This window comes from Polynucleobacter sp. AP-Melu-500A-A1, from assembly GCF_018882125.1.
Taxonomy (GTDB): domain Bacteria; phylum Pseudomonadota; class Gammaproteobacteria; order Burkholderiales; family Burkholderiaceae; genus Polynucleobacter.
The window spans coordinates 508,760-564,842 of sequence record NZ_JACVOZ010000001.1 but is presented as its reverse complement, the minus strand read 5'-3'; the positions used below and the strand labels follow the sequence as shown (position 1 = coordinate 564,842).

Annotated in this window: 61 protein-coding genes and 1 pseudogene (2 of these 62 cut by a window edge); 25 read left to right on the top strand and 37 right to left on the bottom strand. The window is 44.2% G+C overall.

Features of this window, described 5'->3' with window-relative positions:
- The 5 genes in view from ICN38_RS03020 to ICN38_RS03000 are tightly spaced (at most 38 nt apart) and all read right to left on the bottom strand, a layout consistent with a single transcriptional unit that may run on beyond the window.
- A protein-coding gene (locus tag ICN38_RS03020; protein WP_216254915.1) for a glycosyltransferase family 2 protein crosses the window boundary here: on the bottom strand, positions 1 to 395 show its 5' portion. Its footprint begins 367 nt before the window's first position; 395 of the gene's 762 nt are visible here — the first part of the coding sequence; its start codon is at positions 393 to 395; the stop codon falls past the left edge of the window.
- Positions 392 to 1,303, bottom strand: a complete 912-nt coding sequence (locus tag ICN38_RS03015) for a glycosyltransferase family 2 protein (protein WP_216254911.1) — start codon at positions 1,301 to 1,303, stop codon at positions 392 to 394. Before ICN38_RS03015 ends, ICN38_RS03020 begins: the two co-directional genes overlap by 4 nt.
- Before the next feature lie 38 nt (positions 1,304 to 1,341).
- Positions 1,342 to 2,058 carry a glycosyltransferase gene (locus ICN38_RS03010; protein WP_216254909.1) on the bottom strand — a complete coding sequence of 239 codons (717 nt, stop codon included), beginning with the start codon at positions 2,056 to 2,058 and terminating at the stop codon, positions 1,342 to 1,344.
- Positions 2,059 to 2,061: 3 nt separating this feature from the next.
- Complete coding sequence (locus tag ICN38_RS03005) at positions 2,062 to 3,297, bottom strand: hypothetical protein (RefSeq protein ID WP_216254907.1); 1,236 nt, start codon at positions 3,295 to 3,297, stop codon at positions 2,062 to 2,064.
- Positions 3,298 to 3,327: 30 nt separating this feature from the next.
- Positions 3,328 to 3,975 carry a hypothetical protein gene (locus tag ICN38_RS03000; RefSeq protein WP_216254904.1) on the bottom strand — a complete coding sequence of 216 codons (648 nt, stop codon included), beginning with the start codon at positions 3,973 to 3,975 and terminating at the stop codon, positions 3,328 to 3,330.
- Between the two features lie 253 nt (positions 3,976 to 4,228).
- Here ICN38_RS03000 and ICN38_RS02995 point away from each other — a divergent pair, with 253 nt between their 5' ends.
- Positions 4,229 to 5,323, top strand: a complete 1,095-nt coding sequence (locus ICN38_RS02995; RefSeq protein ID WP_216254902.1) for a glycosyltransferase — start codon at positions 4,229 to 4,231, stop codon at positions 5,321 to 5,323.
- A 50-nt stretch (positions 5,324 to 5,373) separates the two neighbouring features.
- On the opposite strand, the gene ICN38_RS02990 is transcribed toward ICN38_RS02995, so the two are convergent.
- The gene (locus tag ICN38_RS02990) at positions 5,374 to 7,512 is read right to left on the bottom strand and encodes an O-antigen ligase (protein WP_216254900.1); all 2,139 of its coding nucleotides are present in this window, start codon (positions 7,510 to 7,512) and stop codon (positions 5,374 to 5,376) included.
- Between the two features lie 156 nt (positions 7,513 to 7,668).
- Between ICN38_RS02990 and ICN38_RS02985 the strand changes: the two genes are divergently transcribed.
- The 3 genes from ICN38_RS02985 to ICN38_RS02975 are packed head-to-tail and all read left to right on the top strand — an operon-like array spanning position 7,669 to position 11,872.
- Positions 7,669 to 8,580 carry an NAD(P)-dependent oxidoreductase gene (locus tag ICN38_RS02985; protein WP_216254895.1) on the top strand — a complete coding sequence of 304 codons (912 nt, stop codon included), beginning with the start codon at positions 7,669 to 7,671 and terminating at the stop codon, positions 8,578 to 8,580.
- Positions 8,581 to 8,589: 9 nt separating this feature from the next.
- Positions 8,590 to 9,702: a glycosyltransferase family 1 protein gene (locus ICN38_RS02980; protein WP_216254892.1), complete on the top strand. Its 1,113-nt coding sequence runs from the start codon at positions 8,590 to 8,592 to the stop codon at positions 9,700 to 9,702.
- A 34-nt stretch (positions 9,703 to 9,736) separates the two neighbouring features.
- Positions 9,737 to 11,872 (top strand): DUF6311 domain-containing protein, encoded by a 2,136-nt coding sequence (locus tag ICN38_RS02975; RefSeq protein WP_216254890.1) that lies wholly within the window; start codon positions 9,737 to 9,739, stop codon positions 11,870 to 11,872.
- Between the two features lie 5 nt (positions 11,873 to 11,877).
- Here ICN38_RS02975 and ICN38_RS02970 read toward each other — a convergent pair whose 3' ends face one another.
- The 4 genes from ICN38_RS02970 to ICN38_RS02955 form a co-directional block, all read right to left on the bottom strand.
- The gene (locus ICN38_RS02970; protein WP_216254886.1) at positions 11,878 to 14,052 is read right to left on the bottom strand and encodes a DUF6311 domain-containing protein; all 2,175 of its coding nucleotides are present in this window, start codon (positions 14,050 to 14,052) and stop codon (positions 11,878 to 11,880) included.
- On the bottom strand, positions 14,045 to 16,180 hold the full coding sequence (locus ICN38_RS02965; protein ID WP_216254880.1) for a DUF6311 domain-containing protein: 2,136 nt from the start codon (positions 16,178 to 16,180) through the stop codon (positions 14,045 to 14,047). Before ICN38_RS02965 ends, ICN38_RS02970 begins: the two co-directional genes overlap by 8 nt.
- A gap of 36 nt (positions 16,181 to 16,216) precedes the next feature.
- Positions 16,217 to 17,284, bottom strand: a complete 1,068-nt coding sequence (locus ICN38_RS02960) for an acyltransferase (RefSeq protein ID WP_216254877.1) — start codon at positions 17,282 to 17,284, stop codon at positions 16,217 to 16,219.
- 78 nt (positions 17,285 to 17,362) lie between these two features.
- Positions 17,363 to 19,471: a DUF6311 domain-containing protein gene (locus ICN38_RS02955; protein ID WP_255562698.1), complete on the bottom strand. Its 2,109-nt coding sequence runs from the start codon at positions 19,469 to 19,471 to the stop codon at positions 17,363 to 17,365.
- A gap of 141 nt (positions 19,472 to 19,612) precedes the next feature.
- On the opposite strand from ICN38_RS02955, the gene ICN38_RS02950 reads away from it, so the two are divergent.
- The gene (locus tag ICN38_RS02950; protein ID WP_216254871.1) at positions 19,613 to 20,782 is read left to right on the top strand and encodes a hypothetical protein; all 1,170 of its coding nucleotides are present in this window, start codon (positions 19,613 to 19,615) and stop codon (positions 20,780 to 20,782) included.
- Between the two features lie 42 nt (positions 20,783 to 20,824).
- Positions 20,825 to 20,950, top strand: coding sequence for a hypothetical protein (locus ICN38_RS11525; protein WP_255562680.1), 126 nt, complete (start codon positions 20,825 to 20,827; stop codon positions 20,948 to 20,950).
- Between the two features lie 96 nt (positions 20,951 to 21,046).
- On the opposite strand, the gene ICN38_RS02945 is transcribed toward ICN38_RS11525, so the two are convergent.
- From ICN38_RS02945 to ICN38_RS02910, 8 genes are all read right to left on the bottom strand, one after another.
- Positions 21,047 to 21,355, bottom strand: a complete 309-nt coding sequence (locus ICN38_RS02945; protein ID WP_216254869.1) for a high-potential iron-sulfur protein — start codon at positions 21,353 to 21,355, stop codon at positions 21,047 to 21,049.
- Positions 21,356 to 21,511: 156 nt separating this feature from the next.
- Positions 21,512 to 21,730, bottom strand: coding sequence for a hypothetical protein (locus ICN38_RS02940; RefSeq protein ID WP_216254866.1), 219 nt, complete (start codon positions 21,728 to 21,730; stop codon positions 21,512 to 21,514).
- A gap of 4 nt (positions 21,731 to 21,734) precedes the next feature.
- Entirely contained in the window at positions 21,735 to 22,655 is a 921-nt protein-coding gene (locus ICN38_RS02935) for a hypothetical protein (RefSeq protein WP_216254864.1), read from the bottom strand.
- A 4-nt stretch (positions 22,656 to 22,659) separates the two neighbouring features.
- Complete coding sequence (folE, locus tag ICN38_RS02930) at positions 22,660 to 23,451, bottom strand: GTP cyclohydrolase I (protein WP_216254861.1); 792 nt, start codon at positions 23,449 to 23,451, stop codon at positions 22,660 to 22,662.
- A gap of 43 nt (positions 23,452 to 23,494) precedes the next feature.
- Positions 23,495 to 23,866, bottom strand: coding sequence for an MAPEG family protein (locus ICN38_RS02925; RefSeq protein ID WP_216254857.1), 372 nt, complete (start codon positions 23,864 to 23,866; stop codon positions 23,495 to 23,497).
- Complete coding sequence (plsY, locus tag ICN38_RS02920; protein WP_216254854.1) at positions 23,863 to 24,519, bottom strand: glycerol-3-phosphate 1-O-acyltransferase PlsY; 657 nt, start codon at positions 24,517 to 24,519, stop codon at positions 23,863 to 23,865. Before plsY ends, ICN38_RS02925 begins: the two co-directional genes overlap by 4 nt.
- A gap of 56 nt (positions 24,520 to 24,575) precedes the next feature.
- Positions 24,576 to 25,532, bottom strand: coding sequence for a site-specific tyrosine recombinase XerD (gene xerD, locus ICN38_RS02915; RefSeq protein WP_370624354.1), 957 nt, complete (start codon positions 25,530 to 25,532; stop codon positions 24,576 to 24,578).
- A complete protein-coding gene (locus ICN38_RS02910) occupies positions 25,525 to 26,010 on the bottom strand; it encodes a YajQ family cyclic di-GMP-binding protein (RefSeq protein WP_216254851.1) in 486 nt (161 codons plus the stop codon). Before ICN38_RS02910 ends, xerD begins: the two co-directional genes overlap by 8 nt.
- A gap of 114 nt (positions 26,011 to 26,124) precedes the next feature.
- On the opposite strand from ICN38_RS02910, the gene murB reads away from it, so the two are divergent.
- Positions 26,125 to 27,168: a UDP-N-acetylmuramate dehydrogenase gene (gene murB, locus ICN38_RS02905; RefSeq protein ID WP_216254847.1), complete on the top strand. Its 1,044-nt coding sequence runs from the start codon at positions 26,125 to 26,127 to the stop codon at positions 27,166 to 27,168.
- Positions 27,169 to 27,183: 15 nt separating this feature from the next.
- Here murB and xseA read toward each other — a convergent pair whose 3' ends face one another.
- A complete protein-coding gene (xseA, locus tag ICN38_RS02900) occupies positions 27,184 to 28,395 on the bottom strand; it encodes an exodeoxyribonuclease VII large subunit (RefSeq protein WP_216254845.1) in 1,212 nt (403 codons plus the stop codon).
- 314 nt (positions 28,396 to 28,709) lie between these two features.
- Between xseA and ICN38_RS02895 the strand changes: the two genes are divergently transcribed.
- The 6 genes from ICN38_RS02895 (at position 28,710) to adk (ending at position 32,675) form a co-directional block, all read left to right on the top strand.
- Positions 28,710 to 29,357, top strand: a complete 648-nt coding sequence (locus ICN38_RS02895) for a MotA/TolQ/ExbB proton channel family protein (protein ID WP_216254842.1) — start codon at positions 28,710 to 28,712, stop codon at positions 29,355 to 29,357.
- Positions 29,354 to 29,815 (top strand): biopolymer transporter ExbD, encoded by a 462-nt coding sequence (locus tag ICN38_RS02890; RefSeq protein ID WP_216254839.1) that lies wholly within the window; start codon positions 29,354 to 29,356, stop codon positions 29,813 to 29,815. Before ICN38_RS02895 ends, ICN38_RS02890 begins: the two co-directional genes overlap by 4 nt.
- 8 nt (positions 29,816 to 29,823) lie before the next feature.
- Positions 29,824 to 30,912, top strand: coding sequence for a tetraacyldisaccharide 4'-kinase (gene lpxK, locus ICN38_RS02885; RefSeq protein ID WP_216254836.1), 1,089 nt, complete (start codon positions 29,824 to 29,826; stop codon positions 30,910 to 30,912).
- A 39-nt stretch (positions 30,913 to 30,951) separates the two neighbouring features.
- Positions 30,952 to 31,128 carry a Trm112 family protein gene (locus ICN38_RS02880; RefSeq protein WP_216254833.1) on the top strand — a complete coding sequence of 59 codons (177 nt, stop codon included), beginning with the start codon at positions 30,952 to 30,954 and terminating at the stop codon, positions 31,126 to 31,128.
- 21 nt (positions 31,129 to 31,149) lie between these two features.
- Positions 31,150 to 31,914, top strand: a complete 765-nt coding sequence (gene kdsB, locus ICN38_RS02875) for a 3-deoxy-manno-octulosonate cytidylyltransferase (protein ID WP_216254829.1) — start codon at positions 31,150 to 31,152, stop codon at positions 31,912 to 31,914.
- A 95-nt stretch (positions 31,915 to 32,009) separates the two neighbouring features.
- Positions 32,010 to 32,675, top strand: a complete 666-nt coding sequence (gene adk, locus ICN38_RS02870) for an adenylate kinase (RefSeq protein ID WP_216254827.1) — start codon at positions 32,010 to 32,012, stop codon at positions 32,673 to 32,675.
- Between the two features lie 94 nt (positions 32,676 to 32,769).
- Here the strand turns inward: adk and nrdR are convergent, their stop codons facing one another.
- Both nrdR and glyA read right to left on the bottom strand, forming a co-directional pair.
- On the bottom strand, positions 32,770 to 33,216 hold the full coding sequence (gene nrdR, locus ICN38_RS02865; protein WP_216254823.1) for a transcriptional regulator NrdR: 447 nt from the start codon (positions 33,214 to 33,216) through the stop codon (positions 32,770 to 32,772).
- Between the two features lie 15 nt (positions 33,217 to 33,231).
- Positions 33,232 to 34,476 (bottom strand): serine hydroxymethyltransferase, encoded by a 1,245-nt coding sequence (glyA, locus tag ICN38_RS02860; RefSeq protein WP_216254821.1) that lies wholly within the window; start codon positions 34,474 to 34,476, stop codon positions 33,232 to 33,234.
- Positions 34,477 to 34,540: 64 nt separating this feature from the next.
- On the opposite strand from glyA, the gene tolQ reads away from it, so the two are divergent.
- The 7 genes from tolQ (at position 34,541) to queC (ending at position 39,888) form a co-directional block, all read left to right on the top strand.
- Positions 34,541 to 35,197 (top strand): protein TolQ, encoded by a 657-nt coding sequence (gene tolQ, locus ICN38_RS02855; RefSeq protein ID WP_216254819.1) that lies wholly within the window; start codon positions 34,541 to 34,543, stop codon positions 35,195 to 35,197.
- Positions 35,198 to 35,208: 11 nt separating this feature from the next.
- Positions 35,209 to 35,628, top strand: coding sequence for an ExbD/TolR family protein (locus ICN38_RS02850; protein WP_216254816.1), 420 nt, complete (start codon positions 35,209 to 35,211; stop codon positions 35,626 to 35,628).
- 24 nt (positions 35,629 to 35,652) lie between these two features.
- Positions 35,653 to 36,477 carry an energy transducer TonB gene (locus tag ICN38_RS02845; protein ID WP_216254812.1) on the top strand — a complete coding sequence of 275 codons (825 nt, stop codon included), beginning with the start codon at positions 35,653 to 35,655 and terminating at the stop codon, positions 36,475 to 36,477.
- Between the two features lie 10 nt (positions 36,478 to 36,487).
- On the top strand, positions 36,488 to 37,792 hold the full coding sequence (gene tolB, locus ICN38_RS02840) for a Tol-Pal system beta propeller repeat protein TolB (protein WP_216254809.1): 1,305 nt from the start codon (positions 36,488 to 36,490) through the stop codon (positions 37,790 to 37,792).
- A gap of 121 nt (positions 37,793 to 37,913) precedes the next feature.
- The gene (gene pal / locus ICN38_RS02835) at positions 37,914 to 38,402 is read left to right on the top strand and encodes a peptidoglycan-associated lipoprotein Pal (protein ID WP_216254806.1); all 489 of its coding nucleotides are present in this window, start codon (positions 37,914 to 37,916) and stop codon (positions 38,400 to 38,402) included.
- Entirely contained in the window at positions 38,402 to 39,133 is a 732-nt protein-coding gene (ybgF, locus tag ICN38_RS02830; protein WP_216254803.1) for a tol-pal system protein YbgF, read from the top strand. Before pal ends, ybgF begins: the two co-directional genes overlap by 1 nt.
- Before the next feature lie 14 nt (positions 39,134 to 39,147).
- The gene (queC, locus tag ICN38_RS02825) at positions 39,148 to 39,888 is read left to right on the top strand and encodes a 7-cyano-7-deazaguanine synthase QueC (RefSeq protein ID WP_216254800.1); all 741 of its coding nucleotides are present in this window, start codon (positions 39,148 to 39,150) and stop codon (positions 39,886 to 39,888) included.
- Between the two features lie 2 nt (positions 39,889 to 39,890).
- Here the strand turns inward: queC and ICN38_RS02820 are convergent, their stop codons facing one another.
- The 8 genes and pseudogenes from ICN38_RS02820 to ICN38_RS02785 form a co-directional block, all read right to left on the bottom strand.
- Entirely contained in the window at positions 39,891 to 40,274 is a 384-nt protein-coding gene (locus ICN38_RS02820; RefSeq protein ID WP_216254797.1) for a type II toxin-antitoxin system HigA family antitoxin, read from the bottom strand.
- A pseudogene (locus tag ICN38_RS02815) lies at positions 40,271 to 40,528 on the bottom strand (type II toxin-antitoxin system HigB family toxin); the annotation flags it as partial. The pseudogene ICN38_RS02815 and the gene ICN38_RS02820, both read right to left, overlap by 4 nt.
- Positions 40,510 to 41,121 carry a riboflavin synthase gene (locus tag ICN38_RS02810; RefSeq protein ID WP_216254796.1) on the bottom strand — a complete coding sequence of 204 codons (612 nt, stop codon included), beginning with the start codon at positions 41,119 to 41,121 and terminating at the stop codon, positions 40,510 to 40,512. The gene ICN38_RS02810 and the pseudogene ICN38_RS02815, both read right to left, overlap by 19 nt.
- Before the next feature lie 9 nt (positions 41,122 to 41,130).
- Positions 41,131 to 42,246 carry a bifunctional diaminohydroxyphosphoribosylaminopyrimidine deaminase/5-amino-6-(5-phosphoribosylamino)uracil reductase RibD gene (gene ribD, locus ICN38_RS02805; protein WP_216255214.1) on the bottom strand — a complete coding sequence of 372 codons (1,116 nt, stop codon included), beginning with the start codon at positions 42,244 to 42,246 and terminating at the stop codon, positions 41,131 to 41,133.
- A 67-nt stretch (positions 42,247 to 42,313) separates the two neighbouring features.
- On the bottom strand, positions 42,314 to 42,883 hold the full coding sequence (locus ICN38_RS02800; RefSeq protein WP_255562678.1) for a Tfp pilus assembly protein FimT/FimU: 570 nt from the start codon (positions 42,881 to 42,883) through the stop codon (positions 42,314 to 42,316).
- Positions 42,876 to 43,139, bottom strand: a complete 264-nt coding sequence (locus tag ICN38_RS02795; protein WP_255562677.1) for a hypothetical protein — start codon at positions 43,137 to 43,139, stop codon at positions 42,876 to 42,878. The genes ICN38_RS02800 and ICN38_RS02795 overlap by 8 nt, the downstream gene beginning before the upstream one ends.
- Positions 43,140 to 43,201: 62 nt before the next feature.
- The gene (locus ICN38_RS02790) at positions 43,202 to 43,843 is read right to left on the bottom strand and encodes a hypothetical protein (RefSeq protein ID WP_216254788.1); all 642 of its coding nucleotides are present in this window, start codon (positions 43,841 to 43,843) and stop codon (positions 43,202 to 43,204) included.
- A complete protein-coding gene (locus tag ICN38_RS02785) occupies positions 43,767 to 44,132 on the bottom strand; it encodes a type II secretion system protein (protein WP_216254785.1) in 366 nt (121 codons plus the stop codon). Before ICN38_RS02785 ends, ICN38_RS02790 begins: the two co-directional genes overlap by 77 nt.
- A gap of 122 nt (positions 44,133 to 44,254) precedes the next feature.
- Here ICN38_RS02785 and ribBA point away from each other — a divergent pair, with 122 nt between their 5' ends.
- The 4 genes from ribBA to ICN38_RS02765 all read left to right on the top strand — a co-directional run bounded on the left by ribBA (position 44,255) and on the right by ICN38_RS02765 (position 48,067).
- Positions 44,255 to 45,400 (top strand): bifunctional 3,4-dihydroxy-2-butanone-4-phosphate synthase/GTP cyclohydrolase II, encoded by a 1,146-nt coding sequence (ribBA, locus tag ICN38_RS02780; protein WP_216254782.1) that lies wholly within the window; start codon positions 44,255 to 44,257, stop codon positions 45,398 to 45,400.
- 9 nt (positions 45,401 to 45,409) lie between these two features.
- Entirely contained in the window at positions 45,410 to 45,919 is a 510-nt protein-coding gene (ribH, locus tag ICN38_RS02775; protein WP_216254779.1) for a 6,7-dimethyl-8-ribityllumazine synthase, read from the top strand.
- 2 nt (positions 45,920 to 45,921) lie between these two features.
- Positions 45,922 to 46,443, top strand: a complete 522-nt coding sequence (nusB, locus tag ICN38_RS02770) for a transcription antitermination factor NusB (RefSeq protein WP_216254777.1) — start codon at positions 45,922 to 45,924, stop codon at positions 46,441 to 46,443.
- Positions 46,444 to 46,588: 145 nt separating this feature from the next.
- On the top strand, positions 46,589 to 48,067 hold the full coding sequence (locus tag ICN38_RS02765) for an NAD-dependent succinate-semialdehyde dehydrogenase (protein ID WP_216254775.1): 1,479 nt from the start codon (positions 46,589 to 46,591) through the stop codon (positions 48,065 to 48,067).
- On the opposite strand, the gene trmB is transcribed toward ICN38_RS02765, so the two are convergent.
- Genes trmB through ICN38_RS02745 form a run of 4 tightly spaced genes read right to left on the bottom strand, consistent with a single transcriptional unit; the run spans position 48,057 to position 51,154 of the window.
- Entirely contained in the window at positions 48,057 to 48,842 is a 786-nt protein-coding gene (gene trmB / locus ICN38_RS02760; protein WP_255562676.1) for a tRNA (guanosine(46)-N7)-methyltransferase TrmB, read from the bottom strand. The genes ICN38_RS02765 and trmB overlap by 11 nt on opposite strands.
- A 1-nt stretch (position 48,843) precedes the next feature.
- Positions 48,844 to 49,779 carry a UDP-glucuronic acid decarboxylase family protein gene (locus ICN38_RS02755; protein ID WP_216254772.1) on the bottom strand — a complete coding sequence of 312 codons (936 nt, stop codon included), beginning with the start codon at positions 49,777 to 49,779 and terminating at the stop codon, positions 48,844 to 48,846.
- Positions 49,780 to 49,825: 46 nt separating this feature from the next.
- Entirely contained in the window at positions 49,826 to 50,281 is a 456-nt protein-coding gene (locus ICN38_RS02750; RefSeq protein WP_216254769.1) for a DUF2721 domain-containing protein, read from the bottom strand.
- A gap of 27 nt (positions 50,282 to 50,308) precedes the next feature.
- On the bottom strand, positions 50,309 to 51,154 hold the full coding sequence (locus ICN38_RS02745; RefSeq protein WP_216254765.1) for an undecaprenyl-diphosphate phosphatase: 846 nt from the start codon (positions 51,152 to 51,154) through the stop codon (positions 50,309 to 50,311).
- Between the two features lie 121 nt (positions 51,155 to 51,275).
- Between ICN38_RS02745 and ICN38_RS02740 the strand changes: the two genes are divergently transcribed.
- A complete protein-coding gene (locus ICN38_RS02740) occupies positions 51,276 to 52,898 on the top strand; it encodes a TolC family protein (RefSeq protein ID WP_216254762.1) in 1,623 nt (540 codons plus the stop codon).
- 17 nt (positions 52,899 to 52,915) lie between these two features.
- On the opposite strand, the gene waaC is transcribed toward ICN38_RS02740, so the two are convergent.
- The 4 genes in view from waaC to rfbD are tightly spaced (at most 35 nt apart) and all read right to left on the bottom strand, a layout consistent with a single transcriptional unit that may run on beyond the window.
- On the bottom strand, positions 52,916 to 53,956 hold the full coding sequence (waaC, locus tag ICN38_RS02735; protein WP_216254759.1) for a lipopolysaccharide heptosyltransferase I: 1,041 nt from the start codon (positions 53,954 to 53,956) through the stop codon (positions 52,916 to 52,918).
- Between the two features lie 35 nt (positions 53,957 to 53,991).
- Positions 53,992 to 54,561, bottom strand: a complete 570-nt coding sequence (gene rfbC, locus ICN38_RS02730; protein ID WP_216254756.1) for a dTDP-4-dehydrorhamnose 3,5-epimerase — start codon at positions 54,559 to 54,561, stop codon at positions 53,992 to 53,994.
- A gap of 12 nt (positions 54,562 to 54,573) precedes the next feature.
- On the bottom strand, positions 54,574 to 55,488 hold the full coding sequence (rfbA, locus tag ICN38_RS02725; RefSeq protein ID WP_216255212.1) for a glucose-1-phosphate thymidylyltransferase RfbA: 915 nt from the start codon (positions 55,486 to 55,488) through the stop codon (positions 54,574 to 54,576).
- Between the two features lie 19 nt (positions 55,489 to 55,507).
- On the bottom strand, positions 55,508 to 56,083 hold the 3' portion of the coding sequence (gene rfbD, locus ICN38_RS02720; RefSeq protein ID WP_216254753.1) for a dTDP-4-dehydrorhamnose reductase. It continues 378 nt past the right edge of the window; only the last 576 of its 954 coding nucleotides appear in the window; the start codon falls outside the window, past its right edge; the stop codon is at positions 55,508 to 55,510.

Genomic DNA, 56,083 nt, shown 5'->3' with positions numbered 1-56,083 from the left:
TCGTAATAACGCAAGACTTTACTGTGATCATGCTGATCTACCAAGACTAAGTCCGCGTAAACGGCATCAGCATGGGCTTTTTGCATAGCCGCCATTAACTCACTAATCACCTGCGGGTATAAATACACATCATCCGAATTGAGAATCCCGATCACATCACCAGTAGCTAAGGCAATACCTTTATTCATCGCATCGTACATGCCGCGATCTGGCTCTGAAATCCACTTAGCAATCAGCTCACTATTTTTTTCAATGATGGCTAGGCTATTGTCAGTAGAGCCCCCATCGACAATGATGTGCTCTATGTCAGGAAAATCCTGCGCTGCTACAGAGGCAATGGTTTGCTCTAGGGTTTTGCCACTGTTGTAGCACACCGTAATAATCGATACCCTCACAAAGCAATTCCCAATACGGACTCAATAGCTTCTTGTGGGCTCACGCGGTGCTTTTTCATATAGCGCTCAACTTCAGCAACCTTCGCATCAACCAAAGAGCGATACCACAGGGCTTGAAGAAAATGAAATTGAGTACCGCGAGCGCCATCTAAAAAACCCAACATGAAAATATAGCGCCACAAGAAATACACTGATGAGCGCAGCCCCCCTGGTAGGCGCGCGTAGATATTTTCTTTAATCCAGCGTTTAGTCCCGATCGCCGTATTGGAGTTGCCTTTGGTGCTTAGAGCAGCTACTGAATTTTGCGCCGCAAATTGATACTTTAAATTGAGTAAATCGACGGCTTCGCGATTTGAGTAATGATTGTGTTTATCGATCCACCATGAGAGGGGTTGTAAGTTATCGTCAATCATTACCGATTTGAGATGGACGACAGGGCCTTCGACTTTAATATGCTCATCCATCCAGCGCGCCTCAGATTGCCCGAAGCCATAGCGAAATAGACGCAATACTTGATTAGCACCAACGGCGCCATAGCGAATCAATTTTCCCTGAAAACACATTTGCCGAATACAGGTGACTCCATTGACCTTAGGGTCCAGGGTAGGCAACAAGGCATGAATATCAGAAACAAGTTGATCGCTCAATATTTCGTCAGCATCAATGCGCATCACCCACTGCGTACTAACAGGCAATTGGCTTAAAGCCCAGTTCACTTGATTAGAGTGGTTGTTATCCCAAGCGCGTTGAATGACTGTGGCGCCATATTGCCTAGCAATCTCAAGCGTGCGATCGGTAGAAAAACAATCAACTACCACCATATCTGAAGTTAATTTGGCAGCACTCTCTAAGCAGCGTGCTAAATGCAACTCTTCATTAAAGGTGAGGATGATGGCGGTAACGGTCATTGCGTATTAGTCTACAAGAAGTGCGCTGGGCAACATACTTAGCCTGACGTATTCTGCGTCTTAATCTTTAAGGCGCGCTTTAAATAATGGGTTTTGAGCCAAAAGACAAAATGCGCCCACCAAGATGGGCAGCCGTTTTTCATGAGGGCATGGCGATATTCAGCGAGTAATTTGGGTAAATGCTGATCGCTACCGTAAGGCTCATTGACAATCAAAGTGCGGGCAATGCGCTTCATCTTTAAGGGCTTACGGTTAATGCGTAAATAATGCTCAAAATCAGCTGCAAAGCGATAAGACTCATCAAAGGGCTCTACTAATAATAGAGCGCGAGAATAAATAATCGCCTGGTGCGAGGTGGGCATAGACCAAAAGCGCCACAGATTCATGCGAGGCAAGCGAATCTGGTCACGAATCTGAAAACCAAATAAATTCAGATCCATTGACGGATCACATCCTAGGCCGCTAATACTAGTAATCTGAGGCGCTAGCGTGTCACCGCTATTAAGAAAAAGAATTTGATCGCCACGAGCAGCTTGAACGCCTTTATTCATGGCATTGTAGATTCCGCTATCACGCTCACTAATGACCACATCCCCAGCGCCAGCAAACTCTTGGGCTAGCGCTACCGAACCATCAGTGGATACCGAATCAATACAAATCCACTCAAACTCATTGCGGGGCAATTGCTTGATTGATTCAATGGTTTGTCTCAAGCCCGCTAGATTGTCTTTATTAATCGTGATGATCGAGAGCATGACTTAATGCGCTCCAATGATCTGCGCTGAGCCTGATGGTCCTGAAGGACTCATAGAGCTCTGATGTTGCGCGGCATGCAATTGCGCATAAGCAAAAGTAGAGACGAGCACCCCTAAAAAAGCCAAGCCATTAGAAAATCCACCTACTGAAGTTGCTACGCAGGTAATGGGGGTGAGGACAATTAAGGCCAATTTCCAACCCATCTCTTTTTTCACAATCAAAAAGAAGATCAGTGGAATCAGTAAAGTGACATAAATACCGTACTGATACAAAGCGCGGGTATAAAAGGCTTGGAGCATCAAGGGATCACAGTTATGACTATTGCCTGTAAACCACTCCGCAAAATCGGGTAACTTGCTACAGACATATCCGGGCACCTTCTGATAGATACCGTATCCAAAGGGCTCTTTCAGCATCTCTAGAAAACTAAATTGATAGTGCTCCAAAATCGCTTGTAATGATTGCACGCGATCAATCGTATTTAATGGTGCACTAATATTGCGCCCGCGCCCAATATAAAACGCCGCTAAACCAGCAAGAGCTAGAGCACCTAATTTTTGGCGCCAGCTCACTGCCAAAAAATAATAGACACATACTGCAGCAAATGACAGTAAGCCCGAGCGACTACCCGCAATCGCGATCACAAAACCTAAAATCAGAAAATCACGCCATTTGCGCTCTTGGTAGATAAAGAAAACAATAATGAAGCAATTGAGATAAAACGTAATTTCAAAATTATTTTCAAAAATGAAATAAGGGCGAATAGTAAGCAACTGCCCTAAATTAGCGTTTTCTTTCCAATGCACTAAATATAAATTCCACAACAAAATACAGGGATATAGACCCAAGAACATCCGCACCCACTTATACAAAGGAACGAATGGATAGTTTTTGGAATACAGAGCCAAAATACAGATATATACAAAAGGTTTAAGAACAAGCCAGTAATTGTTAGCAAACTGAATGTCTAGGGCCTCTGGAGAGAATACAAAGTAAGCCCAAAACAATAAGATCCCAGTGAAAAACAGTAGCGAGACTTCTTGATCTAAATCCCGAAATTTATAGACCACGTAAGCAAGCAAAAATAGGTCGGGGATAAAAAAAACTGGTGGGTGATAAATAAATATCGCCGTATTAATCAAACAGCACACTATTAATACTTTAATGAACTCCCAAATGGAGATTCTCTGCGAAGCAGGATCTGTTAATGGAAGAGCTTTAGTGATTGCACTAGTCATGAATATATTGCTAAGAGCCTAATGGTGCTGCTAAGCACGATACTTCTTGCGTAAACTCACGCCAAAAATAGCCAGAAAGAATCCAGCCAATATCGCCGTGAGTAAAACCTTCTCCAACTTAGGGCGAATGTAACTATCACTAACCCGAATGGGTTGCACCATCATAGGTGGATCAAAAACAATCGCCGGATTAACGCCTGCTGCATTAATCTCTGACATCCGCCGATTAAATATGCCATTGAGATCAGAAGTTACCACCGCTAAGAGCATGTGGGCGCAATGTATCACTTGGTCTTTACCCTCTTGGCGCAGGGAAAACTGCACGGTGTCCCCGTTATTCAATAGTCCCATTTGGGTTGTATTAATAAATTCTTTGCGCTTCGCATTGCTATCGTCACCATAGCAACTTTTGATAAATTCAGGCGAATAGCCCACAGGGTTTTGCATTCCGCGCATGTAATCCAAGCCAGAAATTAATAACTGCCATTGGCTCTTAGTTGGATCAGCTGGTAATGGTTTTTGCACCTTAGGTACCCGCATGGCAAAGTCTGCCTCATAAATCTTCGGCGCAGTCGCAAAATACAATGCAGCCAGCAACAAACAGGTAATTTCAGTTAGAACAAGGACTTTCCAGTTTTGCGTAAGCCAATTGATCGAACTTCGGTAACTAATATTCATAGTGCATTCATTGATTTAGCCATTACTGGCAGGGCATCCCCAAAGCTTAAGAATGATTCATCGCAACGATTCACCCAGCTAGGAAATAGGGCAAATTTTACTTCTAAATAGGCCAATTTCTGCATTTCGCCAGCCTCTAGACGACTGGGAGTCTCAAAAACCACCATTCAAAGTGGTAAAGTCAGCAAATAGTGATGAAAGTCACCGTGAGCTCAGCCCAAAGCCTTGCCGTTTACAACAATAAAGCCCTGATATGTCTGCTGTTCTGATTGCCCTTTTTGTTTCCCTAGCAGGGTGTCTGATCCTGATCCGCTACGCGCATTTGCATGAGCACATTACTGGCGATACAGACCTTAAAGGCATTCAAAAATTTCACGCTAGTCCAGTACCGCGCATTGGTGGCCTTCCTATATACATTGGAATTGCCTGCGCTCTCATTCCCCGCTGGACAAACGATGCTACGGTCGCCCTATTTGCCACGCAACTCTTAGGTGCAGCAGTTCCCTGCTTTCTCGTGGGTTTACTAGAAGACCTCACAAAAAAAATTGGCGCTAAAGAGCGTCTTCTTGCAACAATGGTGTCAGCTGCTATCGCTGGTTGGCTTTTAGAAGCTTGGCTTACCAATGTGCAAATTTTTGGAGTTGATTGGATTTTATCGATCCCCTTAATTTCTATGGTCTTTACCTGCTTTTGCATCGCCGGCGTTGCACACTCTTTTAATTTGATTGATGGCTACCATGGCTTGTCTGGTGCAGTAGCGGTCATTATTTTGACAGCGCTAGGTTACGTTGCCTTTCAGATTAAAGACTATCCCATCATGGTGTGCGCCCTTGCGGGTATCGGCGCAATCGTCGGCTTTCTATTTTGGAATTACCCTAAAGGGCTGATTTTTCTGGGAGATGGCGGCGCCTACTTAGTTGGCTTTTGGATTGCAGAACTTTCCCTGTTATTGGTACTGCGCAACCCCAGCGTATCTAAATGGTTCCCGCTCTTGCTGTGCTTTTATCCCATCTTTGAGACGCTGTTTACGATTTACCGACGTATTGCGTTAAAGCGTGTTAGCCCGGGCTTACCGGACGCCGCCCATTTACATCAGATTATTTATCGCCGCGCAGTACGCTGGGCTATTGGGAGCTCTGAGGGAGCGCTACTAACCCAACGAAATGCGATCACTGCACCCTATCTTTGGTTGCTATCAAGTGCGGCAGTGATTCCTGCAGTGATTTTTTGGAATAACCACATTGCACTGAAAATCTGTAGCGCGCTCTTTGCGTTGACCTACATCTGGCTCTATTGGTCCATCGTGCGTTTTAAGACACCCAAGTGGCTCATTATTCAAAAAGACTAATCAGCAGGGAAGTGATGGCTAATGAGCTGTCACTGCTTGTAGACTAGTTTTTACCAAGACGACACCTTTTCAAGCCTCACACCCAAACGTCTTGCATCCGTATTGATTCCCAAATCGCGCGGTGTAAAACAACTTGATACCTCTAGTCGTGCAGTAATGAGGTTTGGTGAGTTGACGTATTCCTTAGGGAGTTCCAGTGTCAAAGTAGCCGGGGCATTACTAGTCCAGCGTTGAGTCGTTCTTGCAATCGGTACCTTACCTTTACCCGCCTCCCAAGAGAGCAGTTCAAATTGAGCTACCAATGGCCGACGATCTAGCCCAGGCCGATCAGGATTGACCTGCAATTCAATCTTTTGCTTGCCAGTCAGTAATTTTTCTTCCCAAGCACCTGAAGTCCAGCCATCGATACCCAGGGATTTTTCTTTGATAAAGCAATCTGCCCCATAAATAAAAGGTAGGCGCCCATAAGCAGTGAATAACTCTAATCCTACGAAACACAATAGCAGTGCAGCGCCAAGCCATTTCGAACGCGTTGAACGTGTTTGACCACCAACAACCTGACCCGCATTAACAGAGTTTCCAGCATAAGCCAGGGAATACATGAGAGCCAATAAAGAGGCTGCTAATAGTAAATTCTCGCGCACCAAAAACGCATGAGCAAATAGATTGCCTAAAAAGAGACTAAGTAAACCAATGATTGCCGGATACAGCAAAGAAGGTGTGCGTGCTACTTTGAAGGGGAATACAAAAGCCAGCAAGAAAACGCTGATGCCAATCAAGCCCAGTTCAGCAAGTGTTTGTAAAAAATAATTGTGCGCATTTTCTCCACCATTGAGACGCAAAAATTCAGACTTACTAAAACTGATATTAGAAGATAAGTGATAGAACTCACCTTGACCCACACCCATCAGCGGATAGCTAGAGATCATATTGATAGCAGCGCTCCAAATCTCAAAGCGAGAACCCATCATGCCGCCTAAATCACTTAGACTAGTCAGATTACGTGAGCGCACTTGCGCTAGCAATTCATTTATCCACTGCAAGCCCGGCAACTGCGCTCCCGAAACATATATTCCCCAAACGCCAATGACTCCTAGTCCAACTAGCATCAGCAGGGTAAACAACACTGGATAAAAACGTTTTTTGTGAGAGCGATATAAATAGACTAGCCCCAGCACTATCAAGGCGATGATGGCAATAATTAATGAAGCGCGCGATTTACTAGCAATTAATCCAATGAAAGACAGTACAAACACTAAAGACAATAAGCATTTCTCAGTGCGTGATTTACAGACCCAAAAATATCCCCATAAGCCTACGACCCCAAGCAGCATATGGGAAGCAAACGCATGTAAATCAGGTTGCAAGCCCATCGCAGCAAAGCCTAAGGCATCTTTGCGAAAACTCAGTTGGGATTCAGCAAGACCAAACCCAGTGATACTTTGGAAGATTCCCACTGCTGCTGAAACAGCTAGGCCAGCTACGAGTGGCTTAAAGATCTGGGCATTTCGTTTTTCTACTGGAAGTGATTGCAAATAATCAAACAGCATGGCAATGAATGCGACTGCCAATGTATAGGAAACCCAATCTCCAATGGGCATAAAATCCGCACGCCAATCCATCGGGCGAAAATGTATCAAATTAAATAGCACGCCCTTAAAAGAAGTTTGGGTTGCTGATAAATACAAATTGCGAGAAATCGCAATGGCAGTTGAAAAACTAATGATTAGTAAAGCTAGGCTCACTGGCCATAGCAAAGATAAATTTCTTAGAAAGCCTAGGGGCTCTCCACTAGCTAGGGCTGAGCTACTTTTCTTAAACAGTAATCTTTGAATACCTAAGCCCAAAAAAGCACCCGCAACTAAATCTATACCAGCATTTGGAAGCGCCAAAAATGGGACCTGAGTTATGAGCTCTAAAAAATGATGCAGATTAGCCGATAGAGGCAATAGGAAAATCACCGCTATTAGTGCTCGTGACCCCATTGACAATGCCAGTACAAATGAAAGTAAAAACAACAGACTGGTTGCAAGGACCTTACCTTGGCCTAGGTAATAGAGGTTATTGGCCAATACCGCCAAGCTCGCTAGCGCGAACAAAACATAAAATAAGATCGAGAGCGGGTAAACGCGTCCACTCTCAGAATTAGGGTAAGTAGTTAATTTCAATATTTTGGTCGTGAAAGACATATCTTTGCGTTCATGAGTACTAAATCAAGCGATTCGGGTACTTTTAGGCTTAGGCGAGTCTATTTTAGGGGTAGATATCAAAAATTACGGCAAAATAAGGAAATTAACCCTTTATCTAAGCTTCTTGGCTTTAGACCAAATTAAGACCCTCTCATTTTGACGTTTTCGGCTTCCACTACCCCATCTTCCTCACCAACGCTCTTGGTAACAGGTGCTCGTGGTTTTACGGGAATTCATATTACCGAGATGGCACAGAAGCAAGGAATCAAGGTTATTGCGCTTGAATCCAACCTAAATGATGAAAAGGCGTTAAACCAAGAAATTGCACAAATCTCCCCTGACTATGTAGCGCATCTTGCTGGAATTAGTTTTGTTGCCTCTAAGGATCATGAGGCCTTTTATCGAGTGCATGCTCTAGGCACTAGCAATCTATTACAAGCCCTCACAAAATTACAAACCGCACCAAAGAAAATTTTATTAGCTAGTAGCGCCACGGTTTATGGCAATAGCCCCAATCATTTGTCTGTTGAAGATCAGCCCTTAACGCCAATTGATCACTACGCAATTAGCAAAGTCGCCATGGAAGATATGGCTAAAACTTTTTTCAATCGCTTACCGATTGTGATTGCCAGGCCATTTAATTACACAGGTCCTGGTCAAAAAGGAAACTTCCTGATTCCCAAATTGGTTGATCATTTTGCCAAGCGCAAATCTTTTATTGAACTTGGAAATCTGAATATCGAACGCGAATTCAACGACGTAAATATGATTTGCGATGCTTATCTAAAATTACTTGAACTTGGTAAAGCAAATGAAATCTACAACGTCTGCTCTGGACAAGCTCGCTCATTGCAGTTTGTCGTAGATACCCTTAAAAAGATAACGGGTCACGCCATTGAAATTCGCGTCAATCCGGACTTTGTACGCGCTAGTGAAGTGCATCGCATGGTTGGTAGCCCAGAAAAGCTAAAGCAGTTGCTTGCTGGCAATGGATTATCACTGCAAATACCTGCATTAGAAAATACATTTAAACAAATGCTTGATGCTTCTTCGAGCTCTTCCGCCTAAGGCTTCTGTGTGAAAGTTGCATTTGGAGCCACCCTCCTTGATCGAGGTTTAAATAACCCAAAGCAAGATGGAATTGATGGTATAGGCCAATACTGCCAAGCGCTTTTGAAGCAATACCAACAAACCCCTTCTGCCCCAACGATTGCTCCTTATTCTTTTGGGCAAGAACAAAGTAACTGTGGTGCTACTCTGTTGCCGAGCTACTCAAGTCATGCCCTAGGTGAGCTAAGCCATATACGTCCAGAAGCATTTTTCAAGGGCGCGGATCTAATACATTCAACTGACCAATTTATACCGATTACAAATAAGCCTTTACTTGCAACGGTTATGGATGTCATTCCCTTAAGTCATCCACAATTTCTGAAATCCCAATCGCGTTACTTCAAGTCATTTCTTTGGAAAAAACTCACCCAGCGTGCCGATCGCATTATTACGATTTCTGAATTTTCTAAAACAGAAATTACCAAGCATCTTGGATTTTCCGAAAATCAAATTGAAGTAATTCCACTGGGGATAGATAAGCGCTACTTTCAAAAAGTTTCCGATGCAGACAAACAAGCAACATTAAATGCTCTTGGCATTACAAGACCATTCTTTTTGTTTCTGGGCTCCATTCAGCCCCGCAAGAACTTAGTTCGCCTATTAGAGGCACATGCCAAACTTCCCGGCTCGCTAGCCCGTGACTACCCTTTGGTTATCGCTGGAAAACTTGCTTGGGATGATGGCAAGATCTTAGATGCAATTAATCAGGCCGTAGCTGAAGGTCGAGCTAAATGGCTTAATTACATTTCAGAAGATCAAAAGTATTGCTTATTACAAAGTGCTATGGCCCTCACCTTTGTGAGTCTGTATGAGGGTTTTGGCCTGCCCATTACTGAGGCCTTTGCCTCCGAATTACCAGTGATTACCTCCAATTGCACTTCTATGCCAGAGGTTGCTGGAAACGCAGCCATTGTCGTTGATCCACAAAACTCCCAAGAGATTACTGCGGCGCTTGAAGCTCTCATTCAGGACTCTGATTTGGCTGAACAATTGAAAGCTGCAGGACTAGAACGCTCTCAACTCTTTTCTTGGGAAGCGAACGCTCAAAAAACAGTCTCTACCTATCAAGCGATGGTTTGATACCCCAAATTGATTTATTGATTAAATTACTGTTATGAATTTACAAAAAAGAGATTGCTCATTTTTGTACGCCTTATTACTTGGGGCTGCTGCTTTTTTTATGGTGGTTGGATTTGCCCCGCTAAATCCCAATAATGCTGACTGGATATTGGGTCGTCTGGATCCTACCCAGCATTATCTAGGTTGGCTTTTTTTTCGTAATGGGCCATGGACTTTCCCAGTAGGCTTAAGTCCGCTCTTTGGCCAAGACTTGAGTAGCTCAATTGTCTACTCCGATTCAATCCCGCTGCTAGCTATCCCCCTTAAAGCTATCGGCCCTTTATTGCCAGATCGCTTTCACTACTTTGGTATCTGGATCTTTGCTAGCTTTCTATTACAAGCTTGGCTTGCATGGAAGATATTGGGGCTTTACTCCAATAGCAAGATGCTCAAACTTCTAGGATGCGGTTTATTTGTTTTCTTTCCACCAATGCTTTGGCGCATCAATACACCTGCTGGTGGTCATTCTGCTCTTGTGGGTCAATTTCTTGTTCTTTGGGCACTCTATTTAATTCTCAGACCCACTCAAAATAAACGCACTCTTCTTTGGGTGTTATTGCTGTCTACAGCGGTCATGACCCATTTTTATCTCTTTGCCATCGTCAGTTTGCTATGGCTAGCTGATTTGGCTAATCACCACTTTATTCAGCGTGATATCAGCGCTAAAAATGCCTTAAAGGAAATTCTTCTAGCATTAATCATTACCTTACTACTTGCATGGCAAGCGGGATATTTTGCAATCTCCGCCTCTCTCAACAGTGAGCGAGGTTATGGTTTTTATGGAATGAATGTCCTGGGGCTAATTGATTCTCAAGGTTGGTCATACATACTTGAAAGCAGAACAAATCCGTCCTCATGGGGAGAGGGATTTGCATACCTTGGGCTAGGAGCGATTATTGCCGGGCTATTTGCTCTCATTGCATTATTCAAAACCTCAGCCGGAAATATGCCTGCACTTAAAGCATTTTTCAGAAATCATCGCTTTCTTGGCGTGCTCATCATTTTCTTGACGTTTTTTGCCATCAGCAATCGAGTTGGGTTAGGTGACTTTAGTTTTACTTACCCCTTACCTGCCTGGCTATTGAAGGTGGCAGATACCCTTCGATCTTCTGCAAGAATATTTTGGCCCATTCATTACCTTTTAATCATTACGTTCTTTGTGGCAATAGTGAGAACGTTTTCTCACAAAGTGGCCCTGGGAATTATTACCGTTTGTTTTATTTTACAGGCCAGTGATACCAGTAAAGGTTGGTTGGAAAATCGTAAGCAATTGGCTACTCGCCATTCTGCTGAAGAGCACACTCATAATCTTAGCAATTCGTTTTGGAATTCTGCAGGAAAGTATTACAGCGACCTGACGATAGTTCCTTCAGTAAATAGGCCCCCTAATTGGGAAAATTTCTCCATCTATGCAGTGACCCATCATATGAGAACGAATGCCGCTCATATGGCGCGGGTTGATCTCGCCAAGCAAGAAGCGAGCAACGCCAAATTAAATCAGCAGATTGATACTGGCGCCTTTGATCAAGGCACGCTATATGTAGTAGAAAACCGCTTTGTCATTGCTGCCTTAGCAACAGCCTCTGACAATACAGCGATAGCCAAAATAGATACTTTTAATGTAATCGCTCCCAAATGGAATGACTGTAGCAATTGCCCTCCAATAGACCCAAAACTAATACTGAGTCGGGACCGCTATGCTTCAAAACTCGGCGAAGTGATTTCTTTTGCTAACTCATCACCCAATAGAAGTTATTACTTTCGGAGTGGCTGGTCTTGGTCTGAAGATTGGGGTACTTGGTCAGATAGCAAAAATGCAACTCTTAACTTTACTTGGCCACAACTTTCACCCAAATCACTCAATCTGCAATTTGATACCTTTGTTGTAAAAGGTAAGCACTTGGTTCAGGAAATTGATGTCAAGGTAAATGGGGTCTTTTACAAAAAACTATTCTTAACTCATGTTTACGACAATGAGCTAGACATTATTTTTACCCCAGAGATGAAAAAATCTAGATATCTATCCATTGAATTTGAAATGCATAATCTAGCAAGACCAGTTGACCTCATTGAAGATCGACCCGATCATCGAAAACTCGGTATTGGCATTAGAACTGCCATATTTAGATAAAGATCTTATTGGAACTGTGCAGCAATCAGACCCATTCCAAGCTTACGATCATCGCCAGGAACTCCGCCTACATCTTTAGGGCTAGCAGGATTCTTAAAGCGAAACTGTAACTCTAGATATTTCCGCTTATCGATATTGGGCGGTAGATTAATCAACCAAGTATTGGTATCTGAATTAGTTAAGGAAATAGATTGGGGTGGCATCTGATCTATAAAGACCTCAATATCCTGCTTAGGATGTAATGGACTCACAAAGGCCCTTACAGTTAATTTAAGCTGCTTTGGTAGGGCGCCTTGCGGAACCGGCAGAATCATCTTTGTCTGATCGCCATTACTCCATACGCCCCAGTCTTCCGGCCAGGCCCAGCTGCCGCCAACACCAATTAAAAAACGATTACCCAATTGCCCTTTGCCAAAACCAAAAGGCTTATTTACTACGATTTGCTTTGTGAGTTGATTAAGTTCATCACGCAGATTTTCTTGGATGACAGGACATTCTTTGCAGTTCTTCCAATTGGGAGCCAAGATGGCAAAGCCATCAAAACCAACCAATAAATCAGATTCGGGATTTGAATGAAAATAGGTGGGTAGCACTACATCGGGTTGCAATACATATAAGCTCTTCGGATTCCAGTTAGACCCATATAGGCTATTCATAAAGTTTTCTTGTGCTTTAGATAGCTTGCCAATATCAGCCCTTGCAAAGAACACCGCATTAGTCGACAAATGATGTTTAGCAGCATATAAGGCAATTTGATCCCATCCCGCAGCCTTATCCTGTGGAGGCACTAACTGAACCTGTTCATATTGCTGAGCAGCTTGAGTCCAGAATGGATTCTTTAGATTGAGCTCATGTGGAATATTTTTTGCAGGATCGGAAATTTTTTGATGCATCATTCGCCAGCCAGCACTAGTATCCATAACCTGCAAGAAGCATGCCATGCCCAGCAAGATGAAAGCAGCGCGCTTGGAATACGCTTTCAGGATAATCAAGATGCAAGCTAAATTTAATGCGTAGAACATGGGCCAGAAGAAACGTCCTGAAGCCCTAAAAATACTAGCGATGGTATATACGGAATCTGATATTCCAAATCCAAACTCTTTACGGCCAATCGCAATGTGATTACTAATAGCGAATAGCGCCAAAAATACCAAAGTAATTATTAAAAAACTATGTTGAAAAATTGTCTTCTGAAATAGCTTTCGTATATCTCTGTTTCTGATGAACTGATAAATGGCAAATGGCCAGAGTAGCAAAAGACCCAAGCCGAAATACATGTAGCCTTCACCGTAATCACTGGGTAATGGAAGATTACGCATGATGTAGGACCATCCCTTGGGATCAAAGGGCGATAGTAGGTTCATACGGAAAAAGCCATAGCCTCCTAATGAACCTGAGGCTGAGCTCACAGCAAAGTAACCTGCCTGCCACATGAAAAAGATAATCAAGGGCCCAATGAAAAAGATCTGTAGAGTGCCATCTTTTAAGCTTCTTAGTCGGCTGGCTTTTGAAAATACAATTTGGTCTACTAAATTTGCTACCCAAAGCGCGGCAACCATGACAAATAAAGAAAAATGGGTCAATACGGCAGCGCTAAGTAAAAGCCCCCAAAGGACGCCTTTATTCCATATCTTTGACATCCGCTCTGGCGAAAAGATTAAATAGAATGTAGCCAAGATCATGAAGTGTGCTACTAATGCAGTGTGCTGATTCACGCGCCAAAGCATTGGTGGTGCAAATACTAAAATTGCACATGCAAAAAATTGCAGCCATTTGTTTTGCGTCATTAAACCGATGACTAGCCATACAAAGTAGGCCTGTAATACAAAACAAATGAGCGTCCAAACTCCTAAATACTGGAATGTTTCAGGTAAGGCAAAACGGATAGCCTTAAATACAAAGGCCATCAACGGAATAGAATCAGAAAATACAATCGAACTACTGAAATCTAGGCCATATGTGGGATTTAATCCAATTGGGAAAGTCCAAGGGCTATTACGAAAGAACATCCAGCCTACATAATCTTTAAAGGGGTCTACGCCCTGTGCTAAATCTAAGACTGATGGGTTTAATGCCTTAAAGCCAACCACCATCAAGCACGCACAGAAACCCAAGCAAATTGGGATCAAAATACTCCAAGGTGAACGATGGGATTGATTCATATCACCCATATTATTCATAAGTTACAGCCTCTAGGCCAATTGCTAAAGGACGTTCATCGATACCAATGCCTAAGGCCTTAGGCGAAATAGCCGTCGGAAATACAAAGTCTACTTTTAATTTCTCGGGATTGAGTACTGAAGCAGGCAACGGCACCTCAATCTCATTCCCAAATCGCTTAACTAGAGTCGCCTTAGCTTGAGGAGCTCCATTAATCCAAATCTCGACATCTTGAGCGTTTTGCGATCCACCAATAAATGCCTGAGCATCAATAATGAGCTTTTTAGGTATCTGTGCAGGCAAAGGCAAAGTGATGGATGCATTTTTGTCTAGTGACCATACACCCCAATTCTCTGGCACAGACCAGCCACCGCCTAAATAGACCTTAGCGTATTTACCAAAACGAGATAAATCAATACGCTCACCAAGACGGGTCAGGCGCTCATTTTGGATTGATGGGTTGATTTGCGCTGCTTCATTAATTTTTAGACAACCCTGGCAAGTCTTCCATCCAGGGGCAAAGACATTAATCTCATTAAAGCGGGCTAATAAATCCGCTTGGGGATTCATAGCCTTTATAAATTGAGGCACATAATTATCTTCGACAATATAGAGTGTATCTAGCTCAAACTTTCCTTGCGCCAACATTTCTTTTAATTTTTGATTTGAGCGCTCAATCTTTTGTTGATCAACCCTACCCATAAATACTGAATTAGTACCTAACTGGTTTTGAGCTGCGTAATTAGCAAACTTTTCCCATATGGCCTGCTCATTCCAGACGGGCACTCGTACTACTTTCTTGTAATACTTAGCAGCATCAGTCCAGAAGGGATCGGAAAGGGATGAAGCTGGCTGGGCACCAGGATGGCTAATCTTATTTTTAATCTCTAACCAGGCACCACTGGTATCGATGATTTGAATTGCCAAGGCAATGCCTAAAACTGCTGTAGCAATTTTCTTAGAATAGCCCTTAATTAAGAAATAAATTCCTGCAAATGCGACAACATAAAAGACTGGCCAAAATATTCGAGCAGAAGCTCGCAGAATGCTGGCAATTGACAATAGTTTAGGTGTCAGCGGAACAGTAAAAGTCCAAGGGCCAATACCAATATTGTTTGAAAGTGAAAATAGCATCAAACAAATCAAGCACAAGAAAATAAATACATGCCCACGTAATAACTGAGCAAACTTTTCACGGTGCTTTGCCATCATTGGTAATGAAATTAATAGCACTGCAATGAGGCCCAGCCCTAAATAGACAAAGCCCTCGTAGTTGTTATTAGCCCTTACCCATGGCAAGTTATATAGGAATGACCAGTTAGCTGCATCAAATCCACTTGGATCAAAGAGTGCCAACAGGTTCATGCGATATGTACCAAAGCCCGTTTCTCCTGGGCTCACATTCATGAAGTAGCCAGCCTGCCAGGCGATAAAGATGGTTGTTGAAAATGCGCAGACCATCTCTAATAGCACTTGCAAAATACTGAGCTTTTTCTGGATGATTAATTTATCCAGTAGATCCGCTAACCATAGCGCCGCCAACATGGCAAAGGTATAGGGGTGAATCATCAAAGTGCATGGCAACAAGATTGACCACCACAGCACTCTTTTATTTTGAGTAGGCCTCAATATCAAATAGATCGCAGCCAATATTGGAAAATGCCCAATCGTTGAATTATGAAATCCAATCTGCGAAAACATTGGTGGTGAAAATAGTAGCAATCCCGTTGCAAGTATCTTTATCCAAAGTTCTTTGGTGATAAGTCCCATGAGCAACCAAGCCATCCACGCCTGCAATACAAAACAAAGCAGAATCCAAATACCCCAAAACTGAAATGGCTCGCCCAACAATGCAGAGAATGGCTTAAAGACCATTGCAAACAATGGCATAGAGTTGGAATAAATAATGGAGGAGCTAATATCCAATCCAAAATTGGGGTTGAGGCCAATTGGAAAGGTCCAAGGACCATAGCGGTAAAAAGCCCACCCCAAATATTCTAGGGTCATATCAAAATCAGCCAAGAGCCAGCTGACATTACGAGGATTGAGAATGCTTAGACCGACTACTGCAAAAAAGGCAGCAATACCCATAGCAATGGGTATTAGATTAGTCAGGCTTGCCTTAGAGGGTTGAGATAACTCGCTCATAAAAGCATTATCCTCGACGCGCTAGCAAGTACCCCATTAAGCAACTTGCTTATTTTTAGCCCTAAAGCGCGACCTAATCTTTTCAAATGGTCTTTCGACATACAGATGAATCAAGATAGACATCAGAATGATGTAGCCGTAGGAAACCACACCAATGGCGCTTTCACTAGTCAAATTGAAGAATTTAACAATTGGGCCAACAATATCAATTCGCAAGGCCCAAACTAAATACATAGGATAAGAAAGTTCTCCAATAAAGCGATCCCACTTATTGGATTTGGAGTAATAAAAGATGAAGGGGGTTACAGTAGCCAATAAGAGATAAAAGAGTCCCTTTTTAAACTCATAGCCAGCAACGATATTGGGGAAGAAAAAGATAAACCCAATGAGTAGCGTCGTTAGCCACTTCCCAAGTAAGTTATATAACTCAGGATTGGAGTCAAACTTAATCTTCGAGTAGAAGCAATATGCTACAGCGCCCATCATAAATAAAGCTAGCTCACTTGGGAAAAAACGGTAGCCCCAGGGGTCATCATATTTACCATGCATAAGTAAATAAATGCGAATCAGCATAGAGGCGATAAATACGATAAATATGTATTTAAATTTCTTAATAAAGAGCAAAGGCGCCAAAATATAAAGGCTAATTTCAACGCCAAGAGTCCATGCTTGCGGAATTAGTAGATAACGCCAAATAGGCGGATTAGAGCTATTAAAGTTACTAACAAAATGCAAATGTCCATCCTGCAGACCCAAGAACATCGCCCAATCTTGCAAGATCATGGTGGCATTTGTAAAAATGAGGTAAGCACTAAGCAAGGGCGGGAAAGTAAAAATATTTTTTAATTCACCGGGCTCAATGAGGTTAATGACTAAGTTAGTAGCGGCAATCACAAAATAGGCTGGATAAAGCCTTAAGAATCGATTAATCCAAAAATCTTTTACTGAGTTGTACTGGGTATCCCAAATCATGGCGATATAAAAGCCCGATAAAACAAAGAAGGCCTCGACGGCCGTGTCCGTACCAACTAACTTATAAGTTGGAAAAAACGTAAAGTGCCCCACGACAACGGAGTAAGCCAATAGAAATCGAATAAGGCCCATTTGATATATTTTCTTAGATCGAAATAAATCTCATTCTAATGCTCGGGCTCATTTCTTAACCCCTTAATTAAGGCTAGACTAGCGAGAAAATTGAATAGCCACTATGCCGATGCCCAACTTCCTCTCATCTGGGCCAAATCCTACTGCCTGAGGGCTGATGGCATCAAGAGAGCGAAATTCAATCACCAATGGCTCTCCCGGTGTTTTAAGGCCTTTGGGTAGCTTTACTTCGATTAGATTGTCTTTGGCATTCTTGAGAACCATTTGATCGGCTAAACGAATACCGTTAATTGCAATATCGACTACTTGCTCTGGATGGTTTTTCGATAAAAAGGCATTCGCTTTAATAATTAATCTTGAAGGACCGCCCTCAGGCATCGGCAATATCACTTTTGCCTGTCCATCGATAGCCCAAGTACCCCAATCCTCAGCAAATCCCCAACCACCCAACATAAAATTCGCGCGACCATTCCCAGATTTAGTGAAATCAACCACCTGACCAAGCTTCAAGATAGGTGCAAGTTGATTCAGCTCAAGCTCTTGAGGAACTTGAATACAACTTGTACAAGCCTTCCATCCCGGAGCCAACAAATTAACCCTATCTATTCTGGCTAAAAGGTCTTTTTGAGGATCATATTTAATTTGATCAGGGGAGTTTTTCCAATCCTGAAAAACATATAGGGTTTCTCTATTTATAGGACCTTGATGCAGCTGTTGATTCACTGCGCTAAATGATTGAAGTGTCTTATTAAGATCAGCACGTGCTAGATAGGCAATATTGCTAGCCATCTGGTTTTCAGATGCATAAATCCCAAATTGTTCCCAGTTTTCTTGGCCACCGGTCGTAACGAGATTTTTGTAATGTTTTCCAGCGTTCTTCCAAAAAGGATCTTGAAGTGCGGTTTTAAATTGATCAGAAGTGCTCAGGGACACTTTTTCTCTGATTAGCAACCATCCCGCGCTGGTGTCTACAACTTGAATGGTTGCCGCAATTCCGAGCAATATAAGAACATTCTTTACGCTATAGGACCTTATAAGTACATATAAGATAGCTAAAAGAATGGTGTAATAGATTGGCCAGAATAAACGTGACGAAGATCGTACGATGCTTAATAAGCCTATGATGAATTCTGGTAAAGGCATCCTTAAATTCCAAGGGCCAAAACCGATATGGTTACTAAAGCTAATTAACGCTAGAACTATGAGAGTACTAATCAGAAATGGGTAACTCTTCCAAGCCCTACCTAGTGAATGACTAAGATTAAATCCGCCCTTGATTACGGCAAATATTGTGCTCAGTAAGAGTAATAGAGACCCAGCCCCTAGATATTGAAAGCCTTCACCATTAGCTGCCTCCACAACATCTTGCAGTGGAATGGGTCTTAACCAATACGACCAGCCCCTAGAATTAAACAACGCCAAGAGATTAGTACGAAAATCTCCAAATCCACGAGTAGCGCCAGATGCACCTTCAATCGCAAAGTATCCGGCTTGCCAAGCGATGAATCCAGCAACACTAATTAATAGCGCATTCTCAAGAAGTGCTTCTTTATATGAGCTGCTTTTTTTAACAAAAACTCTATTACACAAATCTGCAAACCATAAAGCTAATACCATTACAGCCAAATAAAAATGTGTAGATACTGCAATGGATAGCAAGATAATCCAAGCCAGTGAATGTAAATATTTTTTCTTAGCCTCTGTACTTTCAGTTATTGGCTTTAAATTCAAATATAGGGCTGCCAAAATGATGAAGTGCCCCATCAAGCTTTCATGAAGGCTTAAACGGAAAATTAAGGGAGGGGAAAATAAAAAGAAAATACTGCCCAGACATTGAATTGCAATACTAGTAGTGATGAGTCCAATCAATCGAAATGCAAAATAAGCTTGCAATACAAAACAGAGGAGGACCCATATTCCTAAATACTGAAATGGATATGGCAAGAACTGGGAGATTGCCTTAAAAGGAATCGCCAATAGCGGAATAGAGTCAGTGAAGACGATGGAATTACTAAATTCCATTCCATAGAGCGGATTTAGGCCAACTGGCCAAGTCCAAGGACTATTACGATAAAAAGCCCAGCCAAGGTAATGCTGTAAGGGATCGCCACCCACCAACCAAGCAACATTGGTGGGATCCAGAAATCTAGGTCCAGCAATCACAAGAAATGCCATTACCCCAATCAAAATTGGGTATAAATAGCTGTGTTGTTTGCTTGAATTCAATTCAATATCCGAATCTATGGGTAGCAATTACCGTCATTTTAAGTATTAAAGACATAATAACCATCTGAAACCATTTGATATAGCAGCACTCACCCTAACTCAATGAGTACAAATAAGCCCTCTCCAAAGTTGATGTCGCTGATCCTCGTAATCATTGGGGTGATATGGATCGTATATTCCCTGCAATTTCTGAATCAAGGCATCTTCTGGGACCTAGGCATTTATGAAAAAGCAGTTGGGGTATTTAGTACTGGCGGCAATCCATACGAACTTAATGGCTACCTATCTTTTGTTTATCACCCATTAGTACTGCGTTTCATGGCGCTCTTTGGCAATTATCTGGGTATAGCTTTGATGGGTGCCTATTTAGCTAGTTTGCTATTCTTTATCAGTAGCTTAGGTAGCAACCGCTCTTGGTGGCTCTATAGCTTTCTTGCTTTTGCCTATTGCGGCATTGGCACCATCTCCATCGGCAGCGGAAATGTCACCGTCTTTTTTCATTTAACGCTGCTCGGTATTTTGCTCAGAAGCATTCGCCATGAAGAGGCTTTAGAAGGCAACTCTAGTAAGCTTGCTGGTGTATTGATTTTGACAGTGGTCATATTTAGTTTAGTAAAGCCCTATATGTTGGCTTACCTACTCATTCCTGTAGTTTCTACCTGGAAGACTGCGCAGCAAAAATCGATCTGGTCGCTTACATTGCTAGCAGGTGCTTTATTAGCCCTCATCCTTCTTTTAAGCTCACTCTATTTCGGTGCTGAATTCCAATACTTCTTATCGGCAGTCCAAGGTCAAACGATTGGCAAACGGGATTTAGGCTATGGCCTTGTGATGTATTTCTATGAGTATTATCTAAGCGCTAGTTCTCTGATCTATCGTGCTTTTGTCCTGCATTTTGCAATCCTTAGCGCCATTATTTTGATTGTTCTTTTCCTGGCTAAACGCTCTGGACTTCACAACAGCGCAAGATTTACTTTGCTTCTCTATTTTTTACTGACTATTCTCAATCCCAGACTTAAAGTCTACGATCTCTTTCCTGCGCTGATTGCCTTATTTATTTTTGCATCGCCTCTAAGACAGGGATTTATGACTAAATGGCTATTTGTTATCGGATACGCCTTATCACTGAGCCAGTTGGTTGGTACACCGTTATTTGCCCATACAGGCATCCTATCTGACCCACTTAACGTCTACTATCTGACTATGGGCTTAGTCTTCATTGGGCTATTACCCACATTGATTTCAAAACTGGGCTATTCTTTGAAGCACTAAACTAATTTTTATAATATTTAATCAAGCAATTGGAGAAACAGCATGGCAAAAATTGATCTACGTAATTCAGTAACGGAATGTGCCCAGTCAATCAAAAAAGAGAATGCTGGCAAGTTCTACAACTATGGCATCCAAGACTGCATCAAATCCATTGCGGCACAAAAGTAATCATTATTTTGATTAGTTTTTCTCAGTTCTCTTTGGGCAAAAAAAAGCCACCCTAAGGTAGCTTTCTCTTCAATGCTGTATTTAGCTAAAGGGCTATTAAGCCTTCTTAGCGTAAGCAGAGCACCAACCTTTGCCAGCAACTTGCTTACCTGCAAACAAGGAGCAGCCACCAGCAGCTGAATCAGGCTTACCTTGATACAAGGCACAGTTACTGCACTGTTGACCAGCAGCGTATTTAGCATACTTTGCTTTATCTACTTTAGAGGCATCAGCCTTGTAACCCAAAGCAGCAGCTTGTGGGTCAGTTTCTGCAACCATGGCTTGAGCTTGAACTTTACTGTTCAAAGCTAATGTACAAGCACCAGCAGCAGACAAAATCATAAATTGGCGACGACTATTTTTCATGTGAACTCCAAAGATTAAAGAATGTGGGAGGATCAAAACTAAATGCTAGAACGAATCATAGTAGAGGAAAGAAATCTCTACCATGAGCTTCATAATCGATTGATTTATATAGCTATTTTGTTGAGAATTGTTCTCAAGCAGCTATTGAACTGAGTCTTACTTCCAACCCTTGAGATTCATGCAGTTTGCCCACTGCTTGTAGTGCACACCTGAACCAGACTCTGGGTAGTCCTGCTTGCACTCCGCAATATCTTTACGAAAAACATCTTTATTATTTTTATTGGGATCAATATTTTCAGATGGGAAGCCCGCGCAGGCAAAGAGCATTCCGAACGCAGAAAATAGAATGAGGTGTTTGAAAGTAGATAGCATCATTGGTTTACCGATTTGATCGAGAGACAGCTTTCATATAAGAGCCATGATCCCCGCAGGCACGATTAAAAGCTACTGCAGCTAAAGACTCTTTACCTTCAATGGTTCCGCGAATCATACTTCCCGCACTTCCCTTCCCTCGTACCTGAACACTATAGGTATTACCTTGGCAATTCGCAGTAAAAATGAAATCACCTTTTTTTGGAAAGTCTTTATCTAGAACGAAAGATGCGATTTTCATCTCCCGAATATCCTTCTTACTATCAACTATCAAGACTTCGTTATCAATGACTTCAAAAAATGTTGGGAAGTTAGGGGCTGCAGGAGTTAAGGCATCAGAGGCCTGAATAATCGGATCGGTACTTTGTACTTTTTCCGTCTTCACTTGGCCATCTTGATACAAGAAATAATTAATATTTTTTTCATCGATAAATTTACGGCCACATATTTTGCTGCGGATATAGGCCATCGCTGTTTTTGGACGAATCTTAATCCAGCCATATTCTTTGGTTAGATCATTGGCCTGACTCAATGCTAGTGATGGCGGGAGATTCTGGGCATAAAAGATTTCTGACCACTGATGATTACCTAAGCAATCTAATTTTTGGCGGTAAGGCCCAACAATAGTGGGATTAAATCTATCGAGACGATTCTTTTCCCGGGGGGCTATAAAAGCATCAAATGTAATGACGCCATCCTCATCTTCACTCAAGGTGTAAGGGTCATAAAACCAGTTCTTTGTAGAGGATTCAGCAAGCAAGATCCACGAGCGGTCTTGGTAATCCTTTAAGTTTTCAGGTGGAATCTGAAAAAAAGGATTTTCTACCTTAGGACTAGTGATCTTGTCGACATCTGGTGGCTGAGGCAAGAAAGTACACCCAGCAATCAGCAAAGACACTAGCGAAAGTAGAAAGAGGGATTTTCTCATCCGTCTATTTTCGCTCAATGAGCGCTAAGAACTCTCGACGAAGATTGGCATCCTTCAAGAATGCGCCACGCATCACACTATTGATCATTTTGGAGTCGCCATCTTTCACACCGCGCCATTGCATGCAAAAGTGATCAGCTTCCATGACTACTGCAACGCCAACAGGCTTAATCTTTCTCTCCAGCATATCGGCCAACTCCACCACTGCTTCTTCCTGAATCTGAGGGCGACACATGACCCACTCTGTCAGACGTGAGTACTTAGACAGACCAATTAATGCAGAGCTCTTGTTTGGTAGAACACCAATCCAGATACGGCCCATGATTGGACATAAATGATGGGAGCACGCGCTACGCACTGTAATTGGCCCAATAATCATTAACTCATTTAAGCGACTGACATTGGGGAACTTGGTTAAGGCTGGCTGCTCAACATAACGCCCATTAAACACTTCCTTAACATACATCTTGGCAACTCGACGACTGGTATCCCGCGTATTGTGATCACTCTGCGTATCAATCACCAAACTTTCTAAGACGGCCTGCATTTTTTCAGCCACCTCATTAACCAAGCCCTCTAATTCACCGGGTTTAATAAAAGCGGAAATATTGTCATTCGCATGAAAGCGCGCATTTTGAGCCTTTATGCGGCGACGAATAATAGTTGATAAAGGCAGACCTTCGTCCGCTTTTGTTGTTTTAGCAAGGTTTGCATAGGCACTTTTTTGAAGCACCACTTTCTTGGCTGGCGTTTTTACAGTGGTAATTCTTTTGACTGCAACTTTTTTAGTGGGCATAAATTGTGAAAGTCTCGATGAATATTTTTAGAAATACTGAATTTTAAATTTGTAAAAGCAAGCTCACAACACAGATAATGCCGATCAACCAAACAATCGATCTGGTCGTAGGCCAATTAGCTACGTAGCACGCTAAATAGGCAATACGTGCCAAAACAAAACCTACTGCCAACAGATCAATGCGTTCTTGGGGAACGTGTTCGATCGAAGCAATAATAACTGCGGCAAAAAAGAAAGGTAAGGATTCAAATAGATTGGCCTGAGCTGCATTAGCACGCGCCCTAAATCCAGTCTGTTTAGCTAACCATTGACGCGGCAGGCCATTGTCGTAGCCTTCCCAACCTTTTTTGGCAATACCAGTAGCCACATAGGGAAGTAAACCCATAACTAATATGCAAAAGTAAGCAATGGTCATGTACTTTCCTTTTCACTGGCAACTACTGTTTTCTTTTTACTACCAATGCGTGACTCTGTGCCATTCATCAGGTTTTGAATATTGCTGCGATGACGCCAAATGAGTAACAAACAGACTACCAAGAGAGCTGCACCCATGGGCTGAAAGCCAAACAAAAATACAAAATAGATGGGGCCAAATACTGCAGCAGCAAGGGCAGCTAGAGAGGAATAGCGCATAAAAATTGCCATAATAATCCAAGTACTTAAAGTAGCAGCGCCTAATATCCAATTAATACCAAACAAAATACCGCAGGCAGTGGCAACGCCTTTGCCGCCTTTAAAGCCATGGAAGATCGGAAACAAATGGCCCAAGAACACAGCAATCACCACGCCACATAAAACCCAAGAACCCATGGTCGATGACAAGGACGCATCACCCAAAAGAATGCGGGCTAGTATCACCGCAATGTAGCCCTTTAAAGCATCGCCAATTAAAGTCAGAACGGCAGCCAATTTATTTCCGGTACGTAATACATTGGTTGCGCCAGGATTACCTGAACCATAAGAATGTGGGTCCGGTAAACGCATGCACTTGCTCACGACTACCGCAAAAGATACTGAGCCAATCAAATACGCAATCGGAATGAGCAGTAAGGCTAAATTTTGATCCATAGCGCTATCTTAAACAGTAATAGGAAAATTCACGGTGATGGAGCTTGGGCATTAAATTAGCTACCCCGTGGATGGTGCTGCTGATGAATCGATTTGAGGCGCTCCCTGGCCACATGGGTATAGATTTGGGTAGTTGAGATATCGGCATGTCCCAATAAGAGTTGCACCACCCTAAGATCTGCCCCATGGTTTAACAAATGTGTTGCAAAGGCATGGCGCAGCGTATGAGGCGATAAGGCGACCGGGATATTGGCAATGGTGGCATAGCGCTTAATCAGCGCCCAAAAGGCCTGTCGCGTCAATCCTGTGCCCGTATGGCGCCCGACAAAGACAGCATCCGTTGTTTTGCCCTCTAGCAGCGTTGCTCTGGCCTCTGCTAAGTAACGTCGAAGCCATTGCCCTGCCTCGCCGCCAAACGGCACTAAACGCTCTTTACCGCCTTTGCCGTTGACCACTCGAACTACGCCTTCATTCATCCCCAGGGCAACGGTTTTTAAAGAAACAATTTCGGAAACGCGTAAGCCACTGGCATACATTAATTCAAGCATGGTGCGATCACGTAAACCCAGAGGCGTGTCAATATCAGGAGCACCTAGTAATGCAGTCACTTGCTCTTCGCTTAAGGTCTTGGGAAAACGCATGGCTTGTTTAGCAGCACGCAATCCGATGCAAGGATCTGATTTGACTAAATTGATACGCAACGCATGGCGATAAAAACGCTTGAATACCGTAAGCCGTCGATTGGCGGTCGTCGCCTTATCAGCGCGGCGATAAGCAAAGTAGGCGGTTAAATCTTTTTCACTAACACCATATAAATCAGCGCTAGATTGTTTGTAGAGCCATTGCGCTAACAGCAGGAGATCACGTCGGTAGGCCGTCAGGCTATTTTGTGCAAGGCCATCCTCAAGCCAGCAAGCATCACAAAAGCGCTCAATAGCCTCTTGGCTAGCCGGCGCAATGTCAGTAGGTACAGCCTTTAAGCTAGTACCTACTGCTGATACTTTTTTAGTCACGGAAGTTATTAAAACCCAAAGGTGCTTCGGTAATTTCCTTACGTAACAGCGTCATCACTTCTTGCAAGTCATCACGCTTCCCACCAGTAACACGCACTGCATCACCTTGGATGCTGGCTTGTACTTTGATCTTGCTATCTTTAATAATGCGCACGACTTTTTTAGACAAGTCTGAAGTAATGCCTTTTTGAATCTTCATGGTTTGCTTGCGCTTGTCGCTACCAATCGTTTCTTTTTTGTCATCCTTTAAATAACGGACATCAACGTTGCGTTTAGCCATCTTGCCAAAGAGCACATCACGTACTTGACCTAATTTGAAATCGTCATCGCCAAACAAAATCAGCGTTTCGTCTTTTTGCTCTACTCGGCTATCAGAACCTTTGAAGTCAAAACGATTGCTAATTTCTTTATTCGATTGCTCAATCGCATTTTTAAGCTCAACCATATCGGGTTCGCAAACCACGTCAAATGAGGGCATAACTACTCCTTGTATTTTTGTATGACATCTTTACTGAATAAGGCAATATTTAACGCACTATTGGGATTTTCCAGAAAATTCTCCCGGAAATCCGAAGACGAATAAGATTGTGGCATGAACTGTGCAAAAAATGCGCCCCTTCCACCCAAATTGACTCCGAATCTCGGGCTCAAATCCAGAAATACCTTCGGCTTGGAGGTAAATGCCGAACGCGCATTTGAGATTAGTGATCCAGCACAGCTGCCCGCTTTATTTAAAGAGATCAACGAGAAACATTGGTCTTGGCGTGTTTTAGGAGGGGGTAGCAATGTGATTCTGCCTCCAAATCTAGATGGCGCCACCTTGCTGATGAATATCATGGGTCAAGAAGTGATCCGTGAAGATGAAGGCAATACCTATCTTGCCGTAGGGGCTGGGGTCAATTGGCATGACTTAGTCGCTTGGACTCTTCACAAGCAATTATTAGGCTTAGAAAATTTAGCCTTGATTCCGGGAACGGTTGGCGCCGCCCCAATTCAGAATATTGGTGCTTATGGTGTTGAGATCACCCAATACATTGATGGCGTTGAAGTCTTCGACAGCAAAACCAATACATTTATTACGTTTAGCAATGAAGACTGTCAGTTTGCTTATCGCGATAGCTTCTTTAAACGCAACCCCAATCGCTTTATCGTCATCAAGGTAATCTTTAAGCTTCCCAAAGCATGGCAGGCTAGAGTGCACTATGCCGATCTCGCCAATTTCTTTTCCGAAATAAGTAATTCCAAGCCAAGCGCTCAAGAAATCTTTGATGCGGTTTGCCAAATTCGGACTAAAAAATTACCTGATCCAAAAGTTATTGGTAATGCTGGTAGCTTTTTTCAGAACCCGGTACTTGGCGAAGATCAATACGAGCAACTGCTTCAAAAATTCCCAAATGTCGTTTCATATCCCGATGCTGACGGCCAGTGTAAGCTCGCTGCAGGTTGGTTAATTGATCAATGCGGCTTTAAAGGGCAGCGCGTAGGCGAAGTAGGCGTTTACGAAAAACAAGCATTAGTCATCGTCAATCATGGCAATGCCACTGCAGCAGATATTTTGTCACTCGCCAAAACGATCCAAGACTCAGTGCAAGAAAAGTTTGGTGTCACTTTAGATATTGAGCCCAATATCCTTTAAGCGTATTTAGGCGCATTACTGTTGAGTTTTGACTTCACCCAACTTGACATTGGCATTACCCTTCGCAAGCCGAATTTCATATTCAGGGCCAATAGTAAGTTCGCCTGGTTCTCGCACTGCATGCAAACCTTCAGCAACGTTGAGGATGACGGCATAACCCCGCTCTAGGGTGCGCTGAGGGTTCAGCATCTCTAACTGGGACTGGAAATGGACCTGATTGCGTTTCCAAGAATCCATCCTGACTGACCAGGCTTGCCCAAGGCGTAATTGCCAGTTCGTAATCTGCTCACGCATCCGCTCTGGATTCGGCAGCGCATGGCTTAAGCGGAGTGCCAATTGATCTAAAGTTTGCGCCTCACGCTCAACACGTTGACGTACACGTTGCAACATCGCATGTTTGATGGCTTCCAACTCTTGGAGCATCTGATCTTTGCGTGGCGCTGCTAACTCTGCTGCGCCTGTTGGTGTTGGTGCACGCAAGTCTGCAACAAAGTCTGCGATGGTGACATCGGTTTCATGACCGACACCACTGACTATTGGAATGCTCGATTGAGCAATCGCATATGCCAATTGCTCATCATTAAATGCCCAGAGATCTTCAATACTGCCACCACCTCGTACCAATAAAATAACATCGACTGCTTTTTCTTTTTCAGCCGCTTTCAGCGCGGAAATAATTCCGGCAGGCGCATCCGGTCCTTGTACCAAGGTCGGATAAATCACAATCGGAATATGGGGCGCTCTTCTAGCCAGCGTAGTTAAAACATCTTTTAATGCTGCTGCTTGTGGTGACGTAATAATGCCAATCGATCGTGGATGCGATGGAATCTCGCGCTTGCGCTCAACATCAAATAAACCCTCTTTGGCTAATTTGGCTTTGAGCTTTAAAAAGGCCTCGTATAAACCACCCATCCCAGCACGGCGCAAGGATTGAATGGTGAGCTGTATGTCACCCCTGGGAACGTACATCCCTAAGTTGGCACTGACTTCTACTAAATCCCCCGATTGGGGCATAAACCCGACTTGGCCATTGCGACCACGGAACATGACGCATTTAATTTGCCCCTCTTCATCCTTCAGAGAGAAGTACCAGTGCCCACTGTCATAAGCCTTGAAGTTCGAAATCTCCCCGCTAACCAAGACGGTATCGAAACGCTCTTCTAAGGAGGCTGCAATGGCGCGGTTTAGATCGCCAACAGTGAGGACTTCCCTTGATATTTCCGACATTTTTTCTCTTTATCTTTTAAAACATAAGGCTGGGAGCGCCATAAATATCCACAGAAGCCCACAGACTCTCAATTTACCTTAAATAAGTGAGTAATCACTCACCCAAAACGTCTCATAAATCCAACATATACATGTTAAGCTATTGATTATTATAGGTAAATTAAAGAGCCTATTTTAAGTAATTTACCCCTAAATAACCCCACTCTACGATCAATCAATGACTTACGGCGCCATCCTAAAAAAGTTACACACAGAGTTATCCACAGGCTAGCTTTCAGAAAACGCTTTTTTAATTCAGCTAAAGTACTGAGCTTATGTACTCAATCTTACTGTCTGCCGGCTGGCCGATCTGGCCTCTTCTGATAATTTCGATCCTGGGATTGGCTATTGTCATTGAGCGAGCCTGGTATTTGCGTCAAATTCAGGTTTTTCCCAGAGATTGCCTTGAAACTGCCTTTGGCTTGGCAAATGCTATTTCTAGCGGCAAATCCATCCCTGATTCGGAAATTGCCGCCCTCAAACAAACTTCCCCTGCAGGCAGTCTATTTGCTTGCCTCTTGCGTGAGAAATTAAACGGCAATAGCGCTGACTCCGCCATCGAAGAATTACAAGCCACTGCACAATCCGTCTGGTTAAAACTCGATCGCTATTTAGGCATCCTAGCCACAATCGCCACTATTGCCCCGCTACTCGGCTTATTTGGCACCGTCGTGGGCATGATTGAGATCTTTGGTAGCCAAGGCGCCATCAATGGTGGCGCTGGTAGTCCACAGCAATTAGCGCATGGCATTTCTGTAGCGCTATACAACACTGCATTTGGATTATTAATCGCGATTCCTGCATTAGCAGCTTGGCGTGGCTTACGTGCTCTGGCTAATCAGCGTCAACGCGAGTGTGAAGAATTTACAAGGCAGCTATTTAAAAAACTCTATCCAACTACAGAGTCTAATACTTCGCCATGAGTTGGTTAGATTCACACGCTCGCAGAAAATTTTCTCTTGGGGAAATTGCGAGCCCTGCAGAGCCCGAGATCAATCTCATTCCATTTATTGATGTGCTGTTGGTAGTACTCATTTTCTTAATGATTTCCACCACGTTTACCCGTTTTCAAGAATTGGCAATCACCTTACCTACTGCTAATGGCAGCGAGTCACAAGCGGAAGTAAAACAAATTCATATTGCGGTGAGTCGTGATGGTCGTTTTGCGGTCAATGGCAAGGTTGCCGACCGCAGCCAGTTGAGCGCATTACTCAACCAACTAAGCAATCAAAGTGGCTCCTCTAAAGATGCACCCAATGCCATGCAAGTTAATATTGATGCTGATGCCAGAGCGCCACACCAAGCAGTGATGAGCGCCCTAGAAGCAGCCCGCGATGCTAATCTATCGAACATTGTCTTTAGCAGTCAAACAAAAAAATAATTAAGCCAATGTCAATTTCTTTCTTTCGCAAAGCACCCCAGTTTTGGGAAAGACGTGGGCCAACAAGTATTGTGTTGTGGCCTCTCTCTTGGATACATGGACTCGTACTACGTGTACGAAAACTGATTCAAGATCTAGGAATTAGTAAACAAAAATCGGCGCCTGTTCCTATCATCATTGTTGGCAATATTCGTGTTGGTGGCACTGGTAAAACACCCATCGTTATTGCATTAGCAGAACGCTTAAGTCAGCTCGGTTGGAAACCCGGAATTATTAGCCGAGGCTATGGCTCCACATTAAAAATAAGTCCTCAACAGGTGCATAGCGATTCTGATCCTACTGAGGTGGGTGACGAACCCGTGCTCATTGCAAAACGGACTCATGATCAATTTCCGATTTGGGTATTTCCAAAACGCAATCTATCGATTCGGGCGCTGCTAAAGCATTCACCTGAAGTGAATGTCATCATCAGCGATGATGGCTTGCAACATCAAGGTTTGGTTCGCTGGCCCGCACGTGAAGGTGGCCGTGATATTGAATTTGTTGTGCGCGATGCTCGGGGTGAAGGTAATGGTTTCTTATTACCCGCAGGGCCATTGCGTGAGTCTGCCAGTCGTGAACGAGATGCTACCTTACTGACTGGCAAACAAAAGGCTAGCAAATCTCATGGTTTACTCGATGAATATTTTTTAGGGCGCCGTGCTTTCAGCATGACCGGAGAATTAGACACACCCTATCAATTAATCAATCCAAGCAATACGCAAAGTCTAGAATCGATTGCAAGTACTTACTTGCCCAATAAGATTACCGCTGTCGCCGCATTGGGTAACCCGCAGGGCTTTTTTGATGATCTGCTTAAACACGGCATCGCTAGCAAGTGCATCCCTCTTCCAGATCATGCGACATTTACAGCCGCGTTCTTTAGCTCAATGAACGCGAGTTGCATCCTCATTACTGAAAAAGACGCCGTGAAGTGCGCCGGAATTAATGATGAGCGTATTTGGGTAGTTCCCATGAGCTTGCGTATTTCGGATAGCCTGGCTGAGTGGCTGCAATCTATCCTCCAAAGACCCGATCCAAACCGTTACACTTTGTAATTCATATACCTGACAACTTCATACGAAACACGACACATCATGGATAAACGCCTTCTCGATATTTTGGTCTGCCCTTTGTGCAAAAGTCCTTTGCATTTAAATGCAGAAAAAAATGAGTTGATTTGCAAAGCAGATCGCTTGGCGTACCCGATTCGCAATGACATTCCCGTAATGATGGTAGATGAAGCACGCAGCATTAGCGCTGACGAATTCTAAGATTTACTTATTAATAATCTGATGAGTAATACATCCAAGGCCCCTGAATTTTTAGTGGTCATTCCTGCGCGCTTAGGTTCAACTCGCTTACCTCGCAAACCACTGGCTGATTTAGGTGGCAAACCGATGGTGATAAGAGTTGCTGAACGCGCCAAACTATCAAATGCACAAAGTGTGGTGGTAGCCACCGACTCACCAGAAATTCAGGCGGCATGTGATGAACATCGGATTGAATGCTTACTCACTAGTCCAGATCATCCCACGGGAACCGATCGTATTGCTGAAGTGTCACAATTACTTCAATTGCCACCTAATGCAATTGTGGTTAATGTTCAGGGTGATGAGCCCCTCATTCCTCCAGAGCTCATTAATCAAGTCGCACAAACCTTGGCTGATAATTCTAGTTGCGCGATCTCCACTGTTGCTACACCAATCACCAATCCTGCGGAAATTACAAATCCGAATGTGGTGAAAGTAGTACTCAATCGAAACAATGAGGCTCTGTATTTTTCGCGAGCAGCCATTCCGTTTGTGCGTGATCAGAATATGAAAGTGAAGACTGCTCATTTACGCCATTTAGGTATCTATGCCTATCGCGCAGATTTTTTACAAGCTTATACGCGTCTAGAGTCTGCACCTCCCGAACAAGCAGAAGCACTGGAGCAACTCAGAGCGCTATGGAATGGCTATCGCATCGCTGTTCATATCGCCCCAAAGGCGCCTCCTGCTGGGGTCGATACCCCTGAGGACCTAGAGAGAGTCAGGCTGATCCTCAGCAAATCTTGATTCGGCTGGGGTTTACTTGGGGATAATCCTAGGAACAAGGTATATAGGTTCCTAAAAAAATCCATGACAATGACAAGTCTTCTAAGGGGAAAATAATGCGATTGATTCTGCTCGGTGCACCAGGTGCTGGCAAGGGAACACAAGCCCAGTTCATTTGCGAAAAATTTGCGATTCCACAAATCTCTACGGGAGACATGTTGCGTGCCGCCGTTAAGGCAGGCACAGAACTTGGCATTGCCGCTAAAAAAATTATGGATGCTGGCGGTCTTGTATCAGATGACATCATCATCGGTTTAGTAAAAGATCGCTTGACCCAGCCTGACTGCAGCAAAGGGTACTTGTTTGATGGTTTTCCTAGAACGATTCCACAAGCACAAGCCATGAAAGATGCTGGGGTGCCGATCGACTACGTCTTAGAAATCGATGTACCTTTTGATGTCATCATCGATCGCATGGGGGGACGCCGAGTTCATCCAGCTTCAGGCCGTACTTATCACATCAAGTACAACCCACCAAAGGTAGAGGGTAAAGATGATGTAACTGGCGACCCTCTCATTCAGCGTGATGATGACAAAGAAGAAACCGTACGTAAACGTCTTCAGGTTTATGACGATCAAACTCGTCCATTAGTGGATTACTACTCCAGCTGGGCCGCTAAAGCAAATCCTGCAGACAAAGTAAAAGCACCAGCCTATCGCAAAGTGAGTGGTACTGGTAGCGTTGAGGACATTACTACTTCAATCTTTGCTGAACTGAAATAAGTTATTCAATTTATTAAAATTTGATTCAAAAAAAGGACTGCATTACAGTCCTTTTTTATTTTTAGGCAGATTAAACGCCCACTCAAATCGTTACTCATTTCAACTCTTTAAGCGCACTCTCAAAGGACTCAATGTCTGCAAAACTTCTGTAGACAGAGGCAAAGCGGATATAGGCTACTTTGTCTAAACGCTTGAGCTCACGCATCACCAGCTCTCCAACGCGCTCACTAGGAATTTCTTTTTCGCCCAGACTGAGTAATTTTTCTTCGATACGCGCAATCGATTCATCTACAGAATCTGATGACACTGGGCGTTTACGCAAGGCTAACTTTATTGAGCTCACCAACTTATCGTGACTATATTCAACTCGGCTACCGTTTTTCTTAACGATGGCTGGCAGCGCTAATTCAATCCGCTCATAGGTAGTAAAGCGTTTATCGCACTTGGAACAACGGCGACGACGGCGAATGGTATCGCCCTCATCCGATACCCTGGTATCGAGAACCTGGGTATCGTCGTTATGGCAAAAAGGGCAGCGCAATGTGAGCCTTCTTGCTTAACCGTAAACTGGGAAGCGCTTGGTTAACTCAGCTACTTGCGCACGAACCTTAGCAATATTGTCTGGATCATGTGGATTATCTAAAACATCCGCAATGAAATTACCAACCTGTCTTGCTTCAGCTTCTTTAAATCCACGAGTCGTCATTGCTGGCGATCCTAAACGAATACCGCTCGTCACCATGGGTTTTTCTGGATCATTTGGAATGCCATTTTTGTTGCAAGTGATATGTGCATCACCTAAGACTTTTTCAGCCTCTTTACCAGTCATTTTTTTAGCACGTAAATCTACTAACATCACATGGGAGTCTGTGCCGCCCGAGACAATCCGCAGGCCACGCTCAATTAAAGTCCCTGCCAAAGCTTTGGCATTAGCCACTACTTGCTTTTGATAGTCGATAAAGCCTGGTTCTTGCGCTTCTTTAAATGCAGTGGCTTTAGCAGCAATCACATGCATCAATGGGCCGCCTTGCAAGCCAGGGAATACTGCAGAATTAATAGCCTTCTCGTGCTCGGCTTTCATCAAGATAATGCCACCACGTGGACCACGCAAACTCTTGTGGGTTGTTGAAGTCACGATGTCGGCATGCGGTACTGGGTTTGGATAAACACCAGCGGCAATCAGACCAGAGTAATGCGCCATATCCACCATAAAAATGGCACCCACTTCTTTTGCTAACTTACCAATACGCTCCCAATCGATTACTAGAGAGTAGGCGGATGCTCCAGCGATAATTAATTTGGGCTTATGTTCACGCGCCAAACGTTCCATTTGCTCGTAATCGATCGCTTCGTTTTTATCGAGCCCATAGGAAATGGGGTTAAACCACTTACCACTCATGTTCAAGGCCATTCCATGCGTTAAATGACCACCATCAGCTAAGCTCATTCCCATAAAGGTGTCACCAGGCTTTAAGAATGCCAAGAACACTGCTTGATTGGCAGACGCACCACAATGGGGTTGCACATTAGCTGCTTCAGCGCCATAAAGCGCCTTCACACGATCAATCGCCAATTGCTCAGCCACGTCCACGAATTCACAACCGCCGTAGTAACGCTTGCCTGGATAGCCTTCTGCATACTTATTCGTTAACTGGGAGCCCTGAGCCTGCATTACTGCTGGAGAGGTATAGTTTTCGGAGGCAATCAGCTCAATATGGTCTTCTTGACGACGATTCTCGTTCTGAATCGCTGCCCATAACTCTGGGTCGGTTTTAGATAAAGTATTTTGACGGTCAAACATAGCGATAATCCTGATGTAGTTGAACTGCTTTAGTAAAATCAACCTACATCATACAAAACTCACCATGAACACTACACAAGACCTATCCTTCCTCTCCCTAGTCCTCAATGCCAGCCTATTAGTCCAGTTAGTCATGTTGTTATTAATGGCTATGTCGGTTGCCTCTTGGACCATCATTTTTAAGAAAACTGCTATTTTGCGAGGCGTCAGGAAGGATACAGAGCGATTTGAGCGCGATTTCTGGTCTGGTGGCGACTTGGGTACCCTCTTAGAGTCAGCACAGCGCAATACCCGTAGCGATGCGGTTCTAGAGCACATCTTTGAAGCAGGCATGCAAGAGTTCATGAAAGTTCGGGAAATCGATGCTGCCCGTCGCGCTATGAAAGCAACCTATCAGCGTGAAATGGATACCTTGGAAGCGAACCTGCCTTTCTTGGCTTCTGTTGGTTCTGTCTCTCCTTACATTGGTTTGTTTGGAACGGTTTGGGGAATCATGCATTCCTTCCGCGGTTTAGCAAACGTACAAAACGCAACGCTCTCTGCAGTAGCACCTGGTATTGCAGAAGCATTGATTGCAACGGCGATTGGCTTGTTTGCCGCAATTCCTGCAGTGGTTGCTTACAACCGCGCAGCTACCGATGTGGATCGTCTATCGATTCGTTTTGAAACCTTCATTGAAGAGTTCACCAATATTTTGCAACGTCAAACTGCTGGGCGATAAGAGAAAAAGTTATGGCCGCCTCTTCATTACGTAAAAATAAACGTCGGGCAATGTCTGACATCAATGTGGTTCCTTACATTGATGTGATGCTCGTGCTCTTGGTAATTTTTATGGTTACCGCACCCATGGTCAATCCTGGCGTTGTGAATCTTCCAACAGTGGGTGGCGCTAAAGTGCAATCATTACCACCAGTATTTCTGACGATCGACGTCAATGAAAAAGTCATCGTTCGTAAAGATGGTGAGCCCGTTCAAACGCTCGATAAATTTGAGCTTGGTGCTTTTGCCCGATCTCAAGCTGAAAAGTCTGCTGAGCAGCCTGTCGTATTAGCTGCAGACAAGTCCATCAAATATGAAGTGGTGATGGATGTGATGTCTAAGCTTAAAGAGAATGGCGTCAAACGCGTAGGCCTTGCCGTTAAGAGTCAATAAGCTTCCATACTGTAACTCTTGGCAATGACTAGCGCACAACTTTCACAAAATCCTTTTGGCCGAGGCGGTCGTGAGCGTGGTCGCCTAACCAAAGAAGAAAGTACTAAGCGCGCCTTTACTTTTTCTTTAATTGCGCATTTAGGCTTACTTGCTTTCTTGGTCATTGGTATTAGCTGGAATAACAGTACACCCGCCGGAATAGAAGTTGAGTTATGGGACTCCTCTCAGCAAGTAGAAACGCCACCAGTACCTGAACTCAAAACCGAATTCAAAGAAGAAGCTGCCGATATCGCAGTGAAGAAAAAACCAGTAGAAAAAGAACCTCCAAAAAAAGAAGTAATCAAGGAAGTGCCTAAGGCTATAACGCCACCTCCACCAAAAGAGATGCCTAAAAAAGTCGAGCCTCCAAAGAAGGCAGAGCCCCCTAAGCCAGCGGCACTCACTCCAGCTCAAATTAAAGCCAATGCGGAAGCAGATAAGCGACGCGAAGCCAACATTGCTAGCCTGCGCGGCATGGCCGCCAAGGATGGTGGTACTGGCGGCTCTGTAGGTAGCGGCGTTGGTGGTGGCGGCAACGCGCCCCCAGGCTGGAGCGATAAAGTCATTAAAAAGGTTCGTGCCAATATCACCTTTAACGCAGATTCTTTTAAAGGTAACAAACAAACCGTTGTACAGGTGCGCTTAGCTCCAGATGGCGCTATCCTTTCAAGGACAATGACATCTAGTAGCGGCGATAATGCTTGGGATCAAGCGGTTTTGAGTGCTATCGATGCAACCCAAAGTTTGCCAAGAGATGACAATGGACAATTTCCAACATTGACCCCTGAACTGAAATTAAAACCAAAGTAAATATCAAAATATGATGAATTCAATCGCACGTACTTTGCAAAAAACTATTCTGATTCTGAGCGCCACGACGCTGAGCTTATTGAGCTTGCCAAGCTTTGCGCAAATGAGCATTGAAATTACTGGGGTTGGTCAATCACTCTATCCAATCGCAGTGATGCGATTTAAAGATGAAAATAAATTGCCTACTAGCATCACTGACATCATTCGTCAGGATTTAGCTCGTAGCGGTTACTTTAAAAACACAGAGAACGGCAATGCTAGCGAAAGTGATGAAGGCACACCAAACTTCAAGTCTTGGGCTGCCCGAGGTGCTGATGCCTTAGTAGTAGGCTCTGTAGTGGAAAAAGGTAGTGGTCAATTTGATATTCAATACAAACTGTTTGATATTCGCAAATCCCAAAGTCTGGGTGGCTTGAACATCAACTCTAGCGCGGACAATCTTCGTGCAGCCGCGCACAAAATTGCCGATGACATCATCATGAAGTTATTAGGTGAGCGCGGTATTTTCTCTACGCGCTTGTCTTATGTAATCAAGGATGGCAAACGTTTTCGCCTAGTGATCTCCGATGCAGATGGGCAGAATATTCGCAATGCTATGGCTAGTAGTGATCCTATTATTTCTCCATCATGGTCACCTGATGGTAAAAAAGTAGCCTACGTTTCTTTTGAAGATCGTAAGCCCGTTATCTATGTGCATGAATTAGCAACCGGTCGTCGTATTGCTCTATCGAACCAAAAGGGCAATAACAGCGCACCTGCTTGGTCACCGGATGGTAGAAAACTGGCCATCTCCTTATCTAAAGATGGCAATACCCAAATCTATGTCATCAATGCTGACGGATCTGGCTTACAGCGCTTGACTCGCGGCAACACGATTGATACGGAGCCACAATATTCACCAGATGGTCGTTATATCTATTTCACAAGCGATCGTGGTGGTAATCCCCAGATTTATCGCATGAGCGCAGAAGGCGAACAAGTGGAAGGCGCAAAACGGGTTAGCTTTAAGCAAGGCTTTGTAACTTCTCCTCGCATTTCTCCAGATGGAAAATATTTAGCCTATATCGCCAATGTCGGTGGCGCCTTCCGCCTCTACATCATGAACTTAGCCACCGGAGATACACAAGCACTAACTGATGGTACTTCTGATGAATCACCATCCTTTGCTGCTAATGGAAAGTATGTCCTCTACTCGACTAAGGTCGGTGGTAAGCGGGTCTTAGCGGCTGTATCCGTCGATGGCAACTCGAAGCAGGTATTGAGTATTCCAGGCTCTGACGTCCGTCAGCCATCCTGGGGTCCCTTCATGGATTAATAATTGCCTGACTAGATTGCCCTGATTTTTATAGCGATTTAGTCATTTTTAGGCCTCTTGGGGGTTAAAATATTAACCATCAACTAATTTATTTACTAATTTGTAGGAAGAAGGAACCCAAATGACAATCTCAATCGCACGCCGTGCCGCTACATTTGCACTCTTAGGAGCAACTGCACTTTTGGTAGCTTGCTCATCAGGCGTAAAGCTCGATGACGTAGATGGCGCTAACAGTAACTTTGGCTCACAGCCATGGAATGATCCAAAGAGCCCGCTGTATGAGAAAAGTGTTTACTTTGGTCTTGACGAATACAACGTTGAGACGAAATATCAAAAAATGTTGTCAGCTCATGCTGGTTACCTTAAGGCTAATCCAAAACAAAAAATTATCATTCAGGGTAATACCGATGATCGTGGTACAGCTGAGTACAACTTAGCATTGGGTCAACGTCGTTCAGAAGCAGTTCGTAAATCATTGAACTTGATGGGTGTTTCTAATGACCAAATGGAAGCAGTGAGCTTTGGTAAAGAAAAACCAAAAGCGGATGGCAATAATGAAGCAGCTTGGGCAGAAAACCGCCGCGCTGACATTGTCTATATTACAAACTAATGCTGACGCTTTCTTCTCTTAATAAACAAACGCTCTCACGAGCGTTTTGTTTAAGTACTGTTGTCATTTGTTTGGGAAGCTCTTCTAGCGCCTGGGCTCTCTTTGATGATGATGAGGCTCGCAGAGCCATATTGGATCTACGCAAAACGGTTGCCACGACTCAGCTTGAACTCCAAGGCCAGATTGACAAACTCAAATCTGAAAATGCAGAGCTACGCGGCAAAATTGAGAATCTAGAAAAACAAGGTGAAGATATAAGCACTAGCCAAAAGACCTATTACCAAGATCTCGATAATCGTATGGGTAGTTTTGAGCCCCGTAGCATCACCATTGAAGGCGTTAGTGGCGTTATTCAACCCGCTGAGAAAAAAGCGTATGACGATGCCTTAAAAGCATTCCAAGCCGGTAATCTTAAAAGAGCGGAAGATGGTTTCTCCGCCTTTGCCAGTAAATACCCAAAGAGTCCTTACCTTCCATTAGCGCTCTTCTGGGGTGGTAATAGTAAATATGCCAACAAAGATTACAAAGGTGCTATTGCACAACTGCAATCCTTGATATCGCGCTTCCCAAATCATCCTCGCGTTCCAGCAGCCATGCTTACTTTAGGTAACTGCCAATTAGAGAGTGGAAACAAAGCAGCCGCTAAGAAAATCTTTAGCGATATCGTCGCGAAGTATCCCGATAGCGATGCTGCACAGCAAGCGCAATCTCTGATTTCTGCAACGAAGTAATCCCTTCTTACGTAATGTCCTCGTTGTCTGCAGCCTTTGAACAGTTTGCGCCACGCAAACCCAATGCGCCTGCAGTAATCTTATTTTCAGGTGGTCTAGACTCCAGCACCATTCTGGCTTTAGCAAAAGATCTTGGATATGCGCCGTACGTACTATCAGTGAGCTACGGTCAGCGCCATTCTTCTGAATTGGCTGCTGCCAAACATATTGCGAAAAAGATGGGTGTGATTCGACATGAAGTTGTGAACCTAGATCTCACTCGCTTCGGCGGCTCTGCACTCACTGATTCAGCAATTGCCATCCCCATCACTCCAGGCAATGATCATGAGATTCCGGTAACTTACGTTCCAGCACGCAATACGATCATGCTCTCACTAGCTTTAGGCTGGGCTGAGTCACTCGGTGGATTAGATGTCTTTTACGGCGCTAATGCCGTTGACTATTCTGGTTACCCAGACTGCCGCCCAGAGTATGTTGCCTCTTTTGAAGAGATGGCGAACCTAGCTACCAAAGCAGGGGTAGAAGCTATTAATCACGAGAATCGCTTTAGAGTGCATGCCCCCATCATCCATATGAGTAAGGCGCAGATTATTGAATTAGGCACTACCTTAGGTGTCGATTACTCCCAAACGGTTTCTTGCTATCAAGCCAATGATTTAGGCGAAGCTTGCGGAGAATGTGAATCTTGTCGCTTACGACAAGTAGGCTTTAAGCAAGCCAATCTGAGTGATCCTACAAGGTATCGTAAAAACTAAAGTTACGCTGCGTACAACTGATCCGCTTGCTTAATCAAGCTTTGCGCTGGTATTCCGAGCATGGAATGTAACTTCCAAATCATTTTTAAAGTTAATGGCCGTTTACGATTTAGGATTTCATAAACACGATTTAATCCACCGATCATGGGTTGCAAATCTTTAGGAGTTAAGCCGGATTGCTCCATTCGAAACTTAATAGCTTCAATAGGATCTGGTGGAGCTATTAAGTAATGCTTAGCTTCATAAGCCTCGATCAACATTAATAGCATTTCAAATCGATCTGCTTTTTTTGTGCCAGGTAATGGCTCCTGATCTACAAAATCAGAGGCCTCAGCTAATGCTGCTTCGTATTCATCTTCGGTACGAATCGGTCTTAAGCTTTTCATATACCCTCCATCCTCACTGTATTTGCATCAATCCTGTCATATGCAGCATGTGTGCCTATAAATTTTATGTAGAGCACACCAATCCGGTAGGCAGCCGCCACAATTAAACGGTAATTATTGCCTTTAATATTAAATACAACCCTATTGTTAGCAATAAAGCTGGCATTTCTATATTGATTTTTTATATCTTGGGGAGACTGCCAATTGGCACTAATTGCTTCGTGGTACCAAGCGCTTAAGGGTTGCTCATCATCCGCGCCACATAACGCGCAATTAAATCAATCTCTAGATTAACTAAGTCACCTTGCTTTAAGTTACCCAGTGTCGTCTTCTCAAGTGTATGGGGGATGATATTGATATCCACTAAGCATGCGGTAGTCGTATCTTCGGTTTTATTCACCGTCAATGAAACACCATTAACGACGATGGATCCTTTGTAGGCCAAGAATGCGGCTAAGGCTTTCGGTGCCTCGATGCGCAAAAGCCAAGAACCATAGGCATCTGCTGCCACTTGGGCAAAGTGAACTACTTTACCAACGCCATCCACATGACCGCTCACTAAATGGCCACCCAAGCGATCATTTAAACGCAGCGCTTTCTCTAAATTGACAGGGCCAATTTTATCTAAGCCCACTGTCTTACTTAAAGACTCTCTAGAAATATCTAAAGCAAACGTATTGCCTTTAATCTGCGTAGCCGTCATGCAAGCACCTTGTATTGCAATGCTATCGCCCAGCGCGACATCATCTAAATACCCTGCAGGCACTTCTAGTTGCAATTGCAAGCCATCACCCTTCGCTTGAGTACTTTTGATCTGACCTACGGCAGTAATGATTCCGGTAAACATATCGTGATTTTAATTCCGAATCAGGCGAAGTCGTAAATCAGGGCCAAAGAGGCTTTGATCAATGATTTGCCAATCCTGGCGTTGGTCTAGATTTTGTAATGGGCTGACATTGGCCATACCAATGCCTTCACCCATAAAGAAGGGTGCGTAGTAAAGCAATAATTCATCTACACAGTGTTCTCTGAGCATTGAGCCATTTAACTTAAAGCCAGACTCAATATGAATCTCATTCATCTCACGTTCTTGCGCAAGGTAGGCAAACAATTTCGATAAATCGACTTTGCCCTGGGGATTTGCCATGGCAATCACTTCAATGCCGCGCCCCTGAAATACTTTTGCTTTTTGTTGTTGCTCAGGACTACTCAGATCAGCACAAACAATCAGCACACCTGCTTCATCCAGATTCTTCAGAATCTTGGCAGAGGGAGGGATCTCGAGTTTGGAATCAATAATAATTTTGAATGGCTGCCGATCCGTTTGCACATCTCTCACATTCAGAGTCGGATCATCTTCTTTTACGGTGCCCACGCCCGTCACAATTGCACAGGCTTGTGCACGCCAATGATGGCCATCAGCACGAGCAAGTGAGCCTGTAATCCACTGACTCTGCCCATTTGGCAAAGCAGTCTTGCCATCAAGACTGGCAGCAATTTTTAAACGTACCCAAGGTAGACCTCGCGTCATTCGAGAAATAAATCCACGATTTAAGTTTTGAGCTTCAGGCTCTAATAGTCCGCAACGCACCTCGATACCCGCCGCTCTTAAACGCTCTATGCCTTGACCGGCTACCAAAGGATTAGGGTCAGTCATCGCAATCACTACCAAAGCAGGCTTTGATTCAATCAAGGCATCTACACAAGGCGGCGTGTGCCCAGTATGACTACATGGCTCTAATGTGACGTACACGGTAGCGCCTTGTGCATTCAGCCCCTTTGCTTTGACATCAGCCAATGCCTGCACCTCTGCATGAGGCCCGCCTACTTTTTGAGTATGGCCGCGCCCAATGACTTGGCCATCTCTCACAATCACACAACCTACGCGAGGATTAGGATTGGATAAATAGAGGGATTTTTGAGCCTGGGCCAAAGCCTCGCTCATAAATTGGTGGTCGACTGCGCTATACATGGGTCTATTAAAACCGATTGTTTGAGCAATCGCCAAATTTAAAGAAGTTGGTGGTTCAGGCTAGGGATTATTTGCAGCGCTTTGCGTCCGTACTGGGATCGCAAATCCGCCAACGCCCACCACTACCCAATATCAGCTGCCGCTCGAGATCTGGAGCTCTTTGGTGGCCCAAGATCAATCGATTAGCCACAAAACCGCCCTGGCCCGTTTTGGCAGCCCCTGCAGCATTAAACAAAATACCCTTTTGATTTGAATGGGGATCAGTAAAACCTTTTCCACCACCCTTGAAATAAATCGGTGAGATCTTTTCTTGAGAAAACCAGCTCTTGCTAACACATCCCACTTTAGGGACTTTCCCAATACAAGCACTTTTTACCAACCAGCCCGTTTCCCACGCATTATCTGAGCGAGGAGTTATTAGTACTGGTTCGCCTAATTGCAAAGCTTGATTACGGGCAAAGTGTGCATGAGCAATAAATCGTCTCGCTATTGTTTCAATTTCTCGTGCAGCTATTTGTTCTTGCAAGCGTGGCATAGCTACCACCGCCATAATGGCTACGATCAAGACAACTGCCATTAACTCGAGTAAGCTACCGCCAAACTGGCTATCGTCGCGCACTTGTAAACTCTTACTCAAATACTTGACGCCAATTTAAACGTGTTGCTACCCCAGTTTTTTCATCCAAGAAAACATGTACTTGTACTCCAGGCTTTTGCTTGCTAGTGATTAGCCAAATATTTTTTCCAGCAGGCTGAATAAAGCAAGCATTCTCTGTCAGAGCAGCAAGATTAGAAATATTGTTTTCACACTCCACAACCGCTTTGTCAGCAGCAATAAATCCTCGACGTGCAGCTGTCATCGTATTGAGCTCTACGATGGATAGTGATGCCATGCGCTCCAAATAAATAATTAATGATGAGCACAGCATTAATAAGGAAAGAACCCATGCCAAGATCACAATAAATTCCTAGTGGCAAAGCTACGTTCCATATCCAGATGGAGCAAATGTCCATCTGTCATCTGTAGAACAACCCTATATATTCTTTGGCCTGAATCCGTTCTGCCTTGTGATGAATACATCTCCTCAATAGTCAAGAGATTGACGCCATTCATGAGTGTTGTGTTCTGAATACGTCCTTGACGATCGAGTGATTGGCACTTCAAGGATCCACCATTTACCTTGACCCCCTTCGGCATACCCGCTTGGCGCTCGACCAAAAATCCCTGGTGTGCTAACTGATTTTTTGTACGATCTTGAGTCAGCACATTACCAATGCAATCAAAATCAATGCCATCTGAAAGGCCATGTTTAATTGTTAAAGAATCAGATGATCGGTATCCGGATTTTTTCTGAATCTGAATAAACTCTTGAGTATTCAATTTTTTGCTTCGCACTTGATGTGCCCTGATATTAGAATAGCCCGCTATCCGAATCGCGCGCCCCATTAACTCTAAAGCTCTGTCCCCTTCTGAAATTAAGGCTTGCGTTTTCTCATACTGAATTTGCTTTGTCACTAACTCAGCGCTGGTTTTGAGTAGTGGATTGAGAAGCGCCATGCATAGAGCGATTCCGACTAGACATTCGAGTAGACTCATTCTTCACCGCGCCATTAGAAATATTGGGCATATTGCGGGCATGATCGCTAATTTCAAAAACATCTGATTCCTTTCGAAGTTCTACTTTTTTGACCTGCAACTGGGTTTGTCGCAAAGCTAATCCCTGATAGATATGGATCATTCCCATCCAACTACCCACGATCAAACTCATCGCCACCAAGACTTCGAGCAAAATGAATCCACCTTGGGTATTTTTTTGGGAATAGGTTGGTATTTCATGCCCCTGCTTCCATTTGACTGTTTTGAAATATTGAGAAGGCAAGGACATCGCCCATTTTCAAGACTCCCTCTAGCTTCCAAAACACCCTTGCTGGGCACTTCTTGTCAGAAACTAGAGGGATTGCCGTAAGAGATCACAGTAATTGGCTCATCAGCTTAAAATAGAGGGCTATGCCAAATAAACTAGCCCCTACCGAAGAAATCATTGCCGAGCTCCGTGCTGGCCGAATGGTAGTTTTGGTCGATGAAGAAGATCGTGAAAACGAGGGTGATCTTGTCTTGGCTGCCGACCATGTCACAGCTGATGCCGTCAATTTCATGGCGAAGCATGGTCGTGGCCTGATTTGTCTCACTCTGACTCGTGAGCGTTGCCAACAATTAAATCTGCCACTAATGGTTCGTGATAACGGTACCGCCATGGGAACTAATTTCACAGTCTCGATTGAGGCGGCTACTGGAGTGACAACGGGTATTTCTGCAGCTGATCGAGCACTCACTATTAAAACTGCGGTGGCACCCAATGCTAAACCGAGCGATCTCGTACAACCAGGTCATGTCTTTCCTTTGATGGCACAACCTGGTGGGGTATTGATTCGTTCAGGACATACTGAAGCAGGTTGCGATTTAGCAGCCATGGCAGGCTGCTCTCCCACCTCAGTGATTTGCGAAATTATGAAAGACGATGGCAGTATGGCGCGTCTTCCAGACTTACTGGAGTTTGCCAAAGAGCATCAACTCAAAATTGGTAGCATTGCTGACTTGATTCAATACCGTAGCCAGCATGAAAGTATTGTGGTGCGTGAAGGTGAACGTGAGTTCATCACACCTTGGGGTAAGTTCAATGGCGTTATCTATCGCGACAAACCTAGTGCTTGCATTCATATTGCGCTAGTCCATGGCAAGCCTTCCGAAGATCAAGAAACTTTAGTGCGTGTGCATGAGCCAGTGACAGTATTAGATTTCTTAGACGCCAATGTCAGTACACACTCTTGGCCTCTAGCTCAGGCCCTACAGCAGATTGCCGCTTCTAGGGCTGGTGTTGCCGTTCTACTCAATGCCTCTGGTATTGCTGCTCCTAACGATGCGGATTGGTTAGCCCAGTTTCAAAAACTCAATGGCACAAAGCCCGAAGACTCCACTCCGCTCGCGCGTAAGACTGATTTTAGAAGTTATGGCATCGGCGCACAAATCCTCAAAGATATTGGTGTAGGCAAAATGCGTTTGCTTGCTAACCCAAGTCCAGTGCCCAGCCTATCCGGTTACAAATTAGAAATAACGGGCTATGCTCCTTACACACCAACCCATTTAGAAAAGTAAATTTTCATCATGACTAGCTCTAACAATGATTATGTTGGCGTATTAGCAGCCGACCTTAATGGCCAAGATCTTCGTATTGGTATTGTGCAAGCCCGCTTTAATGAAGACCATTGCACAGCGCTTACGAATGCCTGTATTACCGAGCTCTTAGCCCTAGGTGTTGCACAAGAAGATATTAAATTAGTAACCGTTCCAGGTGCTCTAGAAATTCCTTTTGCCTTACAAAAGATGGCTGAGACTGGCGAGTTTGATGGTCTTGTTGCGCTGGGGGCAGTGATCCGCGGTGAAACCTATCACTTTGAACTGGTCTCCAATGAATCCGCTGCAGGCATTACCCGTATTTGCCTAGAATCTGGCTTGCCTATCGCTAACGGCGTTCTTACTTGCGATACAGATGAGCAAGCCCAAGTGCGCGTTAACGTGAAAGGCGCTGATTGCGCCAAAGCTGTCGTTGAAATGGCTAACCTTGCCCTAGCGCTTACTCCCGATCTTGATATCGAGATCAACTCCGAAGAGTAATCATGAATAATCCAAAATCTAGCGCGCCCACCCCTAGCACTACTCCAGTCTCTAAAGATGGCAAAGCGAGTCCGCCTAAGCGCTCACTCACTCCCCGTCGTCGCGCTCGTGAATACGCTCTTCAAGGTGTCTACCAAAGCTTGGTGACTCGTCGTGCAGGCAGCCTACCGAATAAAGCAGCGATTGCTAAACAACTCTCTGAAGACCCGGCTTTTCGTCGTTGCCAATTAGAACTTTTTCAAGGCATCTTTGAAGGTGTTTTAGATCGTGCTGACGAACTTGAGGCCCTTATTACACCCGCATTAGACCGCCCGATTAATGAGCTTTCTCCCGTTGAGCACGCCGCCCTTCTGATTGGTGCTTATGAGTTATCTGCGGACTTGTCTGTACCGTATAAAGTCGCCATCAATGAAGCCGTAGAGCTTGCCAAAACCTTTGGAGGCACCGATGGCCATAAATACGTCAATGGCGTTCTGGATCTCCTTGCCCAAAACCTACGCAGTACTGAAATCCAAGCAGGCTAGCCCCAAAACTACTAAATTGATTAGGCCTCTAGGTTTTACGCTCGGAGGCTTTTTCTTTTGGGCGATGCAACATTGAGCAAGATTGAACTCAGGGGGATAAAATGATTTTTTGTTCCTTTTGATTTGTACTTAATTAAAGCTCACTATGCCAACAATCGATATTCGCAAGCTCTTAAAAGATCCTAGTCTGTTCAAAGAAGAGGCCTTCATTGATAACCAATGGGTCAAGTCGAGCACAGGCGCCTCTTTCCCAATCAATAATCCAGCTACTGGCGAGATCATTGCTCAAGTCGCTAACTTAGGTGCTACAGATGCGGAGAAAGCCATTGCCGCTGCTGATCAAGCGCTACCGCAATGGAAGAACCTCACTGGAAAAGAACGTGCTGGAATCATGCGTAAATGGTTTGATCTCATTTTGCAGAACAAAGATGATCTAGCTATTTTGATGACCTTGGAACAAGGGAAGCCTCTTACCGAATCTACTGGTGAAGTCGTGTATGGCGCATCCTTTATCGAATGGTATGCAGAAGAGGCTAAGCGAGTCTCTGGAACCATCCCAACGACCGTCTGGGGCGATAAGCGTTTTATGGTTCTTAAACAGCCAGTGGGTGTTTGTGTAGCGATTACACCTTGGAACTTTCCCAATGCCATGATCACCCGCAAAATCGCTCCAGCTATGGCAGCAGGTTGCACGATTGTGATCAAGCCTGCAGAGCAAACGCCATTATCAGCCTTGGCACTTGCAGAACTAGCCCTACGCGCTGGTATTCCAGCAGGTGTCGTCAATATCATCACTGCTGACGCCGACCAGTCAATCGCAATCGGTAAAACACTGTGCGCCTCACCAACAGTTCGTCACCTCTCATTTACAGGATCTACCGAAGTGGGTCGCATTCTGATGGAGCAATGTGCGCCTACCGTGAAAAAGCTTGGCCTGGAATTAGGAGGTCATGCTCCCTTCATCGTCTTTGAGGATGCTGATATTGATGCTGCAGTAGCCGGCGCTATTGCCTCTAAATATCGCAACTCTGGTCAAACCTGCGTTTGTGCTAATCGCATCTATGTTCATAAAAAAATCCATGCCGTCTTTGTTGAAAAATTTACCAAAGCCGTTCAAGCAATTAAGGTGGGTAATGGCATGGATGCTGGCATTTCTCAAGGACCCTTAATTGATCAAGCAGCCCTTGCAAAAGTAGAGCGTCATATTGCTGATGCCTTGAGCAAAGGAGCTAAGCTGGTGACTGGCGGCAAGCCCTCTTCTTTAGGAGGCACTTACTATGAGCCCACTATTTTGGACAATGTCACTAGCGATATGCTCATCACCTATGAAGAAACCTTTGGGCCAGTTGCGCCGATCATTACTTTTGAAAGCGATGAAGAAGTAGTTAAATTAGCCAATAACAGTCAGTATGGCTTGGCTTCCTATTTCTATAGCCGTGATATCGGTCGTATCTGGAAAGTAGCAGAGGCTTTGGAATACGGTATGGTGGGCGTGAACAGCGGCATCCTCGCCAATGAAGTTGTGCCATTTGGTGGAGTAAAACAATCGGGCTTAGGCAGAGAAGGTAGTGTCTTTGGTATGGATGAATACTTAGAACTGAAGTACGTCTGCATCACGCTTTAATGTAGACCAGATCCCAAACACCGTGGCCTAGCTTGATGCCACGGTTTTCAAACTTGGTAATCGGTCTATACGCTGGTCTTTCTACATATCCCGCATGATCCGCTTCTAACTGCGCTGCACTGGGCTTAAATTCGTTTGAAGACTCACCGTCTTTAGCCACATCTTCTGCACTGAAGGTCTCGATCTTAATCTGCTGAGCAGAGGTATTTTGCAAAGTAGATTGCGCATTTAAGACTAAGAGCATTTGCTCGGCATAGTTATGCCAATCTGTTGCTAAATGAAGATAGCCGCCTGGCTTTAAGCGAGAGACCAGCAACTTTACAAAGGGAGGTTGAATCAGGCGACGCTTATGATGGCGTTTCTTATGCCAAGGATCTGCAAAATAAATATGGATTCCATCCAGGGCATTTTCTGGAAGCATCTTCTCTAAAACTTCCACAGCATCATGACGAATCAATCTCAGATTAGTCAGCTGGTGTTCACCAATTAACTTCAGTAGCGCACCCACACCTGGTGGATGAACCTCAATTGCCAGAAAATCATCTTCGGTTCTCAGGGCTGCAATTTTGGCAGTGGTCTCGCCCATGCCAAATCCAATTTCCAGAATCTTGGGTTTGTTGGATCCGCCAAAAACAGCTTGAAGATCAATAAACCCCTCTTGAAAGGGGATCAAAAATTGTGGCCCCAGCTCCTCGATGGCTCGCTGCTGACCTGCGGTAGTTCTGCCCGCCCTTAAGACAAAAGAGCGAATGCGCTCTACAGGATGAGACGGCAAGTTAAGCCAGCACCTTCCTAAAGTAGGCAATGGTTTCTTTTAGGCCATCCTCAAGATTGACTTTTGGTTCCCAACCCAGTTTTGCCTTAGCGAGCTCGATATTGGGTTGACGTTGTTTTGGGTCATCGGATGGCAGTGACTCAAAGACCAATTTCGATTTACTGCCAGAGAGGCGCAAAATTGTTTCGGCCAATTGCAGCATCGTAAATTCGCCTGGATTACCAGTATTCACGGGGCCTGTAAAACCCTTCTCAGAATTCATCATCAGTACAAAGGCATCAATCAAATCATCTACATAGCAAAAGCTACGCGTTTGCTGACCATCGCCATAAATCGTGATGTCTTTGCCTTCTAGCGCCTGAACAATGAAGTTACTCACTACGCGCCCATCATGTGGATTCATACGAGGGCCATAAGTATTAAAGATCCGAATCACTTTGATATCTAAACCATGTTGACGGTGGTAATCAAAAAATAATGTCTCTGCACAACGCTTACCTTCGTCATAGCAAGAGCGAATACCAATTGGATTAACTCTTCCCCAATACTCTTCTGGCTGAGGATGGACTTCTGGATCGCCATACACTTCACTGGTTGATGCTTGCAAAATACGAGCACGCGTACGCTTTGCTAAACCCAACATATTGATCGCACCATGCACGCTAGTCTTGGTAGTTTGCACAGGATCGTACTGATAATGCACAGGGGATGCAGGACAAGCCAAGTTGTAGATCTGATTGGTTTCTACATACAGAGGAAAAGTGACATCATGACGCATCACTTCTAAATTGGTATTCGATAACAAATGCGCTAAATTTTGTTTACTGCCTGTAAAGAAATTATCAACCACCAAAACCTCATTACCCTCTTTGAGAAGTCTTTCGGTTAGGTGGGAACCTAAAAAGCCTGCGCCACCACTAATGAGGATTTTGTTCATATTTAGTCTTTAATTAAAGTTTTACCAATTTTAATGGTAACAAGCTCTAATGATGGGGGGAGTCCCAGCCAGCTGAGCGATAGGCAAATACCACCTCTGCCAATACAAAGCCCAATGAGGTCATAAAGGACACTAAACCCAGCACAAAGGTCCAAATGACATAAGCGGTCTGAAGTGATCGAACCGCCCCAGCCTGAAAGAAGAAGAGCTCTAGTACTGTCAAGGAAATAAATAAACCACTCAAGACATCAAAAAAGATCGCCGCAGTGCACAAACGACCGCGGACTTTTGCCTCATTGGCTTCAATGCGCATTTGCGCACGAGCCACATCTGTCAAATTGGTATCCACATGAATGATTTTTTGAATCGAGCGCATGCGATCAACAGATCTTGCTAAGCGCGCTGAAATGGCATTGAGCAAAGTAGCAACTGCTGTTAATAAAAAAACGGGGGCTAAAGCTAGCTGAATATTATTGGTAATTGCATCAATGGATACATCCATATTGATTCCTAAATGATCGTGCGTAAATTAATGAGACCAGGCAATCAAGCCGGTATATGAAGTGATGAGAACCAATAAGCCAAAAGCAATGCGATACCAAGCAAATGGCACAAAGTTATGATGCCCCACGTAGCGAATTAACCAGCGTACGCAGATAAAAGCGGAGATGAAGGCAGCGATAAAGCCCACCACAATAGCTACGCTATATTCTCCCGAGAAATCCACTGGAGACTTCCAAAGCTTGAGCAGCTCATAAGCAGTAGCACCACCGATGACGGGGATCGCCAAGAAAAAGGAGAACTCCGTGGCAACAACTCTAGGAATACCAAATAGCATCCCGCCAATAATGGTTGCACCTGATCGTGACGTACCGGGAATGAGAGCGGCACATTGCGCCAAACCCACCTTCAACGCATCTAAGTAGGTCAAGTCATCGACGGAGTGGATCGCCCTTTCCGAAGGACTTAAGTGAAGTTGTCGACGTTCTGCCCAGAAAATCACCAAGGCGCCAACAATAAATGCACTAGCCACTGGGATGGGGGCAAATAAGACTGCCTTAATATACTTACCAAATAAAAAGGCCAAGCCCATCGCCGGAATTGAGGCGATGATGAGATTGAGAACAAAGCGGCGAGACTGAGGGCTGGCTTTAAAAGAGGAGGCTACGCTCCAGAGCTTCTCTCGAAACTCCCAGCAAACCGCCAAAATAGCGCCAAACTGAATAATGACCTCAAAAGCTTTGCCTTGATCGTCATTGAAATTAAGTAAATCCCCAACCAAAATCAGATGCCCCGTGCTGGAGATCGGCAAAAACTCCGTTAAGCCCTCAACTACCCCCAGAATTACAGCTTTAGCCAACAAAATTAGATCCATGGGCTAAATTTTATAGGCATCCAGGAAAGTTTTAGACTATTTGGCAAAATACATCAGAAATAAGCAATTTGAATAAATTAGCCTTAAACTGCATGGCACATTAAAAAAGCATTTGAATTACATGACTCCAAGACGCCCCCACCCTTCTCAGATAACAGCGATTAGCTTAATCCTGAGTCAAGCGCTCGGCCTTGGGCTTGGTTCTTCTAATGTTTTGGCGCAAGCTGCAACTGGAGCCCCTCCTTCTTTGCCAACCCCAATTAGCGCCAGCTCTTTAACTGGTCTTGATAAACCGCCCCAATTTATTGCGCCCCCGAAATTAGCCTTACCCGACCAAGCGACGCCTTCGAATGTCAACATCAATGGCTCAGTAAATATTGATAAGAGTCGTCTGAACGATTTAATTTCACTTTATCAAGAGGCTGCATTTAGCGACCCCGTTCTCAATGCTGCTCGCTCAAACTATCAAGCGAGCAAAGAAGTCTATTGGCAAGGTCTGTCACTCTTACTGCCTCAGGCGAATGCAACACCTGGTGGCACACGTTATTACCAACATGGTCAAGGTACTACAGTAGTGGCCCCTGGCACCGGTAACTCACGCGTCTTTGATCAAAAGAACTATACCGTCACACTGACACAGCCGTTATTTAATCTGACTGCACTCGAAGCATTTAAGCAGGGTGATTTAAATACGAAGTTAGCAGACATGCGCTTTTATTTAGCTCAACAAGATTTAATTATTCGGGTATCGCAGGCATATTTCGATGCACTCACTAGTCAAGATAACGTTGAGCTTTTCCGCAACAAAAAGAGTTTGATCAAACAGCAACTCGAAATCGCGCAAGCCAAGTTTGATGCGGGACTTGCTACGATCGTGGACGTCAACACTGCGCAAGCAGCTTTGGACTTAGCGAACTCACAGGAAATTGCAGCACAAGCTGATCTGGTAGTCAAACGTGGTGTGCTTGAGCAATTAGTTGGTCGTCCTGTAGGCGCCCTGAAGCCGCTCACCAAAGAGGCAAAAATTGATGGGGTCCTAAAAGATCCACGTTCCAAAAATAAGGATGCGAAAGATATTCCGATCACTGATAGTGTTAATCCACAACTGCCGCCAGGCCAAACATTGGATGACTGGATTAAGCAAGCGGAGTCGGCTAACTTTAGCGTCTTGGCAAGTCAGCTCAGCGTTAATCTTGCTGAGAGTACTTATCGTGGCTCACAAGCTTTGAACTATCCTTCTATTAACTTAGTGGGTACTAGTGGATTTAATACCTCAAACGGTACACCCAATAGCTATCAACCCAACAACTCAAATGTTTATAACAACACCATCGCCTTGCAAATGTATATTCCTTTGGTATCTGGTGGTTATGCCAGCTCAGTAATTCGTCAGAATGCGGCTCTCGTAGATACTGCTAAAGCGAACTTTGATAATGCAAGACGAACTGCAGCACAAAGTACGCGTGCGGCCTTTACTGGATTTTATGGTGGCCTAGCAAGTGTGAAGGCCTTTGAAGCAGCTGAGCGCTCATCTACTTCAGCCCTAGAATCTAGTAAGCTCGGATTTCAGGTGGGAACTTTGATTAATATCGATGTGCTCATTGCATTAGATACTTTGATCAATACGAGATCCCAGTTACAACAAGCGCGCTACAACACGATCCTCAATGCCATTAAATTAAAAGCGCAAGCGGCTTCGCTGTCTGATGAAGATCTAATCGCCATCAATACTTTGCTACGCTAAGCACTTAAGCAATTGGCTCATTCAGTAGGTCTAGTCAGTAACTCTAAAGAGGACTTGATAACCTCTTCTGTACTCGGTGGATGTTGAATATCCCCCACATTACGAATGTGATAAGCCCAGTAACCCTCGGTCTTCCAGAGCGGTGAATCGCAATAGATTTCCACAGTAGGCAAGCCTAATACGGCAGCCAAATGGGTTAAGCCCGTATCAACACCTACTGTAAGGGCCGCACCTGCAATCACTGAAAATGCATCTTCAATAGAAAAGGCTGGGGGTACCAAAGCATTGGGTATCTGTTTGGCTAACCCCTTACTCACAGCCTTCTCGGCAGGACTACCCCATGGCAAAACGACTTGATATCCTCGGCTCCCCATCTCTTTTCCCAATGTAATCCAAGCATCATTTGACCAACGCTTTGCTGCTCTCGCAGTCGAATGAAAAAATAATACATATGGTGTTTTTAATTCTGGGATTGCAGGCTTGGTTAAACCGAACTGAATTGTTGATCCATAAAACTGTGGGGTATCTGTGCGCTTGATTGCAGGCCAATCGAATGCAGAGCACATGACTAAACGGGAACGATCTACTGCATGCGAATGTATCGGAACTTGTACGGAGTGATTATAAAAAGTCCTCGCAATAGGCTCATATCCTGAAAACTCTGTGGCATTTGCAAAGCCAGCCACTACTGCATCTGGAGCCTTCCTTGCTAAGGCACATACCAACGCAGATTTGAGTAAGCCTTGGGTCTCAATAACCGTATCGTAAGTGACTTCTTGCAGTTGTTTTTTGAAAGCAAAAAATTGTTGCCAACTATTAAGCTCAAAAAGATGTTTTTTCCAGCGACGCAATCCAAAGGGAATAATGCGATCGATTCCCCTAAAGTCATCCTTAGATATCAGGGGCTCGAGCAAATGAACATAAGCCTCTTCAACCACCCAATCAATTTGGGCATTCGGTAATCGTGCCCGTAGGTCCCAGACCAGGGGGAGATTGTGCAGAACGTCTCCCAAAGACGAGAGTTTGACTAAGAGGATTTTGGGCGATGCAGTGCTCATGTGAGCATTATCTTATCTTTTAATACAGCACAGATTTAAAACTTCGGGGCTGCATCCCAAGCCAGACCATGGAGATCCTTGGCATTCATATTGGGAGTAACTCCTGCTGGTAATGGCCATTGCACCCCAACAGTAGGATCATTCCAAACCAGACAGACTTCGCTGTGCGGATGATAGTAGTCAGTAGTTTTGTATAAAAACTCAGCTGACTCCGAGAGAACTAAAAAACCATGGGCTAGACCTGCCGGAATCCACATCTGCTTGTGATTATCCGCACTAAGCTCTACCCCGACCCATTTACCGTAAGTAGGTGATGATTTGCGAATATCTACTGCCACATCAAATACGCTACCAGCAACAACGCGTACCAACTTGCCTTGAGCTTGCTCTAACTGATAATGTAAACCACGCAAAGTCCATTGCTTTGAAAAAGAATGGTTATCTTGAACAAAGTCGACTGTCAGACCAGTAGCGTCTAAAAAATCTTGTGCGTTATACGATTCCGTAAACCAACCACGCTCGTCACCAAATACCTTGGGCTCAATAATCAATACATCATGAATCGCTGTTGGCGTCACTTGGAGTTTTGGGTGCGTAGCAGTCAAACGAAGTTTCCTTTATTTCTTATGAGATAAAGAAATTGGTTGGGCTGAGGTATTAAGCTCATGCAAAATTTTATTTAGGTATTGGCCATAGCTGTTTTTACTCAACTGGGCAGCCACCTTTTGGACTACTTCTGCGCTAATCCAACCTTGGCGGTAAGCAATCTCTTCTGGGCAAGCAACCATTAGGCCCTGACGTTTTTGCAAGGTGGCAATAAATCCAGCGGCATCCAATAAAGAATCATGTGTACCGGTATCTAACCAAGCAAAACCACGACCCATGATTTCGACATTGAGTTCATTTTTATCTAGATAGAAACGATTGATGTCAGTAATCTCTAGTTCGCCACGCGCGCTGGGTTTAATCTCTGCAGCTACATCACAAACTTGATTGTCATAAAAATATAGGCCTGTAACTGCATAGTTACTTCTGGGTTTAGCAGGCTTCTCTTCAATTGACAGCGCTTTGTAATTCTGATCAAACTCAACTACGCCATAACGCTCTGGATCAGTGACATGATAAGCAAAGACCGTAGCACCGCTAGTTCTTAGGTTGGCACTATCAAGCTGCCCAACGAGCTCATGACCATAAAAAATATTATCGCCAAGTACTAAAGCGCTAGGATCATTGCCTACAAAATTTTTACCTAGAGTAAAAGCTTGCGCCAAACCGTCTGGTGAGGGTTGAACGCAATACTGGATATTGAGGCCCCACTGCGATCCATCACCCAAGAGCTCAGAAAAACGGGGGGTGTCATGAGGGGTAGAGATTAACAAAATATCTCGGATACCAGCCAGCATCAAAGTCGTGAGTGGGTAATAAACCATGGGCTTGTCGTATACCGGCATGAGCTGTTTTGAGACAGCTTGAGTCACTGGATACAAACGGGTTCCAGACCCTCCAGCCAAAATAATGCCTTTACGATTAATTGCCATTTTTATCTACTTTTTATATCAGGCCGTCTTTAGCCAATTGCTGCACATAAGCCAAAACATCATCAGACCAGGGTTTATTCCATTGCTGTAATTTTGACACATCCCCAGTAGCGGCAATCGCCTGTCTGAGTTTGTCAGTAGCCATCCGTGAATTCATGGGCCTGGGCGCTGGTAATGGGTACTCCACTGCCATGATGGGCTTAATTGCACCTGAAGAAGCTTTTAAATTGGCACCTGCATTAGTCGCAGCCTCTAGTGCTAAACAGGCTAAAGCATGCCAATTGGTTTCTCCAGGAGGAACTGCATGATAGATACCTGAATCAAATTTGCTCAACTCACCATTTGAATTAAGCACTAAATCTAAACTCAGTTTAGCCAGCCAATCAGCAGAGGTAGGCACACCAAGTTGGTCTTGAATCACTTTCAATTCTTCGCGCTCTTTTGCCAAACGCAAAATCGTTTTAATGAAATTACCGCCAGCACCATAGACCCAGCTAGTGCGAAAGATCGCGTACTGACCACAAGTTGCATTTGAGAAAGCCTTTTCAATTGCCGCCTCGCCCGCAGCCTTACTCTTACCATACACACC

What these genes read in the sequence shown, in the direction of transcription:
- ICN38_RS03015 (WP_216254911.1), bottom strand. Translation starts at nt 1,303, where the DNA reads ATGACCGTTACCGCCATCATCCTCACCTTTAATGAAGAGTTGCATTTA.
- ICN38_RS03010 (WP_216254909.1), bottom strand. Translation starts at nt 2,058, where the DNA reads ATGCTCTCGATCATCACGATTAATAAAGACAATCTAGCGGGCTTGAGA.
- ICN38_RS03005 (WP_216254907.1), bottom strand. Translation starts at nt 3,297, where the DNA reads ATGACTAGTGCAATCACTAAAGCTCTTCCATTAACAGATCCTGCTTCG.
- ICN38_RS03000 (WP_216254904.1), bottom strand. Translation starts at nt 3,975, where the DNA reads ATGAATATTAGTTACCGAAGTTCGATCAATTGGCTTACGCAAAACTGG.
- ICN38_RS02995 (WP_216254902.1), top strand. Translation starts at nt 4,229, where the DNA reads ATGTCTGCTGTTCTGATTGCCCTTTTTGTTTCCCTAGCAGGGTGTCTG.
- ICN38_RS02990 (WP_216254900.1), bottom strand. Translation starts at nt 7,512, where the DNA reads ATGTCTTTCACGACCAAAATATTGAAATTAACTACTTACCCTAATTCT.
- ICN38_RS02975 (WP_216254890.1), top strand. Translation starts at nt 9,737, where the DNA reads ATGAATTTACAAAAAAGAGATTGCTCATTTTTGTACGCCTTATTACTT.
- ICN38_RS02970 (WP_216254886.1), bottom strand. Translation starts at nt 14,052, where the DNA reads ATGAATAATATGGGTGATATGAATCAATCCCATCGTTCACCTTGGAGT.
- ICN38_RS02965 (WP_216254880.1), bottom strand. Translation starts at nt 16,180, where the DNA reads ATGAGCGAGTTATCTCAACCCTCTAAGGCAAGCCTGACTAATCTAATA.
- ICN38_RS02960 (WP_216254877.1), bottom strand. Translation starts at nt 17,284, where the DNA reads ATGGGCCTTATTCGATTTCTATTGGCTTACTCCGTTGTCGTGGGGCAC.
- ICN38_RS02950 (WP_216254871.1), top strand. Translation starts at nt 19,613, where the DNA reads ATGAGTACAAATAAGCCCTCTCCAAAGTTGATGTCGCTGATCCTCGTA.
- ICN38_RS11525 (WP_255562680.1), top strand. Translation starts at nt 20,825, where the DNA reads ATGGCAAAAATTGATCTACGTAATTCAGTAACGGAATGTGCCCAGTCA.
- ICN38_RS02945 (WP_216254869.1), bottom strand. Translation starts at nt 21,355, where the DNA reads ATGAAAAATAGTCGTCGCCAATTTATGATTTTGTCTGCTGCTGGTGCT.
- ICN38_RS02940 (WP_216254866.1), bottom strand. Translation starts at nt 21,730, where the DNA reads ATGATGCTATCTACTTTCAAACACCTCATTCTATTTTCTGCGTTCGGA.
- ICN38_RS02935 (WP_216254864.1), bottom strand. Translation starts at nt 22,655, where the DNA reads ATGAGAAAATCCCTCTTTCTACTTTCGCTAGTGTCTTTGCTGATTGCT.
- folE (WP_216254861.1), bottom strand. Translation starts at nt 23,451, where the DNA reads ATGCCCACTAAAAAAGTTGCAGTCAAAAGAATTACCACTGTAAAAACG.
- ICN38_RS02925 (WP_216254857.1), bottom strand. Translation starts at nt 23,866, where the DNA reads ATGACCATTGCTTACTTTTGCATATTAGTTATGGGTTTACTTCCCTAT.
- plsY (WP_216254854.1), bottom strand. Translation starts at nt 24,519, where the DNA reads ATGGATCAAAATTTAGCCTTACTGCTCATTCCGATTGCGTATTTGATT.
- ICN38_RS02910 (WP_216254851.1), bottom strand. Translation starts at nt 26,010, where the DNA reads ATGCCCTCATTTGACGTGGTTTGCGAACCCGATATGGTTGAGCTTAAA.
- murB (WP_216254847.1), top strand. Translation starts at nt 26,125, where the DNA reads ATGAACTGTGCAAAAAATGCGCCCCTTCCACCCAAATTGACTCCGAAT.
- xseA (WP_216254845.1), bottom strand. Translation starts at nt 28,395, where the DNA reads ATGTCGGAAATATCAAGGGAAGTCCTCACTGTTGGCGATCTAAACCGC.
- ICN38_RS02895 (WP_216254842.1), top strand. Translation starts at nt 28,710, where the DNA reads ATGTACTCAATCTTACTGTCTGCCGGCTGGCCGATCTGGCCTCTTCTG.
- ICN38_RS02890 (WP_216254839.1), top strand. Translation starts at nt 29,354, where the DNA reads ATGAGTTGGTTAGATTCACACGCTCGCAGAAAATTTTCTCTTGGGGAA.
- lpxK (WP_216254836.1), top strand. Translation starts at nt 29,824, where the DNA reads ATGTCAATTTCTTTCTTTCGCAAAGCACCCCAGTTTTGGGAAAGACGT.
- ICN38_RS02880 (WP_216254833.1), top strand. Translation starts at nt 30,952, where the DNA reads ATGGATAAACGCCTTCTCGATATTTTGGTCTGCCCTTTGTGCAAAAGT.
- kdsB (WP_216254829.1), top strand. Translation starts at nt 31,150, where the DNA reads ATGAGTAATACATCCAAGGCCCCTGAATTTTTAGTGGTCATTCCTGCG.
- adk (WP_216254827.1), top strand. Translation starts at nt 32,010, where the DNA reads ATGCGATTGATTCTGCTCGGTGCACCAGGTGCTGGCAAGGGAACACAA.
- glyA (WP_216254821.1), bottom strand. Translation starts at nt 34,476, where the DNA reads ATGTTTGACCGTCAAAATACTTTATCTAAAACCGACCCAGAGTTATGG.
- tolQ (WP_216254819.1), top strand. Translation starts at nt 34,541, where the DNA reads ATGAACACTACACAAGACCTATCCTTCCTCTCCCTAGTCCTCAATGCC.
- ICN38_RS02850 (WP_216254816.1), top strand. Translation starts at nt 35,209, where the DNA reads ATGGCCGCCTCTTCATTACGTAAAAATAAACGTCGGGCAATGTCTGAC.
- ICN38_RS02845 (WP_216254812.1), top strand. Translation starts at nt 35,653, where the DNA reads ATGACTAGCGCACAACTTTCACAAAATCCTTTTGGCCGAGGCGGTCGT.
- tolB (WP_216254809.1), top strand. Translation starts at nt 36,488, where the DNA reads ATGATGAATTCAATCGCACGTACTTTGCAAAAAACTATTCTGATTCTG.
- pal (WP_216254806.1), top strand. Translation starts at nt 37,914, where the DNA reads ATGACAATCTCAATCGCACGCCGTGCCGCTACATTTGCACTCTTAGGA.
- ybgF (WP_216254803.1), top strand. Translation starts at nt 38,402, where the DNA reads ATGCTGACGCTTTCTTCTCTTAATAAACAAACGCTCTCACGAGCGTTT.
- queC (WP_216254800.1), top strand. Translation starts at nt 39,148, where the DNA reads ATGTCCTCGTTGTCTGCAGCCTTTGAACAGTTTGCGCCACGCAAACCC.
- ICN38_RS02820 (WP_216254797.1), bottom strand. Translation starts at nt 40,274, where the DNA reads ATGAAAAGCTTAAGACCGATTCGTACCGAAGATGAATACGAAGCAGCA.
- ICN38_RS02810 (WP_216254796.1), bottom strand. Translation starts at nt 41,121, where the DNA reads ATGTTTACCGGAATCATTACTGCCGTAGGTCAGATCAAAAGTACTCAA.
- ribD (WP_216255214.1), bottom strand. Translation starts at nt 42,246, where the DNA reads ATGTATAGCGCAGTCGACCACCAATTTATGAGCGAGGCTTTGGCCCAG.
- ICN38_RS02795 (WP_255562677.1), bottom strand. Translation starts at nt 43,139, where the DNA reads ATGGCATCACTATCCATCGTAGAGCTCAATACGATGACAGCTGCACGT.
- ICN38_RS02790 (WP_216254788.1), bottom strand. Translation starts at nt 43,843, where the DNA reads ATGAGTCTACTCGAATGTCTAGTCGGAATCGCTCTATGCATGGCGCTT.
- ICN38_RS02785 (WP_216254785.1), bottom strand. Translation starts at nt 44,132, where the DNA reads ATGTCCTTGCCTTCTCAATATTTCAAAACAGTCAAATGGAAGCAGGGG.
- ribBA (WP_216254782.1), top strand. Translation starts at nt 44,255, where the DNA reads ATGCCAAATAAACTAGCCCCTACCGAAGAAATCATTGCCGAGCTCCGT.
- ribH (WP_216254779.1), top strand. Translation starts at nt 45,410, where the DNA reads ATGACTAGCTCTAACAATGATTATGTTGGCGTATTAGCAGCCGACCTT.
- nusB (WP_216254777.1), top strand. Translation starts at nt 45,922, where the DNA reads ATGAATAATCCAAAATCTAGCGCGCCCACCCCTAGCACTACTCCAGTC.
- ICN38_RS02765 (WP_216254775.1), top strand. Translation starts at nt 46,589, where the DNA reads ATGCCAACAATCGATATTCGCAAGCTCTTAAAAGATCCTAGTCTGTTC.
- ICN38_RS02755 (WP_216254772.1), bottom strand. Translation starts at nt 49,779, where the DNA reads ATGAACAAAATCCTCATTAGTGGTGGCGCAGGCTTTTTAGGTTCCCAC.
- ICN38_RS02750 (WP_216254769.1), bottom strand. Translation starts at nt 50,281, where the DNA reads ATGGATGTATCCATTGATGCAATTACCAATAATATTCAGCTAGCTTTA.
- ICN38_RS02745 (WP_216254765.1), bottom strand. Translation starts at nt 51,154, where the DNA reads ATGGATCTAATTTTGTTGGCTAAAGCTGTAATTCTGGGGGTAGTTGAG.
- ICN38_RS02740 (WP_216254762.1), top strand. Translation starts at nt 51,276, where the DNA reads ATGACTCCAAGACGCCCCCACCCTTCTCAGATAACAGCGATTAGCTTA.
- waaC (WP_216254759.1), bottom strand. Translation starts at nt 53,956, where the DNA reads ATGAGCACTGCATCGCCCAAAATCCTCTTAGTCAAACTCTCGTCTTTG.